General features: G+C 51.5%; 49 protein-coding genes, 3 tRNA genes and 1 other RNA gene (2 of these 53 cut by a window edge). 33 read left to right on the top strand and 20 right to left on the bottom strand.

From position 1 onward, the window contains the following. Window positions 1–2,065 carry the 5' portion of a 5-methyltetrahydropteroyltriglutamate--homocysteine S-methyltransferase gene (gene metE / locus ACIKP9_RS01940; RefSeq protein WP_400878578.1) on the bottom strand. The gene continues 197 nt to the left of window position 1, outside the view, so only the first 2,065 of its 2,262 coding nucleotides appear in the window; its start codon is at window positions 2,063–2,065; the stop codon falls past the left edge of the window. Window positions 2,066–2,199: 134 nt separating this feature from the next. Between metE and ACIKP9_RS01935 the strand changes: the two genes are divergently transcribed. Next, a complete protein-coding gene (locus tag ACIKP9_RS01935; protein WP_400878575.1) occupies window positions 2,200–3,111 on the top strand; it encodes a LysR family transcriptional regulator in 912 nt (303 codons plus the stop codon). Here the strand turns inward: ACIKP9_RS01935 and ACIKP9_RS01930 are convergent. Next, window positions 3,108–4,004 carry a LysR family transcriptional regulator gene (locus ACIKP9_RS01930; protein ID WP_400878572.1) on the bottom strand — a complete coding sequence of 299 codons (897 nt, stop codon included), beginning with the start codon at window positions 4,002–4,004 and terminating at the stop codon, window positions 3,108–3,110. The two genes, ACIKP9_RS01935 and ACIKP9_RS01930, sit on opposite strands and share 4 nt — an antisense overlap. 110 nt (window positions 4,005–4,114) lie before the next feature. On the opposite strand from ACIKP9_RS01930, the gene ACIKP9_RS01925 reads away from it, so the two are divergent. From ACIKP9_RS01925 to ACIKP9_RS01915, 3 genes are read left to right on the top strand one after another with little or no spacing between them, the layout of a single operon-like run. Next, a complete protein-coding gene (locus tag ACIKP9_RS01925; RefSeq protein WP_400878570.1) occupies window positions 4,115–5,002 on the top strand; it encodes an MBL fold metallo-hydrolase in 888 nt (295 codons plus the stop codon). Continuing rightward, entirely contained in the window at window positions 4,987–5,676 is a 690-nt protein-coding gene (locus ACIKP9_RS01920) for a DsbA family protein (protein ID WP_400878567.1), read from the top strand. The genes ACIKP9_RS01925 and ACIKP9_RS01920 overlap by 16 nt, the downstream gene beginning before the upstream one ends. Before the next feature lie 4 nt (window positions 5,677–5,680). Next, window positions 5,681–6,070 carry a MoaF-related domain-containing protein gene (locus ACIKP9_RS01915; RefSeq protein ID WP_400878564.1) on the top strand — a complete coding sequence of 130 codons (390 nt, stop codon included), beginning with the start codon at window positions 5,681–5,683 and terminating at the stop codon, window positions 6,068–6,070. A gap of 8 nt (window positions 6,071–6,078) precedes the next feature. On the opposite strand, the gene ACIKP9_RS01910 is transcribed toward ACIKP9_RS01915, so the two are convergent. The 3 genes from ACIKP9_RS01910 to hrpA all read right to left on the bottom strand — a co-directional run bounded on the left by ACIKP9_RS01910 (window position 6,079) and on the right by hrpA (window position 12,537). Beyond that, window positions 6,079–7,104, bottom strand: coding sequence for a Gfo/Idh/MocA family protein (locus ACIKP9_RS01910; RefSeq protein ID WP_400878561.1), 1,026 nt, complete (start codon window positions 7,102–7,104; stop codon window positions 6,079–6,081). A 55-nt stretch (window positions 7,105–7,159) separates the two neighbouring features. Continuing rightward, window positions 7,160–8,416: a lytic murein transglycosylase gene (locus ACIKP9_RS01905; protein WP_400878558.1), complete on the bottom strand. Its 1,257-nt coding sequence runs from the start codon at window positions 8,414–8,416 to the stop codon at window positions 7,160–7,162. A 65-nt stretch (window positions 8,417–8,481) separates the two neighbouring features. Further along, window positions 8,482–12,537 carry an ATP-dependent RNA helicase HrpA gene (gene hrpA / locus ACIKP9_RS01900; RefSeq protein WP_400881826.1) on the bottom strand — a complete coding sequence of 1,352 codons (4,056 nt, stop codon included), beginning with the start codon at window positions 12,535–12,537 and terminating at the stop codon, window positions 8,482–8,484. Window positions 12,538–12,797: 260 nt separating this feature from the next. On the opposite strand from hrpA, the gene ACIKP9_RS01895 reads away from it, so the two are divergent. Genes ACIKP9_RS01895 through ACIKP9_RS01885 form a run of 3 tightly spaced genes read left to right on the top strand, consistent with a single transcriptional unit; the run spans window position 12,798 to window position 14,505 of the window. After that, window positions 12,798–13,094, top strand: a complete 297-nt coding sequence (locus tag ACIKP9_RS01895; RefSeq protein WP_400878555.1) for a hypothetical protein — start codon at window positions 12,798–12,800, stop codon at window positions 13,092–13,094. Further along, window positions 13,094–13,543 carry a copper chaperone PCu(A)C gene (locus tag ACIKP9_RS01890; protein WP_400878553.1) on the top strand — a complete coding sequence of 150 codons (450 nt, stop codon included), beginning with the start codon at window positions 13,094–13,096 and terminating at the stop codon, window positions 13,541–13,543. Before ACIKP9_RS01895 ends, ACIKP9_RS01890 begins: the two co-directional genes overlap by 1 nt. A 23-nt stretch (window positions 13,544–13,566) precedes the next feature. After that, window positions 13,567–14,505 carry a YihY/virulence factor BrkB family protein gene (locus ACIKP9_RS01885; protein ID WP_400878550.1) on the top strand — a complete coding sequence of 313 codons (939 nt, stop codon included), beginning with the start codon at window positions 13,567–13,569 and terminating at the stop codon, window positions 14,503–14,505. A gap of 60 nt (window positions 14,506–14,565) precedes the next feature. On the opposite strand, the gene ACIKP9_RS01880 is transcribed toward ACIKP9_RS01885, so the two are convergent. From ACIKP9_RS01880 to ACIKP9_RS01865, 4 genes are all read right to left on the bottom strand, one after another. After that, window positions 14,566–15,387 carry a class I SAM-dependent methyltransferase gene (locus ACIKP9_RS01880; RefSeq protein ID WP_400878548.1) on the bottom strand — a complete coding sequence of 274 codons (822 nt, stop codon included), beginning with the start codon at window positions 15,385–15,387 and terminating at the stop codon, window positions 14,566–14,568. Window positions 15,388–15,451: 64 nt separating this feature from the next. After that, entirely contained in the window at window positions 15,452–16,174 is a 723-nt protein-coding gene (locus ACIKP9_RS01875) for a hypothetical protein (RefSeq protein WP_400878545.1), read from the bottom strand. Between the two features lie 103 nt (window positions 16,175–16,277). Further along, a complete protein-coding gene (locus tag ACIKP9_RS01870) occupies window positions 16,278–17,795 on the bottom strand; it encodes an alkaline phosphatase (protein ID WP_400878543.1) in 1,518 nt (505 codons plus the stop codon). A 21-nt stretch (window positions 17,796–17,816) separates the two neighbouring features. Further along, window positions 17,817–18,587, bottom strand: coding sequence for a PEP-CTERM sorting domain-containing protein (locus tag ACIKP9_RS01865; RefSeq protein ID WP_400878540.1), 771 nt, complete (start codon window positions 18,585–18,587; stop codon window positions 17,817–17,819). A 259-nt stretch (window positions 18,588–18,846) separates the two neighbouring features. Here ACIKP9_RS01865 and ylqF point away from each other — a divergent pair, with 259 nt between their 5' ends. The 10 genes from ylqF to ACIKP9_RS01815 all read left to right on the top strand — a co-directional run bounded on the left by ylqF (window position 18,847) and on the right by ACIKP9_RS01815 (window position 32,167). Further along, window positions 18,847–19,761, top strand: coding sequence for a ribosome biogenesis GTPase YlqF (gene ylqF, locus ACIKP9_RS01860; RefSeq protein WP_400878537.1), 915 nt, complete (start codon window positions 18,847–18,849; stop codon window positions 19,759–19,761). A gap of 216 nt (window positions 19,762–19,977) precedes the next feature. Further along, entirely contained in the window at window positions 19,978–20,700 is a 723-nt protein-coding gene (locus tag ACIKP9_RS01855; protein ID WP_400878534.1) for a PEP-CTERM sorting domain-containing protein, read from the top strand. Between the two features lie 187 nt (window positions 20,701–20,887). Beyond that, complete coding sequence (locus ACIKP9_RS01850) at window positions 20,888–22,885, top strand: UvrD-helicase domain-containing protein (protein ID WP_400878531.1); 1,998 nt, start codon at window positions 20,888–20,890, stop codon at window positions 22,883–22,885. A gap of 225 nt (window positions 22,886–23,110) precedes the next feature. Then, window positions 23,111–24,250 carry an MFS transporter gene (locus tag ACIKP9_RS01845; protein WP_400878528.1) on the top strand — a complete coding sequence of 380 codons (1,140 nt, stop codon included), beginning with the start codon at window positions 23,111–23,113 and terminating at the stop codon, window positions 24,248–24,250. Between the two features lie 46 nt (window positions 24,251–24,296). After that, on the top strand, window positions 24,297–26,396 hold the full coding sequence (locus tag ACIKP9_RS01840) for an AsmA family protein (RefSeq protein ID WP_400878525.1): 2,100 nt from the start codon (window positions 24,297–24,299) through the stop codon (window positions 26,394–26,396). 80 nt (window positions 26,397–26,476) lie between these two features. Next, on the top strand, window positions 26,477–28,381 hold the full coding sequence (locus ACIKP9_RS01835; RefSeq protein ID WP_400878523.1) for an ATP-binding cassette domain-containing protein: 1,905 nt from the start codon (window positions 26,477–26,479) through the stop codon (window positions 28,379–28,381). 98 nt (window positions 28,382–28,479) lie between these two features. Then, window positions 28,480–29,670 (top strand): GGDEF domain-containing protein, encoded by a 1,191-nt coding sequence (locus ACIKP9_RS01830; RefSeq protein ID WP_400878520.1) that lies wholly within the window; start codon window positions 28,480–28,482, stop codon window positions 29,668–29,670. 97 nt (window positions 29,671–29,767) lie between these two features. Beyond that, window positions 29,768–30,337: an alkyl hydroperoxide reductase subunit C gene (ahpC, locus tag ACIKP9_RS01825; RefSeq protein WP_400878517.1), complete on the top strand. Its 570-nt coding sequence runs from the start codon at window positions 29,768–29,770 to the stop codon at window positions 30,335–30,337. An 89-nt stretch (window positions 30,338–30,426) separates the two neighbouring features. Beyond that, window positions 30,427–31,983 (top strand): alkyl hydroperoxide reductase subunit F, encoded by a 1,557-nt coding sequence (gene ahpF / locus ACIKP9_RS01820; protein WP_400878515.1) that lies wholly within the window; start codon window positions 30,427–30,429, stop codon window positions 31,981–31,983. A 109-nt stretch (window positions 31,984–32,092) separates the two neighbouring features. Continuing rightward, a tRNA-Arg gene (locus ACIKP9_RS01815) sits at window positions 32,093–32,167 on the top strand. 39 nt (window positions 32,168–32,206) lie between these two features. Here the strand turns inward: ACIKP9_RS01815 and ACIKP9_RS01810 are convergent. The 3 genes from ACIKP9_RS01810 to ACIKP9_RS01800 form a co-directional block, all read right to left on the bottom strand. After that, on the bottom strand, window positions 32,207–32,593 hold the full coding sequence (locus tag ACIKP9_RS01810) for a surface-adhesin E family protein (protein WP_400878512.1): 387 nt from the start codon (window positions 32,591–32,593) through the stop codon (window positions 32,207–32,209). A gap of 110 nt (window positions 32,594–32,703) precedes the next feature. After that, a tRNA-Asp gene (locus tag ACIKP9_RS01805) sits at window positions 32,704–32,780 on the bottom strand. A gap of 61 nt (window positions 32,781–32,841) precedes the next feature. Continuing rightward, window positions 32,842–32,917: transfer RNA gene (locus ACIKP9_RS01800), tRNA-Val, on the bottom strand. Between the two features lie 184 nt (window positions 32,918–33,101). Between ACIKP9_RS01800 and ACIKP9_RS01795 the strand changes: the two genes are divergently transcribed. Further along, window positions 33,102–33,641, top strand: a complete 540-nt coding sequence (locus ACIKP9_RS01795) for a peroxiredoxin (protein ID WP_230346953.1) — start codon at window positions 33,102–33,104, stop codon at window positions 33,639–33,641. A gap of 55 nt (window positions 33,642–33,696) precedes the next feature. On the opposite strand, the gene ACIKP9_RS01790 is transcribed toward ACIKP9_RS01795, so the two are convergent. Then, entirely contained in the window at window positions 33,697–34,062 is a 366-nt protein-coding gene (locus tag ACIKP9_RS01790; RefSeq protein WP_400878509.1) for a thioredoxin family protein, read from the bottom strand. A gap of 487 nt (window positions 34,063–34,549) precedes the next feature. Here ACIKP9_RS01790 and ACIKP9_RS01785 point away from each other — a divergent pair, with 487 nt between their 5' ends. The 3 genes from ACIKP9_RS01785 to ssrA all read left to right on the top strand — a co-directional run bounded on the left by ACIKP9_RS01785 (window position 34,550) and on the right by ssrA (window position 39,481). Further along, window positions 34,550–36,739, top strand: coding sequence for an HDOD domain-containing protein (locus ACIKP9_RS01785; RefSeq protein ID WP_400878506.1), 2,190 nt, complete (start codon window positions 34,550–34,552; stop codon window positions 36,737–36,739). 10 nt (window positions 36,740–36,749) lie between these two features. Next, complete coding sequence (locus tag ACIKP9_RS01780; RefSeq protein WP_230346950.1) at window positions 36,750–38,963, top strand: EAL domain-containing protein; 2,214 nt, start codon at window positions 36,750–36,752, stop codon at window positions 38,961–38,963. Window positions 38,964–39,120: 157 nt separating this feature from the next. Then, window positions 39,121–39,481: a transfer-messenger RNA gene (gene ssrA / locus ACIKP9_RS01775) on the top strand. Window positions 39,482–39,602: 121 nt separating this feature from the next. Here the strand turns inward: ssrA and infA are convergent. The 4 genes from infA to glgX all read right to left on the bottom strand — a co-directional run bounded on the left by infA (window position 39,603) and on the right by glgX (window position 42,937). Beyond that, window positions 39,603–39,866, bottom strand: a complete 264-nt coding sequence (infA, locus tag ACIKP9_RS01770; protein WP_230346949.1) for a translation initiation factor IF-1 — start codon at window positions 39,864–39,866, stop codon at window positions 39,603–39,605. Window positions 39,867–39,885: 19 nt separating this feature from the next. Then, window positions 39,886–40,131, bottom strand: coding sequence for a hypothetical protein (locus ACIKP9_RS01765; protein ID WP_400878501.1), 246 nt, complete (start codon window positions 40,129–40,131; stop codon window positions 39,886–39,888). Window positions 40,132–40,465: 334 nt separating this feature from the next. Next, window positions 40,466–40,672 carry a cold-shock protein gene (locus tag ACIKP9_RS01760; RefSeq protein WP_230346947.1) on the bottom strand — a complete coding sequence of 69 codons (207 nt, stop codon included), beginning with the start codon at window positions 40,670–40,672 and terminating at the stop codon, window positions 40,466–40,468. A 180-nt stretch (window positions 40,673–40,852) separates the two neighbouring features. Continuing rightward, entirely contained in the window at window positions 40,853–42,937 is a 2,085-nt protein-coding gene (glgX, locus tag ACIKP9_RS01755) for a glycogen debranching protein GlgX (protein WP_400878498.1), read from the bottom strand. A gap of 427 nt (window positions 42,938–43,364) precedes the next feature. Between glgX and ACIKP9_RS01750 the strand changes: the two genes are divergently transcribed. Both ACIKP9_RS01750 and ACIKP9_RS01745 read left to right on the top strand, forming a co-directional pair. After that, window positions 43,365–43,685 carry a c-type cytochrome gene (locus ACIKP9_RS01750; protein WP_400881824.1) on the top strand — a complete coding sequence of 107 codons (321 nt, stop codon included), beginning with the start codon at window positions 43,365–43,367 and terminating at the stop codon, window positions 43,683–43,685. Between the two features lie 187 nt (window positions 43,686–43,872). After that, window positions 43,873–44,403 carry a thermonuclease family protein gene (locus tag ACIKP9_RS01745; RefSeq protein ID WP_400878495.1) on the top strand — a complete coding sequence of 177 codons (531 nt, stop codon included), beginning with the start codon at window positions 43,873–43,875 and terminating at the stop codon, window positions 44,401–44,403. A 6-nt stretch (window positions 44,404–44,409) separates the two neighbouring features. Here the strand turns inward: ACIKP9_RS01745 and ACIKP9_RS01740 are convergent, their stop codons facing one another. After that, complete coding sequence (locus ACIKP9_RS01740) at window positions 44,410–44,850, bottom strand: hemerythrin domain-containing protein (protein ID WP_400878492.1); 441 nt, start codon at window positions 44,848–44,850, stop codon at window positions 44,410–44,412. Between the two features lie 108 nt (window positions 44,851–44,958). Beyond that, complete coding sequence (gene smpB, locus ACIKP9_RS01735) at window positions 44,959–45,423, bottom strand: SsrA-binding protein SmpB (RefSeq protein WP_400878489.1); 465 nt, start codon at window positions 45,421–45,423, stop codon at window positions 44,959–44,961. A 144-nt stretch (window positions 45,424–45,567) separates the two neighbouring features. On the opposite strand from smpB, the gene ACIKP9_RS01730 reads away from it, so the two are divergent. Continuing rightward, window positions 45,568–46,005, top strand: a complete 438-nt coding sequence (locus ACIKP9_RS01730) for a type II toxin-antitoxin system RatA family toxin (protein ID WP_400878486.1) — start codon at window positions 45,568–45,570, stop codon at window positions 46,003–46,005. Continuing rightward, on the top strand, window positions 46,002–46,337 hold the full coding sequence (locus tag ACIKP9_RS01725; RefSeq protein WP_400878483.1) for an RnfH family protein: 336 nt from the start codon (window positions 46,002–46,004) through the stop codon (window positions 46,335–46,337). Before ACIKP9_RS01730 ends, ACIKP9_RS01725 begins: the two co-directional genes overlap by 4 nt. Window positions 46,338–46,365: 28 nt before the next feature. Here ACIKP9_RS01725 and ACIKP9_RS01720 read toward each other — a convergent pair whose 3' ends face one another. Beyond that, complete coding sequence (locus ACIKP9_RS01720; RefSeq protein WP_400878480.1) at window positions 46,366–46,839, bottom strand: DUF4124 domain-containing protein; 474 nt, start codon at window positions 46,837–46,839, stop codon at window positions 46,366–46,368. A gap of 160 nt (window positions 46,840–46,999) precedes the next feature. On the opposite strand from ACIKP9_RS01720, the gene guaB reads away from it, so the two are divergent. From guaB to ACIKP9_RS01680, 8 genes are all read left to right on the top strand, one after another. Next, window positions 47,000–48,460 (top strand): IMP dehydrogenase, encoded by a 1,461-nt coding sequence (gene guaB / locus ACIKP9_RS01715; protein WP_400878477.1) that lies wholly within the window; start codon window positions 47,000–47,002, stop codon window positions 48,458–48,460. Window positions 48,461–48,474: 14 nt separating this feature from the next. Next, window positions 48,475–49,200, top strand: a complete 726-nt coding sequence (locus ACIKP9_RS01710; RefSeq protein ID WP_400878474.1) for an SIMPL domain-containing protein — start codon at window positions 48,475–48,477, stop codon at window positions 49,198–49,200. 63 nt (window positions 49,201–49,263) lie between these two features. Next, entirely contained in the window at window positions 49,264–50,844 is a 1,581-nt protein-coding gene (guaA, locus tag ACIKP9_RS01705; RefSeq protein WP_400878471.1) for a glutamine-hydrolyzing GMP synthase, read from the top strand. 46 nt (window positions 50,845–50,890) lie between these two features. After that, window positions 50,891–51,910 carry a tryptophan--tRNA ligase gene (gene trpS, locus ACIKP9_RS01700; RefSeq protein WP_400878468.1) on the top strand — a complete coding sequence of 340 codons (1,020 nt, stop codon included), beginning with the start codon at window positions 50,891–50,893 and terminating at the stop codon, window positions 51,908–51,910. A 129-nt stretch (window positions 51,911–52,039) separates the two neighbouring features. Then, window positions 52,040–55,744: a PAS domain S-box protein gene (locus ACIKP9_RS01695; protein ID WP_400878465.1), complete on the top strand. Its 3,705-nt coding sequence runs from the start codon at window positions 52,040–52,042 to the stop codon at window positions 55,742–55,744. Further along, window positions 55,744–56,739, top strand: a complete 996-nt coding sequence (locus tag ACIKP9_RS01690) for an HD domain-containing phosphohydrolase (RefSeq protein ID WP_400878462.1) — start codon at window positions 55,744–55,746, stop codon at window positions 56,737–56,739. Before ACIKP9_RS01695 ends, ACIKP9_RS01690 begins: the two co-directional genes overlap by 1 nt. Window positions 56,740–56,854: 115 nt before the next feature. Next, on the top strand, window positions 56,855–57,367 hold the full coding sequence (locus ACIKP9_RS01685; RefSeq protein ID WP_400878459.1) for a sigma-70 family RNA polymerase sigma factor: 513 nt from the start codon (window positions 56,855–56,857) through the stop codon (window positions 57,365–57,367). A 21-nt stretch (window positions 57,368–57,388) separates the two neighbouring features. After that, on the top strand, window positions 57,389–57,671 hold the 5' end (the start) of the coding sequence (locus ACIKP9_RS01680) for a FecR domain-containing protein (protein ID WP_400878456.1). The gene runs 743 nt beyond the window's last position; only the first 283 of its 1,026 coding nucleotides appear in the window; the start codon lies at window positions 57,389–57,391; its stop codon lies off the right edge, out of view.

The raw sequence follows: 57,671 nt of genomic DNA, 5'->3' as shown, positions 1-57,671 counted from the left end.
CGTATACACCGGGGCCAATGTCGTTCGGGTAAGCAAACTCGCCAAAACCATCCAGCAGCTCCATGTGCGAACGCGAAGTCTCGATGGTGATCACATCCGCATCCATGGCTGCAATGGCAGGCAGAATGTCATTGAACTCCGAATAGCACATATGCGTATGGATTTGGGTGTCATCCTCGGCCACGCTGGCACTAAGCTTGAATGCCCTCACTGCCCAATCCAGGTATTGCTTCCATTCGGCCTGTTGTAGCGGCAAGCCTTCACGCAGCGCTGGCTCGTCGATCTGGATAATGCCAATACCGGCCTGCTGCAAGTCATCCACCTCGTCACGTATTGCCAATGCAAGCTGCATTGCTGTGGATTGGCGTGGTTGATCGTCTCGGACAAACGACCATTGCAGCATCGTCACCGGGCCAGTGAGCATACCCTTGACCGGGCGGCTGGTGAGCGATTGAGCATAACGCGCCGTTTCTACCGTCATCGGCTGCGGGCGATAAACATCCCCATAAATCACAGGCGGTTTGACGCAACGGGAGCCATAGCTCTGCACCCAGCCATATTGGGTAAACGCGTAGCCAGCCAGCTGCTCGCCAAAATACTCCACCATATCGTTGCGCTCGGCTTCACCATGCACGAGCACATCAATATCCAGTGCCTCCTGCTCGCGAATAGCGAATTCGATATGCTGCTGCATATCCTGCTGATAACGATCGGTCGATAGCTTGCCCTGCTTGAAAGCAGCTCGACTGGCGCGAATATCCGCGGTCTGCGGGAAGGAACCTATGGTCGTGGTTGGCAATGCAGGCAGATTGTAGCGAGCTTGCTGCACGGCCTTGCGCTCAGCAAAGGCACGATGACGCTCTGGGTTGATTTTATCCAAGGCAGTAATTCTGGCCTGCACATCCGCATTGTGTACCCGGCTGGAGGTCCGGCGTGATTGCACGGCAGCATCAGATGCGGCCAGCTCGCTGGCGATGCTCCCTTCGCCTTCATTCAAGGCACGCGCCAAGGTGGCAACTTCGGCAATTTTTTCATCCGCAAAGGCCAACCAGTGCTTGATTTCTGGATCAAGGTTTTCTTCATGAGCCAAGGTCACGGGGGTATGCAACAACGAGCAACTTGGTGCCACCCATAAGCGATCACCGAGCTTTTGCGCCAGTGTTTGCAGGATATCGAGGCTGCGGCGCAGATCATTGCGCCAGATATTGCGGCCATCGACTACCCCTGCCGATAACACCCAGTGCCCAGGCAAGGCATTGAGCCAAGGTGCCAGTTGTTCAGGCGCACGTACCAGGTCAAGATGAATACCATCGACCGGCAGGCCAGTAATAAAACCTTGATAGCGAGACACATTGGCAAAATAAGTAGCCAGCAGAATCTTCGGGCGTTGCGTGCGCAACCAGGCATAAGCACGCTCAAATGCCTTCAGCCACTGATCATCAAGATCTAGCGCCAACACTGGCTCATCGATCTGCAACCATTCAATCTTGCGATGGTAGAGCTCACGCAACAGATAAGCATATTGCTCTGCCAACCCATCGAGCAATTGCAAGCGGTCACGATCCCTGGCCTTGCTCAGGTACAGCAGGCTGACTGGCCCCAACAACACTGGCTTGACCGTTTTGCCTTGCGCCTGTGCTTCATCCAGGCGGCTGAGGAATTCGTGGGCATTGATGGAAAACCGCGTGTCTGCGCTCAACTCCGGCACGATATAGTGATAGTTGGTATCAAACCACTTGGTCATTTCCATCGCAGGCTGGCTGGCATTACCTCGCGCCAAGGCAAAATATTGCTCCTCCGACAATACTCCCCTTTGAAAGCCAAAACGCTCCGGCACTGCGCCAAACATCACGGCATGATCCAGCACGTGATCGTAAAACGTGAAATCACCAGCGGTGATAAAGCCCAAGCCTGCCTGCTTTTGCCAATGCTGTTCACGCAACCCCTTGCCTACTTCCTGCAAACCTGTCGCATTGAGCTCCCCTTTCCAGAATGCCTCTTGGGCAAACTTGAGTGCGCGTTTCTCGCCGATACGCGGATATCCCAGAATATGTGCAATTGCCATGCTTGAATCCCTTGCTTGAATGATGTGTATGAGTTGATTGAAAAAGTGCAGGAATTTTCACGGATGCAATAAATTTAAAAAAGCGAAAGTTTTTTTGATAAACTTGAATTAAATTCATATCAAGCAAGTACGCCATGCTGGAAATCCGCCACCTGAAATCCCTGATTGCGATTGCCGAGACCGGCAAGCTGGCTCATGCTGCTGAACGGGTCTTCCTCACACAATCAGCACTTTCACACCAGATACGCGTGCTGGAAAATCATTACGACACCCCCTTGTTCCAGCGCACAGCACACGGCATCCGATTCACGCCGGCTGGAGAGCGTCTGCTGGCCTTGGCCAGGGAAGTGCTGGAAGCGCAGGAAAAAGCCGAGCGTGACCTGATTCGCCTCAAGAGCGATCAATCGGGAGAATTGAGGATAGTGCTGGAATGCCACACCTGCTTTGATTGGCTGACGCCGGTGATGGATGCCTTCCGCCGCGCCTGGCCAGAAGTCGAGCTGGATTTGGTGGCCGGATTCCACAGCGATCCATGGCACTTGCTACATGAAGGCAAGGCCGACCTTGTCATTGGCAGCCTGCCGGAAAAATTACGCGAACTGAGCGCAATTCCGCTATTCAAGTTCGAGATCATGGGCGTATTGCCACCCGAACATGAATTGCGCAACAAACCACGATTGATGGCAGAGGATTTTGCCGGACAAACGCTGATCACCTATCCCGTGCCGGAAGAGCGCATCGACGTTATCCGCCAGGTACTCAAGCCCGCAGGCATTGAATTCACCCGGCGCACCAGCGAGCTTACGATTGCCATCATGCAATTGGTAGCAAGCCGCCGCGGTATCGCGGCACTGCCTAATTGGGGCATACAAAGCTATGTAGATCACGAATATGTGATTGCCAAGCCCATTGGCCGCAAAGGCCTGTGGTCGGAACTACACGCTCTCGGCATGCCGGACATCATGACCCGGCCATACACGCAAGACCTGGCGCGCATCATTCGCGATACCTGCCTGGAAAAACTCAGCGAAATCAAGTTACTCTAAATCGCTTCAGGCATACTCGCTGCCCAATGCTCAACCATAAAATCCAGCATGGAGCGTAATATCAGTGGCATATGGCTACGTGACTGGTAAACCCCATAAATACCCAACGAACGCGGCTGGTAATCTGGCAACAGCACCTCTAGCTCACCTCTGCTGATCGGGCCCGCCGCCGCAAGGACGGGTTGCAAGCTCACCCCTGCCCCGGCAATCGCTGCCGCCAATAGCACTGTTGAATCATTCGCCGTCAGGCTGCCGCTAACAGGCACATGGTATTCCTCGCCTTGGCGCAAAAATGTCCACAGGCTCTTGCCAAAATATGAGTAGGTCAGGCATTGGTGCATAGCCAGGTCTTCCACCGCCTTGGGGGCACCATGGCGAGCGATATAGGCTGGAGCTGCACAAACGACAGAATGGCAAGTGCCCAAAGGCTTGGCAATCAGGCCTGGGGCCAGATCATTGGTAATGCGGATAGCCAGGTCAACCCTATCCTCGACCAGGTTGATGGTGTGATTACTGATCTGCAACTCCACAGCCGCCATTGGGTAACGCTGCAAATAACGCCCCACCAGCGCCGCCAACCCATATTGGGCAATAGATTGCGCACAACTGATACGCAACAAGCCATGCGGCTCATCCCCTGGCTGTTGTGCGAGGTGCATCTCTGCAGTAATCGCCAGCATATCGCGACAACGCAGCAAGATCGCTTGTCCGGCTTCAGTCAGAGTCATCCTGCGCGTGGTGCGGTGCAGCAAGCGCACTCCTGCCCACTCCTCCATTTGGCCCAGATAACGCGTCACCATGGCACGCGACATATCCATGGCCTGCGCGGCAGCCGTCATGCTGCCTTGTTCGGCAATGCACACAAATACTTCTGCAGCGGTAATCCTATCCATGCATAGCCCTTATTTGATCGATTTATGCAACAAACAATTGCATTCTAGGTGATTTTTATCATGAAAGAAAAATCCTATGATGCTGCTCATCATCAGTTAAGGAGTCTGCTATGTGCTTCAAATCCATGTTGTTACTGGCAAGTGTGTTCATGACCGGTATCGTCGGCGAACACGCTGTAGCCGCCGAGCCATTGAAACTAGAGATTTTTAATCCAGGCGAGCAAGGCTTTTTCCCGGTATCGTCAGAATTGATCAGCGGCAAGCACGATATCGTATTGATTGACGCCCAATTCCAGCGCAATCATGCGCAGGAATTGGTCAAGCGCATCCAACAATCCGGCAAGCGCCTGACCACCATTTATATCAGCCACAGCGATCCCGATTACTATTTTGGGCTGGATGTACTGCATGCAGCCTTCCCCAAGGCCAAGGTCATCGCGACTGCACAAACCGTTGCAGCCATCAAGGCAACGAGCCAAGGCAAGAAAGACTACTGGGGGCCTCAACTTGGCGCCAACGCTCCACAATCGTTGGTGCTGCCGGAAGTACTGAAGGGCAACAAAATCGATCTTGAAGGCCAGACGCTGGAAGTTAAAGGCTTGCAAGGTCCTGCGCCAGATCGTAGCTATGTGTGGATTCCGTCGTTGAAGGCTGTCGTCGGTGGCGTCATTTTGTCCAGCGGCATCCACGTCTGGGTAGCCGATACCCAAACTGCCGCCTCCCGCCAGCACTGGCTGAGCACCCTGGATGAGGTTGCGGCACTCAAGCCGAAGACCATCATCCCTGGCCATTACCTTGGCGATGCCCCCACAGGATTAGGTGCGGTTACATTTACACGCGAATACCTGCAAGCTTTCGAGCACGCCGCAGGCAAGAGCAAAAACTCGGCAGAGTTGGTATCAGCCATGAAGCAACAATACCCCTCCCTGGCAGAAGATAGCTCGCTGGAACTGAGTGCCAAAGTGATCAAGGGTGAAATGAAATGGCCAGCGGAATAAGTACGCCACCAGTCGCCACGCTGCACTACATCTATGACCCTTTGTGCGGCTGGTGTTACGCTGCTGCGCCATTGGCGCAAGCAGCAAGCCAGACTCCTGGATTGCTGCTCAGCCTGCACGGTGGCGGCATGTTGAGCGACCATAACCGTCGCCAGATGTCAGCAGCCTGGCGTGATTATGTGCTTCCACACGATAAGCGCATTGCGGCCTTAAGCGGACAAATATTCGGCGAGGCTTATTTCCAAGGCTTGCTGGAAGATGGCAGCGTCATACTGGACTCGACACCGCCTATTACTGCCGTGTTATGCGCACAATCCCTGCAAGGCCTAGGGCTGCTCATGCTTGAGAAGATACAAGCCGCACATTATCAACATGGCATGAAAGTGGCAGAACAGCAGGTGTTGATTGCGCTGGCTACAGAACTAGGCCTGGATGCAACAAAGTTTGCGCAGCGCTTTGCCGAGCTTAGCCCAGCCGCTGCGGCACAACATATTCAGCAAAGCCGCGAATTATTGGCGCAGGTAGGCGGCAATGGCTTTCCTAGTTTCGTGCTCGAACAACCGGGCCAAGCCCTGCAAGTGCTGAACGCCAGTCACCATTTGGGCCAACCAGCCTCGTGGAGCGCTTTCATCGCCGCACAAATAGCACCCCATTTCACCACCACGAAAGACTGATTTTATGATGATCAAGATTAAAAGGCTGGCCACATTAGCAGCATTACTGACTGCCAGCGCAAGCTGGGCGGCTGACACCCCGCCCTTCGTCGGCCACACCTATCTATTCCAGTACGATGGTTTTGCTGCACAAGATAGCTTCATCTCCACCGATACCATACGCTTTGTTGTGACCGAAGGCCCGCTCAAGGGCTTAACGGGAGAGGTCAACTATCAATACCGCGAGATCAGGCCTGGCGCTTACCTGATCTATTGGCAGGAAAAAGATGGTGGCACCGTGACACATCTAGATGATTTCCAGCAGGGAGTATCGCACTCCAACTACACCACACCCAAGCTGGAGTTTTACACCATGAGCGGCAGCATCAAGCAGTTAGATCACCACCAGCATTGATTGCAACGCTAATGTGCTGAACCCGGCAAATAGACTTTACGCCCCTCAGCTGCAGACTGCATGGCAGCGACAATCGCCTGGCAATTGCCATGTGCATCTTCCAGGCTGAGGAATGGCGGCTTGCCGTTCAATACGCAATCGCTGAAATGCTCGATTTCAGCGACAAAATGATTACTCACAGGCAAACGCTCTTCCCAGAAGTGGCCATCCTCTGTCCACCAGGTGATCACCGGCACATCGCCCGCCTGCTGCCACACGGTATGGCACTTGAGGCCGCCCTTGCTGCCTGTGACTTGATATTCCGAGCGACGTGAAGTCTCGAAACTGATGTCAAAATGCCCGTGCTTACCATCGCCAAAATCGAATACGCCGCTAGTCGCAATATCTGCCCCGCTATCCGTATATTTGGCAATCGTCACCACACTTTCAGGCTCGGTACCGAAACAACTGCGCAATGAGTGGATGGCATAAGGGCCAATATCCCACATCGCCCCGCCGCCGCCATCGACATTACGTTCCAGGCGATAAAGCCGTGCGGGCTTCATGAGGAAAGAATAGCTGGCGCGCACGAACTTCACCTCGCCAATCACGCCAGAGCGCAGTAACGCTTGCACGCGTGCGAACTGCGGGTGAAAAGCATACATAAAGCCTTCCATCACTGTCACGCCTTGTTGCTTTGCTGCGCTGGTAATCGCATCGACATCAGCCACAGTCAACGCCAAGGGCTTTTCGATCAGCACATGCTTGCCTTTGGCAATCGCCTTCAATGCCCATTCCGTATGCTCATGGTTGGACATGGGCAGGTAAACTGCCTCAACACGCGCGTCATTCAGCAAGGCTTCGGCATCATCATAAAGATTAACGCCCGCCGTCCCTGGCGCATGCTTTGCAAGCGTTGCTGCAGCTGCTCCTGCACGGCGGCTGCCTATCGCCACCAGCTCAGCATTGGCAGCATCGACAATGGCAGGCAGCAGGCGCTCATTGACGCGCGCTGCGCCCAATATGCCCCAGCGTAGCTTACGTTGCTCACTCATGTGCATTTCTCCTTTAAACAGTTAATTCATGTTGCATCAAGATCACCCGCCACGCTCATGGCTGAGTGCCGGGGAAACCGGGTATCAGCTCGGTATCGACGGTTTGTGCAGCCAACGTGGTGGCCACATGCTGCATCAGGCTTGGTGAGGCATAACCATCAGCTGGTAAAGCGTGCGTCTGCTGGTACACCCGAATGGCAGCCTGGGTATTGGGGCCGGGTAATCCATCGCTGCCACGCGTATCAAAGCCCAGCTCTGTCAGCTGTCGCTGCAAGCGCTTGATCGCATCAATGCTGACTGGCTCCTGCTCTGCCTCGAGCCCACCACTCAATGCCTTGCCTCCCTGTAAACGGCTGGCAAGGTGAGCCACGGTCAAGGCGTAGCTGGTTGATCGGTTCCATTGCATGACAGCATTGAAGTTGTCGAACACCATGAATGCAGGGCCACGCCAGCCTTGCGGCAAAATAATCGCCGCATTGCGGTCTGCCGATGGTAGCCCTTGTCCAATCGCCTGTACTCCCATCGCCTGCCACGCAGCGACCGTGCGTTTCTGGCTAATCACGGCTTGCTGCCAATCAAACCCCTTCGGCAGGCTCACCTCAACGGCAATCGCCTCATCACGTTTCCAGCCAATGGCATTCAAGTAACGCCCGGCGGAATACATGGCATCGGGAATGGATTGCCAGACATTGATCTTGCCATCACCGTCGCCATCCTCGGCATAAGCAAGAAACGTCGAAGGCATAAACTGCATGTGCCCAACCGCTCCAGCCCAGGAGCCCACCATGCTACTCGCAGCAATATGCCCGGCATCAAGGATGCGCAAGGCATCCAGCAACTGGCTACGAAAAAAGGCATGGCGGCGGCCTTCATAAGCCAGTGTGGCCAATGCTTGTGGGGTGGAAAAGTTACCCAGGGTTTGTCCGTAATTGGTCTCCAGCCCCCAGAACGACACCAAAACCGCAGCCGGCACGCCATACTTCTGCTCCACGGCCTGTAACAAAGGCCCTTGCTCCTGCAACAATGCCTGGCCACGAGCAATCTGCTTCGCCGTTACGCGGCGGTTGAGATAAGTCAGAAAAGTCTGCACAAACTCTGGCTGTGATTGATCCAGCTCAATAATACGGTCTATAGGGCGAGCATCGGACAGGGCCGCTTGTAGACTCTGCGCAGAAATACCCTGCGTCTGCGCATCACGGTAGAAATCCTGCAACCACGCATCAAACCCTGGTTCATCGGCATGAGTAGCAAGCGCCCCGCACATCAGGCCAACAGCCAAAAAACTCGCTACTGAACGATGTAATTTCAACAAAACTCTTCTCCATTCATGGCTTGCCACCAGGCTTGTGCTGATGCCTCGTCCATTTATGATCAATATTAACTACGGACCACATCTTCCCAGGTTTTATCCAGGCGTTTGACCGATACCGGAAAGGGCGTTTTCAGCTCCTGGGCAAACAAGGACACGCGCAACTCTTCAATTAGCCATCGATAATCCAGCAAAGCTGGCGGCACTTCATGATTCGCCTTACGCAAGCTTTGCAGGCGCGCCTCCCAGCGATCCCAAACCTGCTGCACGGCCTGCCCACTACGGGTGTCGCGTTCGACACTGCCGGGATACTTCTCCAGGCGCAAACGCATTGCCTTGATGTAGCGCGGCAAATGTTGCAGGGTTTCCCATGGCGTAGCGCTAAAAAAACGCTTGGGCAGCAGGCGCGCAAGCTGGCCCTCCAGCTCCTTCTTGATTCTGGACAGGTTGGCTGGTGCAGCGTTCAACTTTTGTGCGAGCTGGGTGTATTCGACGGCAATCGCCGTAGCGAGCCGCCCTGCCCCGTCCACTACGGCTGGTAGCCTAGTCCGTGCACGGGTCTTGAGCGCCATGAAATCCTGGTTGTTGCGCGGCAAGGCATCTTCGCCAATAAAGGCGCGATCGCTGATCGCAATGAGCATATCCTCGCGCAGTTCATCGGGGTTCATGATGTTGCGCAATTGCAAGGCATATTGGTTGAAGCCGGGCAGGCCTTTTTCCAGTTGCTTCATTTGCTCCTTGAGCTCAAAACGCATCAGGCGGCGCACACCGGCCCGGTGAGATATCTGTGCCGCCAGCTCAGTATCAAACAGCTTGATGGCAACGCTATCGCTGTTGTCTTCCAACGCCGGATAGCCGGTCAATTGGCGGCCATCGCGGCTAAAACTCAAGGTCGGTGGCAAATCGCCAAAATCCCACTGCTTGAGGCCAGATTTCTCGATGCTGGGTGAACTGCTACGGAAGGTTAACTGTGCGGCCTGGCCAAGCTGGGCTTTAAGGGCGTGCCAATCTCGCCCACTACCCAGTTCGCGGTTTTTCTCGTCCACCACACGGAAATTCATATATAGATGTGCATCCAGCGCGTTGGCCTCCCACTCACTGGCGCTGAGTTTAAGCCCAGTGCGCTGCTGAATGAAGCTAGCCATCGCGGGCAGCAATGGTCCTTGCCTGGATGGTGCAGCCTCCAGGAAGCCAGTGACGAAATCAGGCACCGGCACACAAACACGGCGCAATGTCTTGGGCAACGCCTTGATCAGCGCCGTGACTTTTTCGCGGATCATGCCGGGTACCAGCCACTCTGCCTCAACCGGATTTAACTGGTTAAGCAATGCCAGTGGCACGGTCGCCGTGACGCCATCCAGTGCATGGCCTGGCTCGAAGCGATATTTCAACGACAAAGTGACGCCATCCAGTGCCAGGCTTTCCGGGAACTGCACCTCGGTAATGCCTGCAGCGCCGTGACGCATCAAGTGTTCACGCGTGAGGTATAGCAGCTTGGGGCTAGTTTTTTCTGCATCCTCGCGCCACTTCTCGAAACCAGCACCATTCACAATCCCCTCGGGCACCACGCCATCGTAAAAGGCAAACAAGGTGTGCTCGTCCACCAGTACATCCTGCCGACGCGCCTTGTGCTCCAGCTCTTCAATTTCGGCGATCAGGCGACGATTAGCCGCGAAGAATGGCGCACGCGTATCGAACTCCATATTCGCCAGCGCCTCGCGGATAAATATCTCGCGCGCTTCCTGCGGATGAATAGGCCCATAATGCACGCGGCGGCGCGGCACCACAGTCAGGCCGTAGAGACTGACACGCTCCCACGCCACGACTTGCGCAGGCTTGCGATCCCAACGCGGATCGCTGTAATGACTTTGCGTCAGGCCGCGCGCCAATGGCTCTATCCAATCCGGCTCAATTCGCGCGACGCAACGGGCGTAGAGCTTGGTGGTTTCCATCAACTCGGCTGCCATCACCCATTTCGGCCTGGCCTTCTTCAGTGTGGAACCTGGCGCGACATGAAAGCGTATGCCACGCGCACCAAGATAATTGTCTGCCTCACCATCCTTGAAGCCGATATTGCCCAGCAAGCCCGCCAACAAGGCACGGTGCACCTGCTCATAAGAAGCAGGCTCTATATTCAGTTTTAGCTCAAGCTCATCAGCAATCTCTTTCAGTTGCTGATAAAGCTCGCGCCATTCCTTAAGCCGCAGGAATGAAAGGAAATTGCTGTGGCATTTATTGAGCAAATCCTTGTTGGATTTCTTGCTCTTGAACGCCTCCTCGTACCATTCCCACAGCTTGATGAAGCCGAGAAAATCGGAATGCTCGACATTGAACTTGGCATGCGCCTGATCGGCGGCTTCACGCTTATCCATTGGCCGCTCGCGCGGATCCTGGATCGCCAATGCACTGGCAATGATGAGGATTTCCTTTACACACCCCTGCTTCTTTGCTTCCAGGATCATGCGCGAAACGCGCGGGTCCAGCGGCAAGCGCGCCAATTGGCGACCTGTCTCAGTAATATTCTGTTCCGCATCCACCGCGCCCAACTCCTGCAAGAGTTGGTAGCCATCGGCGATCAAGCGCGAGCTAGGCGCCTCAATAAATGGAAACTCCTGCACCTGGCCCAGCTTGAGCGCCGCCATACGCAAAATAACCGCGGCCAGCGATGAGCGCAGGATTTCAGGGTCGGTAAACTCAGGGCGATTATTAAAATCCGCCTCGTCATAAAGCCGGATACAAATACCATTGGAAACCCGGCCACAACGGCCTGCACGCTGCCGCGCCGCCGCCTGGGAGATTTTCTCAATCTGCAACTGCTCGACCTTGGCCCGGGCGCTATAGCGATTAACTCGCGCCAAGCCGGTGTCTATCACGTACTTGATGCCAGGCACGGTCAGCGAAGTTTCTGCCACATTGGTGGCCAACACCACGCGTCGCCCGCCACTGGAGCGGAATACTTTCTGCTGGTCTTCTATCGACAAGCGTGCGAATAAGGGTAATATCTCCACATGGCGCAGGTGCTTGTTGAGGTAATCTGCCGTGTCACGAATCTCGCGCTCCCCCGGCAGGAACACCAGAATATCGCCGCCACCCAAGCGGGAAAGCTGCTCCACGGAATCAAGGATCGCCTCTTCCATGGCCTCTTCGGCATCATCTTCTTCCAGCCACTTGGCCTCTGCACGCGGCTTGCGCTGAATGCCCATGATGTCCTGGCCCAGCAACTCCACATCCTCATCGTTATCGAGCTGGATAGAGGAGTCAATGTTGAACGTCTTACGCTTGATGCCAATATCCAGGATATCGTCTTGCGCTGCATCTTCCTGCACCTTGACTACCGGCACAGGCGCTGCAACGGGCTTGGGCGGCGCAATCACCATCCGGCGACTACCCAAGGGACGGTAACGGATTTCCACCGGATAAGTTCGTCCAGAAACCTCAATCACTGGCGCGCCATTGAAATGCTGGGAAAAACGCTCGGCATCAATCGTCGCAGACGTCACGATGACTTTAAGGTCTGGCCTGCGCGGCAATAATTGTTTGAGATAGCCAAGCAGGAAATCGATATTCAGGCTACGCTCGTGCGCTTCATCGATGATGATGGTGTCGTAGGCGTTGAGAAAGCGGTCGCCCTGCGTTTCCGCCAACAAGATACCGTCTGTCATCAGCTTGATATAACTGGATTCCGACAGGCGGTCGTTAAAACGCACCTTGTAACCCACCGCCTCGCCCAGCGGAGACTTCAACTCCTGCGCAATGCGCGAAGCCACCGAACGTGCAGCAATTCGCCGAGGTTGGGTATGCCCGATTAAGCCTGCTACACCACGACCCAGTTCCAGGCAGATTTTCGGCAACTGCGTGGTCTTACCAGACCCAGTCTCACCGCTGACAATCACCACCTGATGCTTGGCAATCGCTTGCGCAATTTCATCCTTGCGCCCACTGACGGGTAACTCTAATGGATATTCGGGCTTGGGCAACTGCTCTTGCCTCAGTTTGAGCCGGTTAACCGAAGCCTGAATTTTCATGGCAACTTCGGCCAGAGAGTGGTCGATGGGCTTTTGTTGCGCCACCATGGCATCCAGCTGCTGCAAGCGACGCCTGAACACAAACTGATCTTGCAACATGCACTCGGGAATTTGCGCCTTGAGACGTTGCAACAACTGGCGCTCTGAAACGGGATTAGAAGTACTCATAGATAGGGATGGATTTTAGCATGGCTACTCCTTGCCTTCGCGCATCAGCAGAGCATCACTGCTATTTTTGCCTGCGCTGAATACCCATGCACCCCATCCCGCATACCTAGGCAGGGCGAACTCTAGCTGACCAGCCCTGGTTCCTATAGCGTAAGGCAGGCGAGCATTGCGGCGCATGCTAAGATAGCAGGATGGAATTTGATCAATTAAAGCTGGTAGGCGGACTCAGTGCTTTTTTCCTGCTATTCGGGTTGGGCTGCTGGTTGTTGCTGCAAACTGCCACCATGGGTGACAACCCGGGAGATCAGGATTTTTTTGGTGAGGTGTGTTCGGTAATCGACAATACCCGCACCAATACTAGCCCCTGCGCTGCCTGCGTAGCACTTTCCCACCAATTGATCTCGCAAGCATCCTTGATCGGCCCATGGACTTACGGGCTTCCCAGCATCAATGCCAACTTTGAATCGTCTATGACAGGAGCACAATAATGAAATACATCTGGTCAGGCCTGCTATTGCTTTGCAGCTTGCAAGTACAGGCAGAAATTACTGTTGTGGAGCCATGGGTGCGCACTACTGCGCCAGGGCAAAAAGTCGCTGCGGGCTATGTACGGATTGTTTCTGACAAGGATGTTGTTCTGGTCTCGGCGAACTCAAGCTTTGCAGACAAGGTCGAACTGCATGAAATGACGGTAGAGAATGGCGTCATGAAGATGCGCCCGATCAAGCAACTGGAGCTCAAGGCCAATACCCCTGTAGAGTTAAAGCCCGGCGGCCTCCACCTGATGCTGCTTGGCATCAAGAGCCCGGTCAAAACCGGGGATACGATTCCATTGAATTTGGTATTTGAGGATAAGAAGGCCAGCCAGGATAACGTGGCTATCACGTTTAACGGACGTGATATTACGCATCAGGAAATGGGACACCACGCTCACTAAACTATCCCCCCAGGAGAGCACGATTGATTGCCAAGTTTATACAAGGCCTAAGCCAGCAAACCCTGCACCGGCTTCAATGCTTGCGCCAGTTGTTGGTGCAATCAGTATTGTCATGGTTTTCACACCGCGCCACTAGCAAGGGGGCTGCGCTCGCCTTTTACACCATGTTTTCGCTCACGCCCATCCTAGTGCTAGTGATTGCGATTGCGGGGTATTTCCTTGGTGAGCGCGCCGCTCACGGCGAAATCGTGGCACAAATTTCTGACCTGGTAGGCGAAAGTGGTGCACAGGTCATCCAGAATATGTTGGCAAAATCCAGCAATCCAAAGTCTGGCATTATTGCCACTCTGATTGCTTCCGCTCTGCTCTTTGTAGGTGCAACTACCGTATTTGCCGAACTCAAGGCCAGCCTGGATGAAGTCTGGGAAACCACCAAGGTCAAGGCACAGGGCGGCAAGCAAGCGATCGGCAACCTGATCAAGACTCGCCTGCTCTCCTTCAGCATTATCATTTCATTGGCATTTCTGCTGCTGACATCATTGCTGGTGAATGCAGGCCTGGCGCTTATCGAACAATTTTTTGCTGATTTTGTCGGCCGCTTCATCACGACGATTGGTGTATTCAAGCATATTTCTGCATTGGTGAGTTTTGGCGTGATTACTTCTATGTTTGCCGTCATTTTCAAGATGCTTCCTGACGTCAAGCTGCCGTGGTCAGACGTATGGGTAGGCGCGGCTTTTACCGCCATCCTGTTCAGCCTGGGCAAGACATTAATCGGCCTTTACCTTGGCAATAGTGCTGTCGCATCCAGCTTTGGCGCAGCAGGCTCCTTGATCGCCCTGCTGTTGTGGGTCTACTACTCTGCACAGATTTTCTTCTTTGGTGCGGAAATCACGCGGCAATATGCACTGACTTTTGGCAGCTTGCAAAACATCCCCAGCGACCAGTTACCGCGTAAATAAGCTAGGCTTCGTTCTAGCAACCTGCAACTGCACGAATGAACCTGCCTGGCAGCCCAACACTTAAGCAATAAAGCGGTGCCGCAAATCCTGTAGATTCAGCTCGTCAAGAATGTGCTCCAGCCGGGTCTGGGCATTGCGCCGCGGGCTGTTCTTGTAACGGGCAATGATCAGCTCATTTTTCATGGAGTGCTCCCACCCTACCAGCTCAGTCACCGTGACTTGGTAACCATGTGCTTCCAGCTGTAAGCAACGCAATACGTTAGTGATCTGGCTACCGAATTCGCGGGTGTGGATGGGGTGACGCCAGATTTCAGACAATGGCGTCTTGGCGAAAGACTCATTCTTGTGTCGGCGCAATACTTCAGCCACCTCGGCTTGGCAACATGGCACCAAGACCATGAACTGCGCCTTTTTCTCCAAGCCAAAGCGTATGGCATCATCCGTCGCGGTGTTGCAGGCATGCAAGGCAGTGACAATATCCACCTGGTCCGGCAAGGTGTTGGAGGTAATCGCCTCCTCCACGCTCAAATGCAGGAAATCCATGCGACTGAATCCCAGCTTGTCAGCCAGTGTGCGGGATTTTTCTACCAGCTCTCCACGAGTTTCTATACCGGCGATGCGGCCTGCTGACTGTTGCTTGATGAACAAGTCATAGAGAATAAAACCCAAATAAGACTTGCCTGCACCGTGGTCAACCAACAAGGGGTTGGCATTATTCTCCATCACCTCCTGCAACAAGGGCTCAATGAAGTGATAGAGGTGATACACCTGCTTGAGCTTGCGCCGTGTATCTTGGTTGAGCTTGCCATCCCGCGTGAGGATATGCAGCTCCTTGAGTAGTTCTAGGGATTGCTGGGGCTTGATTTCTGGGATGAGCGTCATGCCAGTATTCTAGCATTACGCTCATTCTCTCAGGCATCCCGCAGACCTTTAGGCGACAAGCACCTCAATTGACCCCATGTTCATGGTGATCACCATGATCGTGATGATGCACATGCACACCCGGCGCGTCCTTGGCTTCTGCCAACCAGGCCACCGCCTGCTTGTCATGCTCCATGTCGCCGATATCAACGAAATCTACATGCTGGTATTCCTGCAATTGCTTGGCCGTGGTTTTCTGCACTGGCAGCTTGCCCTGATAGCGTTCCACCAGCTTTACGGTCACTATCTGTTTTGGATAGCGGTATTCCACCTGCAGCGGAATCTGCAAGGCAGGGATCCAGGTCAGCTCTGTTGCCACCCCATTTAATGTGCCGCGATAAATCTCGGTGGCCATCTTTTCATAAGGCTTGCCAGGTGTTTTCTCCATGCTGGCCAGCTCGCTGCTTGTAACCAGCTTTGCCAGCGCCTGCCACTTGCTTTCGCTAGCGCCTATCCCCAACAAACGCAGATCAATGGAGGTGTAATCAATCGCCCGTTGTTGACCATGCATCAGATAGACATAGTCCAAGGTGTCATCCTGCCACTGCCAAAGATCGCTGCGCTTGGCGTTGACATCGCGGAGCTCGACCTGGTTTGCGCCACGCAGCATCAGCCATTCACGCTTGATGGAGTGCTTACATGGCAACTCGCACTGCGAGGTTTCAAATCGCGCATCCAGGTCAGGCAAGGTTTCTGCCACAGCAAAGCCAGGCAACAGGGAAAGCAGCAATATCGCGCTATATTTCATGTTGTTTTGCATTATTCACACTCTCACAGACTAAAAAGTAAAATGGATGGAATGGCCTAGGCCATTCCATCCGTCGTCAATCACACCAAATCAATCCAGTGCATTAGAAGCCAAAGGCATCCTTCATCACGTGGAAGATATAGCTTTGTTCCTGGATACCCTGGAACAGGTGAGCCTTAGGACCACCTGCGAAGATTTCAACTTCTTCAGCAGCGTGAGTTTCTGAATCCAATGGCACTGTCACTTCCTGGTGGAAATCAGGATCACTGGTGTCCACATTGGTCATGTCGGCAATACGACCACTACGTGCTGGGAAGTTATAAACAGTTTCACCAGGTACGTTAGGGTAGTAACCTTTACCGTTGGCATAGGAGATGGTGGTGTAAGGGTTGCCATCGGTTGCCTTGCTCAGGCGACCATCAACAGCTACCTTGCCCAAGATAGGATTGCCACGCTCTGGGTAACCACCAATCGTCATGGTATGGCTGTGGTCAGCTGTCACAATCACCAACGTGTCATTGAGATCAACCTTTTCCAGTGTCTTCTTCACAGCGTCAGACAAGGCAATGGTGTCAGTCAGGGCACGGTAAGCATTGTTGGCATGGTGACCGTGGTCGATACGACCAGCTTCCACCATCAGGAAGAAGCCCTTAGGATTTTTCTTCAGGATGTCGATGGCCTTGCCAGTCAGCTCTGCCAAGGATGGTTCCTTGCCAGTGTCGTTCGGGCGGTCATGCTCGTATTGCATGTGGGAACGCTCGAACAAGCCCAGCAAACGGTTAGTGTTAGCGGGATTGATCGCATCGAATTGCGCCTGATTCCAGACAAACTTGCCACCGAATTTGTTCACGTATTCGTCAACCAAGTTACGGCCATCACGGCGGTCACCCTTACGGCCTGCGTTTTCAGGATCATTCACTGTGTTAGGCAGGAAGCGGCTACGGCCACCACCCAGCACAACTTCGATACCATCACCAATGCCACCTTGGCCAAAATTGTCGATCAGCTGGGAAGCAATATCCTTGACATCAGCACCCGCAGGCACGTTGTTGTCAGACTCCCAATCACGTGCAGAAGTATGGGCATAAGTAGCGGCAGGTGTTGCATGGGTAATACGTGCTGTGGAAACCACGCCTGTAGCACGGCCATTTTGCTCAGCCAATTCCAGGATAGTCGCCAACTTGGCAGCTTGCACCTTGCTGTTGTCACGCTCGCCGTTCTCAACACGTTGATCAACAGAGATCACGCCATCATTCGTCTTCACGCCAGTGACCATAGCAGTCATGGTAGGAGCAGAATCAGACGTCTGCTGGTTAGCAGAATATGTCTTGGAGAGCGCCAGGTAAGGCAGCTTCTCGAAAGCCAGCTTGTTGCGCTCGCCATCACGGCCTTGCAACTGACCCTCCAGGATACGTGCAGCAGTCACAGTGGAAACACCCATACCATCACCCACGAACAGAATCACGTTCTTGGCCTTGCGGTTGTTGGGGTAAAGCTTCTTGGCTGCAGCCAAGGCTTCTTGTCCATCCTGCAACCAAGTGTTGGCATCTTCTGCCATCGCCTGACCACTCAGTGCCATCATTACCGCCAGGGCGGATACCTTCATTGTTACCTTTTTCATTTTATGCACTCCCATTTGTAGTTAAACAGTTTTACGACGACGCAATGCCAAGCCCAAGACACCCAAGCCAGCCAATAACATGGCGTAGGTATCAGCTTCAGGTACGGCTGCGATATTCAGGCTGACGTTATCCAGGCCCACTTGCAGCGCACCTTGGTTGCTCACGGAAGCAAAGCGCAAGGTGTAATCACCACCAGCAGCTAGGATGTCAGTCACATCAAAGCTGTAATCCACGTAGCGGTTGACGTTATCAGTACCATCGAAACGGCGACCATTGGCTCCGCCCAGATAATAAGTACCGATGATGTCAGTAGCATGAACCGAGAAAGGATCGGCGCTGGCACGCAAGATATCGACGCGTACGTGCTGGTTGGCGGCGTAGCTGCCACCAGTGGTTGCATCCAAGCCAGCTTGGTTGATATAGACGATGCCGTTATCGCTCTGGTCATTCACGAACATCTGGAAAGACAACACAGCAGAAGTCACAGCGCTGATGGAGAAGTTCTGGTACAACACTTGACTACTGGCGAAGGAAGAATCGAGGAAGCCATAGTATTGGCCACTGGCAGCACCGACAGTCTTGTAACCGCTGGCGTAGGACTCTGTGGCATCAGTCGCCAGCACGGAACCTGAAATGCCGTGTTCAGCCACTTGCCAGCCTTGCGGGTTGTAGCTTTCAGCTGCATCAGCCTCAAAGCCACCATTTATAATCACTTCCTGCGCAAACGCAGGCACAGAAAACAGCACGGAACCAGCCAAGGCCAGCGCTACGCCATGTTTTTGAAACATCATGGTAATTCCCCTTTAACGAGAGTAGAAAACGATTCGGGGGCCATACTAGGAAGCGCTTGTGTTAGGTATATGTATGCAAAATAGTCCTAATGGACTACTCAGAGATATTGCAACAACCTCATTTGTGCAACAAAGATGCAAAATAAGGCAGGGATAGCAAGCGGGATGCTAAAATGACAGCCTGAGTCGGCTTGATCCGTGAACACACGCAAAAAAAGCGATTCTTTTTATCAACGCATTCCACATAGAGCACCTCATCATGGCAATTCAATGGTTCCCCGGACACATGACCTCCGCACGCAAGAAAGCGGAAGAAACCATGGAGTTCACCGATATCGTGATTGAAGTGCTGGATGCGCGCGTACCAGAGGCCAGCCATAACCCCATGATTGAGGACTTGCGCCTCTACCGTCAGCGCCCTAGCCTGAAAATCCTCAACAAGGCCGACTTGGCTGACCCAGCAGCCACCCAGGCCTGGCTCAACCATTTCAATCGCCAGGATGGTGTCAAGGCCGTGGCGCTTTCCTGCAAGAAGCCAGGCGATGCAAAGAAAATCCCCGGCCTCTGCCGTAGCCTGGCACCACACCGCGGAACGAACCTCAAGCCATTGCGCATGATGATCATGGGTATCCCCAACGTCGGAAAATCTACCCTCATGAACGCCCTACTCAACCGCAGGATTGCCAAGGTAGGCGACGAGCCTGCTGTCACCAAGAGCCAGCAGCGCTTTGAGCTCAGCCCGCAACTCACGATTACCGACACGCCCGGCATGATGTGGCCCAAGATCAAATATGAAAGCGATGGCTACATGCTCGCTGCCAGCCATGCCATAGGCCGCAACGCCGTGATTGACGAAGAAGTGGCTGAATTCCTGGCTGGCATCCTGCTACAACGCTACCCAGCCCTGCTACAAGCGCGCTATAAAACCGATGTGAGCAATATGGATGCGATTGACCTGCTGGAAGCGGTTGGCAAGCGCCGTGGCTACCGCTTGAAAGGCGGCGAGCTGGACATGGAAAAAACCGCCATGGCATTTCTGGTGGATTACCGTTCGGGCACGCTGGGCCGCATCAGCCTGGAAACGCCTGATTCTCGTGCGGTCATGATGGAAGAAGCACAACAACTGGCACTCATCGCAGAAGAAAATACTGAAGAAGATCAATCCCCTGATTAATGGATTGATAATTTTCATTTTTATCACTTTTGAAAATTAATTATTGATTCATATAATTACCAACAAAAACCTCTCGTAAAACCTCAGCTTATTAGTCCAAACGTATCAGCCACAACAGACTATTGAGCCCCTCCTCATGCCAGCAGTAGCATGTAATTGCTGTGAATAAAAACAATTAATTCAATTGATTGATTCAACTGCTATGAGGAGTATCACATGAGTATTTCCAAATTATTGGCGACTACCGCCACTGGCGTCCTACTGGCTACTTCCGCTTCTGCATTCGCGGCAGATACCGTCTATGGTAAGGACTTCGGCAATGGTTCGAGCCACACCACTGCCATCAATGGTACCGATGTCACGTTTAGCGCTAAGACAGGCAACAACAAGAATAAGCTGATTGAAGGTAAATTCAGCTATAAACCCGCTCAAGATGGATATCAGGGTGTAGGTGTATCCCCGCTGAAGGGCTCAGATGTCACGGTAGGCGAAATCGACAAGAACGAGTGGATTTTTGCCGAATTTAATGACTCACGCGTGATCAGCAACCTGACTTTAGGCCTGCTGTTCGATGGGCCGGAATATGGTGACAGCAAGGAGAAGGCATTCATCACCGTCACCTATTTTGATGACACCACCAAGGAATTCAAGCTACAGGCACAAGGGGAAACTACTGCATTGTGGACTGGTGGATTCGGTACAGTCAGCAACCTTAGTCCCGCTTCTGATGGCTTAGGTGGTGTATGGAGTATCGACAATCCATTTGGCGACAATGCAGTCAAATCATTTGTCCTGACCTCTCATGCGGATAAATCAGATTTCACTTTATATAGCGTGACCGCAGTACCTGAGCCAGAATCCTACGCCATGCTGGCACTTGGTCTTGGCTTGGTCGGTTTCATGGCACGCCGCCGCGACAGGAGCAATCTGTACGTCTGATTTATTCACTCGATTGCCAAGCAGGCAATTTACAGCCTCACCATCTAGGGTGAGGCTTTTTTTACGCGCTTCATCATATTTCCCTGCTAGCCTCAAACACCTCACTCACGATAAAATCCAGCCTGATGTTGTTACACGCTTGTAGCAGCCCTTTCTGATTGACTCTTGAGCCTGCAGGCAAATCAACATGTTGAACTCGATGAACCCCCAGCAGCGCGAAGCTGTGAAATACCTTGATGGCCCCCTTCTCGTGCTAGCGGGTGCCGGTAGCGGTAAAACCCGCGTCATCACGCAAAAAATTACCTACCTGATCGAGAAGTGCGGTTACTCGCCCAAGGAAATCGCTGCCATTACCTTTACCAACAAGGCTGCGCGTGAAATGCAGGAGCGTGTTGGGCAGCTACTTCAGGGCAATAATGCCAAAGGCCTGACCATCGCCACATTCCACTCGCTGGGTTTGCAGATGCTACGGCAGGAAGCCGAATTGCTGGGCTACAAACCGCAATTCTCCATTCTTGATTCATCTGATAGCTTCAAGATTCTTTCCGATGCCTTAGCCACCACGGATAAGCAACTGCTGCGCAAGACGCAATGGCAAATCTCAAGCTGGAAAAACGCCTTCATTAATCCTGACCAGGCAGCAGCAACTGCCGATGAGGAATTGACACATGCAGCTGCCAAGGTCTACCAGGTGTATCAGCAGACACTAAAGGCCTACCAGGCAGTGGACTTTGATGACTTGATCAAGCTGCCGGTAGAGCTATTCGAGCAGCACCCGGAGGCATTGCGGCGCTGGCAGCACAAACTCAAATATCTCCTGATTGATGAATATCAGGATACCAATGCCTGCCAGTACAAGCTGGTGAAGATGCTGACCGGTGTCGAAGGCCGTTTTACTGCCGTGGGCGATGACGACCAGGCGATTTATGGCTGGCGTGGTGCTGACGTGGAAAACCTGCGCCAACTGACTGAAGACTTCAGCCGACTCAAGGTAATCAAGCTGGAGCAGAACTACCGCTCCACCGTGCGCATCCTGCGTGCCGCCAACCAGGTCATTGCCAACAACCCCAAGCTGTTTGAAAAGAAGCTCTGGAGCGAACTAGGCACTGGCGACCTGATCCAGGTCAGCGCAGCCAAGGACGAAGATCACGAGGCGGAGTCCGTCGTGATGAAACTGCTCGCCCACAAATTCGAGCACCGCACCAAGTTCCTTGACTACGCCATTCTTTACCGCGGCAATCACCAGGCGCGCATTTTTGAGCAACAGCTACGTCAACAAAAAATCCCTTACACCATCTCGGGCGGGCAATCCTTTTTCGATAAGGCTGAAATCAAGGATCTGGTGAGCTACCTACGCCTGATTGCCAATGAAGACGATGACCCTGCGTTCATTCGCGCGGCTACTACCCCGAAAAAAGGCATAGGCAACACAACACTGGAGCGTCTGGGCGAGTTTGCCAGTGAGCGTAAGATTTCGCTGTTCGAGGCAGCGTTTGAGGGTGATTTCCAACGCACCATGGGCAATCGCCAACTGGAAGATTTGCTGACGTTCTGCCAGTTCATCAACCGCATTCAAGAACGTGCCGAGAAAGACCCAGCAGGCGAAGTGCTGAACGATTTGCTTAACGCCATTAATTACGAGGCTTTCCTTTACGATACGGAAGAACCACGTGGCGCAGAAAACAAATGGAAGAGCGTGTTGGATTTCGTCGCCTGGCTCACGCGCAAAGGCGACGAAGACGAAAAGAACCTGCTAGCCCTCACGCAGATGATCTCACTGATGAGTATGCTGGAAGGCCGTGAAGACGAAGAACCCGATGCCGTCAAGCTATCAACGCTGCATGCCTCCAAGGGCCTGGAATATGGCCACGTGTTCCTGATCGGCTGTGAGGAAGGTATCCTGCCGCACCGCGAAAGCGTGGACCAAGGCAAGATCGAGGAAGAACGTCGCCTGATGTATGTCGGCATCACCCGAGCGCAAAAATCGCTGCATATTTCCTGGTGTCGCCGCCGCAAGCGTGCTGGTGAGCATGAATCCTGCGAGCCGAGCCGCTTTATCGCAGAGTTGCCGGAAGACGATGTACGTCACTCCGGCCAGCCACAAACCGACCCAGCCGCCAACAAGGAAAATGCGCGCCAGCGCATGGCGCAGATTCGGGCCATGCTGGGTGGGCAAAACACTTAACATCTCAGCGGCACCAAGCCTTATGCAGCTTTTAGCCAATAAGGCTTGGTGTTAGCCTGGCTTTTTTGTCATGAAATCCATCCCATTCGCATGGTAAAGTAGCGCCCGTAGCTAGGCAGTTCCCTTTCGTGCGCTTACCCATTTGGACGCACAGAATTTCCTTTTCAAGCTTCTGTTTTTCAACCATTTCAAGACATAGTGAGCTGAGTAATAATGGGCAGTTGGATGATTGCACTAGCCGCTGGTGCGTTCTGCATCGGCATGACCGAATTTCTGCCCATGGGCTTATTACCCGACATCGCCCATGGCCTGGATGTCTCTATCCCCGCTACTGGCAACCTGGTGACCGTATATGCCCTGGGCGTCGTAATCGGCGGCCCTTTGATGGTTGCTCTCACGATCAACCGGCCACGTAAAGCCACATTGCTAGGTCTGATGGCGATTTTCACGCTGGGCAACATCCTCTGCGCCCTTGCCCCTAACTACATGACCCTGGCAGCAGCGCGTATTTTCACGGCATTGAGCCATGGCTCATTTTTCGGCATTGCTGCGGTGGTCGCACTACATCTGGCGCCGCCCGGCCAAGGCAACCGTGCCCTGGCGCTCATGTTTACCGGCCTGACCATGGCCAATGTGCTTGGCGTACCGCTAGGTACCCTGCTGGGCCAGGTAACCAGCTGGCGCATTCCATTCTGGACAGTTGCCGCCTGCGGCGCGATTGCCATGTATGCCCTCTGGCGTTTTATCCCCGATCTCAGCGCCATGCCTAAGCCGGATATCCGTAAGGAGATGCAAGCCGTACTCCAGCCTAACGTGCTGCTAGCCATGGCCATTACCGCGATTGGTTTTGCCGGGGTATTCACGATCTTTACCTACATCACGCCGATACTAGAAGATATGTCCGGGCTTTCACCCCATCATGTCAGCTTCATGCTGATTGCCATGGGGATTGCTGCCACCATCGGGCTAAATATCGGCGGAAAAATGGCCGATTGGAAACTATTACCCACAATCACCCTCTCACTAATAGGCATGGCCTTGTTAGGCGTTGTCTTCGCATGGAGTATGCAATTCACGCTGGCAGCGATTGCTACGGCATTTATTTGGGGCATGGTGAGTTTTGCCGTTGGCCCAGGCCTGCAAACCAATGCCATGGCGCAAGCGGGTGAATCGCCATTGATGGCTTCTACCGTCAACCAGAGCGCTTTCAACCTGGGAAATGCAGGTGGTGCCTTCTTGGGTGGTGCCGTGATCCATTTTGATTTCGGCTTGCCAGCCGTTGCCTTGGCCAGCGCGGCGGTTGCCATTTGTGGGGCTTTGCTGACTTTATACAGCATGCAACACTATGGAAAACAGACAAAATAATATTCAGCTCACTTGCCTGAGCTGAATCTACAAGCAAGGGTAATCCATGGCACATCAACAATCCGGACAATTGAGGCGCAGCACTTACAGGTTTGTAAAAGCCTTGTTCTGGCTATTGATGGTACTGCTTGTTGCGTTCATTGCATGTGAAATCCAGGGCTGGACGTTCCTACGCGAGCCTGCAGAAAAGCTACTGACCAAGCAATTAGAACGAGAAGTAAAGCTGGATGCGCCTTTCCAGCTGCATCTCTGGGCAGGTGTCCAGCTTGACCTGGGACACCTCTATATTGCAGCCCCGGCTGCGTTCAAGGTGCCGCACTTGGTCGATGCAGACAACATCAGTATCAAGCTGCGTTACAAGGACCTCTGGCATTTCAAGCAAACGAACAGCTTGCGCATCCGTGAAGTCAAGGTGGACGAGATTGATGCGCAGCTGATCCGCCATGCCGATGGCACAGCCACTTGGCAATTCCCCAAAGATGACAATGCGCCTGATAGCCCGCTTCCCGTGATCGAAACCCTGATCGTGAAGAATGGTAGTAGCCGCATAGACGATGTCATCAGCCAAGCCAGGTTACAAGCCAAATTCAAGACGGAAGAAGGCAGCAGCCAGGAAGAGCTACGTTCAGAAGTCAGCATCAACGGGCAATTCCAGGGTAAGCCATTGAAAGCATTCCTGGAGACACCTGGCTTTCTGCCTATCGCCACGCAAGATGCCGACGCTCCACCAATCAAATCCAAAGGCTGGTTGGAATACGCCAAACTACGCGTAGATTTCAACGGGCAAATATCCGATCTCTTTGGTCGGCAAGATATTGTCGGCAATGCCATTGTCACCGGCCCATCGTTATCAGTATTGGGCGACCTCACTGGTAGTGTGTTCCCGACCACCGACTCCTTCCGCATCAGCGCTGCGCTCAGCAAACATACTGATATTTGGGACGTTAACGTAGACTCTGCCAAGATTGGTAAAAGCAGCTTGAGCGCCGTGCTCCAATATGACCCGCGTCGCCAATCAGGCCAAGTGCCACTCTTGAGCGGTAAAATCGATGGTAGCCGCTTCTTTCTTGCCGACCTTGCGCCAGCATTCGGTACCCTGCAATCCGATGGCACCCCAGCCCAGCCTACTGAAGGACGTGCCATTCCTGATCGTCCACTGGATCTACCCTCGCTGAATTTCATGGATGCCGATATCGCCATCAAAATGGATTACATGAACCTGGGGAACGCCTTCGCCTTGCCGGTGGCACCATTCAAGGCCAAGCTCAGCCTGAATCAAGGCAAACTCAGCATCAGCGACATCTTAGCCAACACTGCGGATGGCAAACTGACCGGTAGCCTGATCATAGATGCCCACGAACCCCAGGATGGCAATGCAAAACGCTACCCGCCCCAATGGCAGATCAAGCTAGGCTGGAAAGACATCGAGCTTGGCAAATGGCTGCAAGTCTCCAAGGACCGCCAGGAAGCTGCCAAGAAACAGGGCAAGGAAGCCTCTCCCTATATCACCGGCACCCTGAACGGGCGCACCGAGCTCAGTGGTAAAGGCAATACCACCGCTGAACTGCTGGGCTCACTCAACGGCAATACCACCTTATTCATTGAACAAGGCGAAATATCCCGACTAGTGATGGAGTTGCTCGGGCTGGATATTGCCCAGAGCGTGAGCGCCTGGTTGGGTGGAGACAAATCGCAGCGCCTGCAATGTGCTGTGATGGATCTCAAGGCCAGCAACGGCGTCATCAAGCCTGAAGTAGCACTGATCGACACCCCGGTCACCCTGGTTTTGATCAATGGCAATATTGACCTGGGACAAGAAAAACTAGACCTGTTGCTGGCGGCAAAACCCAAGAACTTCTCCCCGCTTACTGTACGCTCGCCTATCAAGGTGCAAGGCAGCTTTGTCGAGCCCAAGGTACGCCCAGAAGCCGCCCCGATTGCAGCTCGCCTGCTGGGCAGTGTGGCATTGGCTTTCGTTAATCCGCTGGCGGCGATCCTACCCTACCTGGATACTGGCTCCAAGAGCAACTCTTACAATTGCAGCCAGGCGCTCCATGGCTATACCCCGAAACCCGTCAAAAGCGAACCAGACAAGACCACTCCAAGCACGCAGCCATCGCCTGCCCCTGCCATTCCTGGACACTAAAAGCAAGTTGTAAATGCTAGCGGCAATAGGCCCAAACGGGCCATACTGCCCATTAAACCCCTACTGATAAAATACTGACTATGCCTTACATCACCCTCGACCAAGCCAGCCTGGCTTATGGACACTATCCCCTGCTTGACCATGCCAACTTCCAACTTGATGCTGGTGAACGCGTGGGCCTGATTGGCCGTAATGGAGCAGGCAAATCCAGCCTGCTCAAAGTAATTGCTGGCGAAAGCAAGCTGGACGATGGCACTTTCTGGCGCGCCCCAAAATCACGTACTGTCTACGTGCCGCAAGAACCCGCGCTTGACCCTGAGCACACTATTTTCGAGGCTGTGGCCGAAGGCTTGGGCAACTTGCGCCAGGCCTTGGTGGAATATCACCACGTATCACAGCAAATGGCAGAGCCTGATGCCGACCTCGATAGTCTCATTGCTCGTATGCAGACATTGCAGCATGAGTTGGAATCACAAGGTGGTTGGCAATCACAAGCACGCGTGGAAGCGGTATTAAGCCGCTTGCAGCTGGACCCCGAGGCCAAAATTTCCACATTATCAGGTGGCTGGCGCAAGCGCGTGGCACTTGCTCGCGCCTTGGTGGCAGAACCTGAAGTCTTGTTGCTGGATGAACCCACCAACCACTTGGACTTTGCCGCGATTGAGTGGCTGGAAAACTTGTTATTGGATTTCAAGGGCAGCTTGCTGTTTATCACCCATGACAGACGTTTTCTTGATCGCCTGGCGACACGCATCGTGGAGCTCGACCGTGGTCACTTGACGGATTTCCAGGGTAATTACAGCCAATACCAAATCAAGAAGGAAGAACTCTTGGCAGTGGAAGCTACCCATGCTGCCAAGTTCGATAAATTTCTTGCACAAGAAGAAGTCTGGATACGCCAGGGCATCAAGGCAAGGCGCACGCGCAACGAAGGCCGTGTTCGCCGACTGGAAGCCTTGCGCCTGGAGCGTGCCGCTCGGCGCGAACGCCAGGGCAACGTCAAGCTCACGCTGGATAGCGGTGAACGCTCAGGCAAGCTGGTGGCGGAACTGGATCATGTCTCGCTCGCTTACAACAAGCCACTGATTCAAGATTTCAGCACGCGCATCATGCGTGGTGACCGGATCGGGTTGATTGGCCCCAACGGTGCCGGTAAATCCACCCTACTCAAATTGATCCTGGGTGAACTGGAACCGAATAGTGGCTTCATCCAGCGCGGCACTAATCTCAACGTGGCTTACTTTGACCAGATGCGCGAGCAACTGGACGAAGAGGCTACGCTGGCTGATACCATCAGCCCTGGCTCCGAATTCGTGCAGATCGGCAATGAGCGCAAGCATGTCATCAGCTATCTGGAAGACTTTCTCTTTCCACCACAGCGATCGCGATCGCCAGTGAAATCGCTTTCCGGTGGTGAGCGTAACCGCCTGTTACTGGCACGTTTGTTTGCGCGCCCTGCCAATGTACTGGTGCTGGATGAGCCTACCAATGATCTCGACATCGAAACCCTGGAATTGCTGGAAAGCCTGTTACAAGAATTTGCAGGCACCTTGTTCCTGGTCAGCCACGATCGTGCCTTCCTTGAAAATACAGTGACCCAGATCATTGCCTTTGAAGGCAATGGCATCCTGAGTGAATTTGGGGGCGGCTACGATGACTGGTTCCGCCACACCCAATCACAAGCTGCTGCAAAAACTGCTGCCAAGGTAAGCAACGAGAAACCCAAGCAGGAAACACCAGCCAAGAAGCCTGCGGCAAATAAACTCAGCTTCAAGGAAACCCGCGAACTGGAAAGCCTGCCTGGGAAAATTGAAGCCTTGGAAACAGAGCAAAGCACCATCAACCAAGCCTTGGCCAACCCAGATATTTATCGGGAAAACGCTGATCAGGCACGCACCTTGCAACAGAGGTTAAGCGAGATCGGCAGCGAAATTGAACAAGCCATGGTGCGTTGGGAAGAACTGGAAAACCGTAATTTAGCGTAGAGTGGGCACGATGGTATTAGCAAGCCTGTGCCATCAATAAACTGTGCCCACTGCCATTTCAATGACTGATTGACCTGAGGATCAGAGGGAGCAACCATTTGGATTCGTTGTGGAATTCATATACAGCCAATATTGCTTATGCAATCAGCCAGTTGTGCATTGCCATCATTATGGGTGGCCTGTATTTCCTCGCCCCAACTGAACGCTCCACACGCTATTGGGCTCTTTCCGGCCTACTGAGCATCTTTGGCTCCACGCTCACTGCCTTCAGTATCTCAAAATTTGGTCATTTGCCACTCATCACTGGTTCAACCCTCATGATCGCTGCGATGACAGCAAAATGGTGGGGAACACAGGCATTTTTCGGTAAGCATCCTGCTCACGTTGGCTGGTACCTGATCCTGGGATTTTTTATTACCTATAGCCTCAGCGTTTTGCTGCAATTGACAGTAGGCATCCGCACCCTGCTGTTCTCTCTCATGCTGGCCGTGTTGATGTTCCTCAACGTGGTTGAGGTGATCAAGGCAAGGGGCATCCGGCTATCATTTGCCAATAGCCTCGTCATCATTGCCTATACACTAGCCGCCGCAGATTTCATCTTACGCGGCATCCTCGCTATCAGCGGTGGGATAGATCTCGCCCCACAAAGCCATGACCCCATCAACGTATTCGGGCTTTACCTGATCCCCATGTGGTGTAACCTGCTGGGCTCCCTTGGCTTGCTCTTGATGTATTTCGAATCCATCATTCTTGAAAAAGAGCACCTCGCCTCGCATGACGAATTGACTAAGCTTTATAACCGTCGTGCACTGGTCAACCTTGGACGCCGTGAAGTAGACCTAGCGCTACGCTACCAAAAACCTATCAGTATCTTCATGCTCGACCTGGATCATTTCAAATTGGTCAATGACACCTATGGGCACGATGTCGGCGATAAAGTATTACGCAGTGTTGCTCTCACCTTGAGTAACACCTGCCGCAACACTGACATCATCGGACGCTACGGTGGTGAAGAACTCTGTATTCTCTGCCCGCATACCACCACAGAGGAAGCCATCGCATTGGGAGACCGCGTGTTGGAAGCCATGCGCAACCTGCGCCACCCAGCTTGCGACAATCGCCAAGTCACTTGCAGCCTGGGGCTCTATACCTGGAACCCCCATATCGATCTCGCGACAAGCTGGGAGGCGATGCTCCATCGCGCTGATACTGCGCTATATGCAGCCAAAGCTGCAGGCAGAAACTGCATGCTGCAATACAACATTGAGGCTGATCGCCAAAATCAATAAAAATTACTTATTAAATAAATTTAAACAATCAATTTTATTTATTTAAATAAATTCCCTACACTGCAATCTCACTATTTCAACACCCTAGGAGATTGCAATGACAACATCACTCATCAACACCGAAATCAAGCCATTCAAGGCAACTGCCTTCCATAACGGTGAATTCGTCACCGTGACTGAAGCAGACCTCAAGGGCAAGTGGGCTGCCGTAGTGTTCTACCCTGCCGACTTCACCTTTGTTTGCCCAACAGAACTTGGCGACATCGCCGACAACTACGACGAACTGCAAAAGTTGGGCGTCGAAGTTTTCTCCGTCTCCACAGACACCCACTTCACACACAAGGCTTGGCACGATGCTTCGGATACCATCCGCAAGATCAAGTTCCCCATGATCGGCGACCCGACAGCGACCGTGACACGCAACTTCGGCGTATTACGCGAAGCAGAAGGCCTGGCTGACCGCGGCACCTTCATCATCGACCCCAATGGCGTTATCCAGGCGATTGAAGTAACCGCAGAAGGCATTGGCCGCGACGCCGCTGACCTGGTACGCAAGATCAAGGCAGCACAATACGTTGCCACCCACCCTGGTGAAGTATGCCCAGCCAAGTGGAAAGAAGGCGAAGCTACATTGGCTCCTTCCCTCGACCTCGTTGGCAAGATCTAAGCACTAACAAGCCCGGGCAAACACAAACTCCCTGCCTATCTGCCCGGGCATTTTTTGCAGCACTATCAATACAAGATTGAGAGCACATCATGTTGGACGCAAACATCAAGACACAATTAAAGGCTTATTTCGACAAACTCACCCAGCCTATCGAAATCACTGCTTCTGTAGATAGCGGAGATAAATCCCGCGAGCTGCTGGAGTTGCTGAACGACCTCAAGAGCCTGTCTGCGCACATTAGCGTCCAGCAAAGTGATGATGACACGCAACGCAAACCCTCTTTCAGCCTAAACAGCCCAGGAAAAAACCTCGGCATCCGCTTTGCCGGGCTTCCCATGGGGCATGAATTCACCTCGCTCGTATTGGCGTTGTTGCAGGTAGGTGGTCATCCGCCCAAGGCCGAGCCAGAAATCATCGAGCAAATCCGCAACCTTGAAGGCGAATTCAATTTCGAGACCTACATCTCGTTAAGCTGTCACAACTGTCCCGAAGTGGTGCAGGCCATCAACCTCATGGCTGCGATCAACCCGAACATCCGTCACGTCATGATCGACGGTGCCTTGTTTCAGAAAGAAGTGGACGAGCGCAAGATCATGGCCGTGCCTACTATCTTCCTCAATGGTCAGGAGTTCGGTCATGGACGTATGGGGGTACAAGAAATACTCAATAAGATCGACACTGGCGCGATCAAAAAAGAGGCAGAAAAACTCTCATCCAAGGAGCCATTCGACGTATTGATCGTCGGCGGCGGCCCTGCTGGCGCCTCTGCCGCGATCTACTCAGCGCGCAAAGGCATACGCACCGGCGTGGTGGCTGAGCGTTTCGGCGGGCAAGTCATGGATACCATGACTATTGAGAACTTTATCTCGGTCAAGGAAACCGATGGCCCCAAGCTGGCGGCAGCATTGGAAGAACACGTCAAAAGCTACGATGTCGACATCATGAACTTGCAGCGCGCAGCAGCATTGGTACCAGCGCATGACAACGGCGGCCTCACCGAGGTCAAGCTCGAAAGCGGCGCTGTACTTAAAGCCAAGTCCGTCATCATCGCCACTGGTGCACGCTGGAGGGAAATCAACGTCCCAGGGGAAAAAGAATACCGTGGACGCGGCGTCGCCTATTGCCCCCACTGCGATGGCCCATTGTTCAAGGGCAGAAGCGTGGCTGTCATCGGCGGTGGTAACTCTGGCGTTGAAGCGGCGATTGACCTTGCCGGTATCGTCAAGAATGTCACCTTGATCGAATTCAACGGGGAATTACGTGCGGATGCCGTGTTGCAAAAGAAACTGTTCAGCCTGCCCAACGTCACTGTGATCACCGGCGGGCAAACCACCGAAATCAATGGCGACGGCGAAAAGGTAAACGGTATCACCTACAGCAACCGTCAAACTGGGGAGTCGCATCGCGTTGAGCTTGCAGCTGTCTTCATCCAGATCGGCTTAGTACCTAACACTGACTGGATCAAGGACACCATCACCTTGAGCAAATTTGGTGAAATTGAAGTGGATGACAAAGGCCAGACCTCAGAACCAGGCATATTTGCCGCAGGCGATGTCACCACCGTCCCCTTCAAGCAAATCATCATTGCCATGGGTGAGGGCTCAAAAGCAGCATTAGGCGCATTTGAACACCTGATCCGCCACTAAACTGCAGCGGTACTGTGAAACAAGGCTAAAACCAAAGGTCGACACGGTCAAAAACCCAGCGAAACAGTACCGCTAAAGCAGCTTAAAAGGTAGAATAGCGGGCTTGGATGTCCTCGTGGTGAAACGGATATCACCGGCCCCTCCTAAGGGTCAGTTTCAGGTTCGAGTCCTGACGAGGACGCCAACTCCAATCAGTTGCGAAAATTCCTGTCGCAACATCCGTTTAAGATGATGGATTTACCATTCGCCTGACTTGGCAAACAAGTCCAGCGATCATTTTGGCATCCTCATCATGCTGCAGTGACTGGAAATCCCTCATACCCGCAGTCTGACTCAATAGCTTACCTTTCGCATCAAATGATGCTGTAGCTAATGTGCGATAAGTCTGTTTACCGCAATCAAATTCCAACTTGGTTTGTTTTGCAATAGTTTGCTTGCCGTGCGTCTCGCGCTTGGCAAGAATTGATGAATAAGCGCCCTTTTCATCGTAGGAATCAAGATCAACCAACAGCTCGGTATCAGCTTTCTTCACTAGAGACTCCCACTCTGTTGCGGAAACAGGGCCTGGCACCAACAGTATTGCGGCTGACAAGATGATGAATGGATACATGGGCGTGTACTCCTGAACGTTTGTTTGATGATGTAACAAAACGGGAGGTAGGCATATCAGTCAAATGCCGCAGAGAAAATAAAAAAGCGAACCCGAAGGTTCGCTTTTTCTGGCGGAGCGGACGGGGCTCGAACCCGCGACCCCCGGCGTGACAGGCCGGTATTCTAACCAACTGAACTACCGCTCCATGACTCTGCACCAGGTTGTCATGCCTGATGGCTTTACTGCTTTTCTCACCAGGCAAGGGATGGTGGGTGATGACGGGGTCGAACCGCCGACATTCGCCTTGTAAGGGCGACGCTCTACCAACTGAGCTAATCACCCGTGCCTGACTGAGGAGCGGCATTCTACAGCATTTTTTTGATTTGGGAAGAGGTCTGCATAGATTTTTTGCATTTTTTTAAATCGCGCTGCATGCCACGCCAGTCAAGCGATTTGCTAAGTTATACTGATGTCATTCAATTTCAACCACTTGCTATGATTTTCAGGCAAGCAGTCAGGAGAACCCATGCTAAAAATTTTTTCAGTCGTGATGATATTGGGCTTAATCGCCTTGATCGCTTTCCGCTCCGTACACGCCGCCTCGACACCCAAGCCAGGCTCCCCTGCTCCCAGCTTTCATTTGCCAGATGCCAAGAAAGAACAACATCGCCTTACCGATTATGCTGGGCAATGGCTGGTGCTTTACTTTTACCCTAAGGATGACACTCCAGGATGCACCAAGGAAGCATGCAGCTTTCGGGATGATTTGTTCCAACTGGAAAAACTCGGTGCCAAAGTGGTGGGCATCAGTGTAGACGACTCCGACTCGCACGCGAAATTTGCGGAAAAATACAATCTTCCGTTTCCACTACTATCTGACATTGATGGAAAAGTAGCAGATAGTTATGGTGCACTGACTAACCTGGGCATTATTAAGATCGCTAAACGCTACACTTTCCTGATTGATCCCAAAGGCAATATCGCCAAGGCCTATCTCAGTGTTGATACATCACGTCACTCGCAAGAGATCATTGATGACCTAAAACAACTCAAAGCATCTCAATAGCCATAAAAAAACGCCGGGGCTTCCCGGCGTTTTTTACATGACATCTCACCTCAGTTTATGCCGAAGCCTTTTCGTCAAAATGGCGATTAATCTCACCCATATCAAACTCTCCCCAGCTCTTGAGGGCGCTTTCTAGTTCGCTCTGACTCATTTCCCCCACTTGCGCATCCACAACCACTTGATTCCGAATCGGCATCACCGCAGGAATCTGCTTCACGTTGAAATAATTGCTAATCTCAGGGTCTTCATCAATATTGACCATGGCAAATACAATATCAGGATGAGCCTCTGATGCTGCTTCAAAAGTAGGCGTAAAAGAAACACAGGGCTCGCACCAAGGAGCCCAGAAATCCACGATCACAAACGCATTGCTTTCTATCGTTTGCTTGAAATTGCTTTTGTTTAAATGCTGTACTGCCATGATGACTCCTCGGTTCTACTTCATCGTTGTTGTGGCCTCATGCGACACGCAGTCGCTCTCACAGCTTAGAGCCCCTCCAACTCACAAGCAATGTCAAAACCTCCCGTCATTAGCAGAGTGTTTTGACCGAAAAAGAACCAACTCCAGCCTTCATGTTATCGTCACACAAGACCGTAGAATGAAAAAAATTGATCGCGATACTAAATAAACCCCAGTCACCGCCGTTACTTACGGTACCCCCGAGGTTTGTTGCAAAAAAGTATTAACTATCTTGCAAGGCAATGTTAAAGTACTTTATTAACAATGATGCAAAATTGATTTATTGATAACCTTAATTAACCTTTAATGGTATAAGGCCTTTGAGCTCTGCTTACTGCCTATATGGTTTGTAATGAGTGAAATAAGTCAGGCACCCATAACCAATAATTTAAGCCTGCAACAAGTCGACGGCCTACTATGCAAACACCGAATGGGGAATGTTTAGAGAATGTGCAGTGCAGCAGGAGCTCAAATTGTTCTGAATAATGCCACGATCAGCGCATTACCTTCCGTTCCGCAAATCCTAACCAAGTTGCTGGAAACGCTGCAGGACGAGAACTCTGGCCTAGAGCAATTGGCCAACCTGATCGAAATGGATGTGGTCATCAGCGCTCGCGTGCTGGAAGTGGCCAATTCAGCAGCTTATCGTCGTGATCGCCACCCTGTGCTGTCTATCCGTACTGGCATCATCATCCTGGGTTGGGACATGGTCAAAATGCTGACGCTCAGCATTATCTGCCAACGCATGTTCAACGATTACTATGAACAGAGCAATCTGGACATTGAGCATTATTGGTATCACTCTCTACGCTGTGCCGTCATCGCAAAATCCCTGGCAGCGCGTACTGGCGCAGCTTCACCAGATGAATCCTATGTTGCCGGTTTATTGCATAACATTGGCAGGCTGGGCTTACTTGCAGGCTTCAAGAACAAATACCCTCCTTTCTTTGCCATTGATGACTCGCTACCTGGCTATATGGAAAGTGAAGTCGCTCATTTTGGTATTGACCATTGTGAACTCGGTGCCTGGATCATTCGTGATTGGAATATCAAATCGTTTCTTGAAGATGCAGTGGCATATCACCACCTGCCTGCCGCCCAAGTTGAGCATACGCCTGCTTTGGTCAAGATTGTCTACCTTGCCAATCTATTGCTAACAGAACGCAGGTCAGAACGGCAATCGGCGCTGATATTGGCAAATAAATGGTTCGAGCTTGATAGCTCGGTGATTAATGAGATCATGAGCCTGGCGGTATCCCAAGTGCATATCTTGTCAGACTCACTTGGCATCAACATTGGCACGGCACACACCAGCCAGCACAATTGGGACAAGCATGAGCCTGATATCGAAGCACTCGTACAGGCATTGAGCAAAAACTTCACCCCAACTCGCGCTGCTTCGTCTTCCAGTACCAATAAATTGGTGAAAGGCGTCATAGATACTGCCTTGATCAACCACATTGAATCCACCTGCAATCAAGAAAATCAAGCAGATGGATTTTTTGAGTTGCTATCAAAGCTTTCAAAACTACTTTGCAATGCAAAGCAAGTCATTCTGTTTACACCAGACGAGACAGGACAACATCTTGCTGGCAAATCCATTGCTGAAGATCAAGAATGGGTAGAAAGCTTCAAGCTCCCCATCAAACCTGCCACCAGCATCATCACCGCAGCTTGGATCAAAAAAGCGCACTGCCACAGCTTTCAAGCATTTGAAGGCTTCAAACCATCATTGCCAGATCAGCAGATCATGCGGTTATGCGAGGTAGATGGCATTCTTTGCTTCCCAATGTTTGCCAAAGACACCATCGTCGGCGTCATGGTGTTTGCACTGAACCAGCCAGAATTCCTGATTGCAAAACAACAGCTCAATGTGCAATCTGCATTGGCACGAATTGTCGCTTCTAGGCTTATACCCGAACAACAGCAAAACGAACCAGAACTTGAAGCCGCGGTACATGAAGAGCGCCTCAAGCGTTTTGTGCATGAAACTAGCACACCTTTATCCACCATCAAGAACTACCTCGCCATCCTTGAACAAAAAATGCTGCTCAATGGTATGCCTAATCGTGATATTGCCATCGTCAACGAAGAAATTGACCGTGTCGGCTCCTTGATTGGCAATCTTTACTCGAATGAACAAGACCATATTGCCGCCAGTACGGACGTCAACCAATTAATTCAGGATATCGTCGCGCTACACCGACAAACATACTTGCAACCTGCTGGCGTGGAAGTCACGCTCAATCTATCTTCCGGGTTGCCCAAGATCACGACTATCCCTTATCAGTTGCGCCAAGTACTCGTTAACCTGATCCGTAATGCAGCAGAAGCGATGGAACGTGGTGGCAAGCTCAGCATTGCCACCTTCGTGGAAAGCCAGTCTGATGCAGGCCAAGGCATTCTGATTCAGGTGAGCGACACCGGGCCTGGCATTCCTGACAGCGTGCTAAGCAAAATCTTCACCCCCGTGGAAACCACCAAGGGCGGCAAACATAGTGGTATCGGGCTATCCATCAGCCATGATCTGATCAAAGGCCTGTGTGGCAGCATTGCCTGCCGAACCTCAAGTGCAGGAACCAGCTTTGATATTCGCCTGCCCATACAAGCCAGCTCGCACGCAGCACTGATCAACTAAGGCAAACTTCATGGCCGCTCAACATTCAAACTCCCAGCACATCGTGAACAAACTCATGTCCAGGCCCAATGTACTGATTGTTGATGATAACGAGCGCCTGGCACAAAGCCTGCAACAATTGCTGCAACTGCATGGTTATAACGCTGAAATATGCTCCTCGGGCGAGGATGCATTACAACTAGTCATGGATATCAAATTTGACTTGATGTTGCTCGACCTCTCCATGCCCAATATGAATGGCTTTGATGTCCTAACCGAGCTTGCCACCCACACCTCGCCACCACCGGTGATTGTCATCAGTGGTACTAAAACCCTGAATGCTGCTATTGAAGCCATGCGCTTGGGGGCTTACGACTTCATCCGCAAGCCTTATCAGCCTGAAGAATTGCTGCATACCATTGAAAACGCGATAGAAAAATCTCGCCTGGAAACCCAGAATCGCAGTATCCACGCTAGGCTAGAAGAATCTGAAAATCTCTATCGCTACTTGGTCAACAGTTCGCCAGATATCATTTATACCCTGGATGACAATGGTCGCTTTACCTTCATCAATCATCGCGTGGAAACCTTGCTTGGTTACAGACGGGAGTCGCTGATCGGTAAGCACTATACTGAAATCATCTATAGCGATGACTTTGACCGCGCGTCCTATGCCTTCAACGAACGCCGCACCGGCAATCGTGCCACACGTAATATTGAGCTGCGCTTGAAATGCAAGGATAAAGAAACCGAAGTACGTCACTTTGAAATCAACTTCATCACCGTCGTCCTTAATGCCACTGGCACTTACGCTGGCACGCATGAATCAGGCACGCCTTTCAGCGGCACTTATGGCGTAGCTCGTGATATCAGTGATCGTAAAAAGGTAGAAGAAGTCATCACGCGCCAGGCATATCACGATACCCTGACTGGCCTACCCAACCGTGCGCTATTCAAAGATCGGCTCAACGTGGCATTGAATCATGCCAAACGTAACCAGCAGCAACTCGCCATCATGTTCCTGGATCTGGATCGTTTCAAATGGGTTAACGATACCTTGGGGCATTTTTACGGTGATGAATTGCTTAAGCACGTCGCCCAGCGGCTTTCAGGCTGCCTGCGTGCACAAGATACCTTAGCTCGCATGGGGGGCGACGAGTTCACGCTGCTACTGCATGACTTGCAACAACCCGAAGATGCCAGCCTGGTGGCTGCCAAGATTGTAGAAGAGCTCAAGCGCCCTTTCCTGCTGGATGAGCGTGAAATCTTTATTTCTTCCAGCATCGGCATTGCGCTATACCCAGACCATGGCGACTCAATTGAAACGCTCATCAAAAGCGCAGATATCGCCATGTATCACGTTAAATGGCGCGGCAAAAACGGCTATCAATATTATGAAGCCAGCATGAATGCCATGTTCCATAAAAAGCTTTCTATGGAGAACGAGCTCAGGCGCGCGATTGAGAAAAAACAAATCATCTTGCACTACCAACCCCAGGTAGATGTAGAAACCCGAAAAATCATTGGTCTAGAAGCACTAGCCCGCTGGCATCACCCGGAACTCGGCATCATCTCGCCAACCGAGTTCATTCCCCTTGCTGAAGAAACCGGCTTGATCTTCTCGCTGAGCGACATCCTGTTAGAAGAAGCATGCAAACAGATGCAGATATGGGATCAAGCAGGATTATTAAGCTTCAGGCTTGCCATCAACATCTCTCCGCAACTGGTGGAAGAAGAAAGTTTCGTCACAAAAACGCTGGATTACATCCAGGCCCAGCAGCTCAAACCCGAGTTTTTTGAAATTGAGATTACCGAAAACCTCTTGGTCAGAGACCTGGAAAACACCGTTGCCAAGCTGAAGGCACTAGGGAAGCAAGGTATCAAAATTGCCCTTGATGACTTTGGCACCTGCTACTCATCCCTCTCCTATCTCAGGCAATTCCCCATCCACAACATCAAGATCGACAAATCATTCGTTGGCGATATCAATAGCCACGATGAAAGCGTTCCCATCATCACCGCCATTTCGGGCATTGCGAAAGGCTTCAAACTTGACCTCATCGCGGAAGGCGTAGAGACCCTGCAGCAAATGAAAACACTGCATAGAATGGGTTGCAACAAAATGCAGGGATTCCTGTTCAGCAAACCACTCCCAGCTCACAGCATCACCAATCTACTCAAGCACCAAGCCAACCTGTTTCAAAAGAATGGCGAACCCAATAGCCTGCTCATCAGCCAACATTAACCACCAACACATCCCACAGCCACTTGATAATTAACAATGTAGTCCCCACCTAGCAAAATGCAGGCGAGGAGTCTGCGAAAAGGTTATAATCCGACACTTGGCTCTATTGAGAACTTTCGTTTTTCAGTTCAGTCATAACAAGAGCTTTATACCATCAGGGGCCGACCAGGTTTCGACGTGGGTTGCAAAGCAGCGCAGGGCATACCGAGGCCTAGTCACCTCGTAAATAAACTAGAACAAGTATAGTCGCAAACGACGAAACTTACGCTCTAGCCGCTTAATCCCGGCTGGACGCTGCACCGGAGGGCCTCTCGGCCGGGCGGGTAACCGCAGCAGCGTCATTTAGAGAGGATCGTGTTGCATTGGGTTACTTAATGCAACATTAAATCCAAGGTAACTCGCCTGCTGTTTGCTTGCTCGTTGGTGAGCATCAGGTTAAATCAAACAACACAGCTAAGTATGTAGAACTGTCTGTGGAGGGCTTGCGGACGGGGGTTCGATTCCCCCCGGCTCCACCAAATACCTGTTCAATGTGATATAGAACAGTACAAAAAACCCGGTAAATCTTAAGGATTTACCGGGTTTTTTATTTGAGCCGCTTAAGCGACTTTGTAGCAATAAATTGCTCTATTGCAAGAATTAACGGAAAGACCTTCTTGCTGGTTGCGGGCCGCGTGCTGAGGCTTCGATATGTCGAAATATAATGCGCCCTTTGCCTAAATCGTAAGGTGAAAGTTCGACAGTGACTTTATCACCTGCCAAAATACGGATATGGTTTTTCCGCATTTTTCCTGCAGTATAGGTAATGAGGGTGTGTCCATTTTCTAGCGTTACTTTAAAGCGTGAATCTGGTAAAACTTCGTCGACTTTTCCCTGCATTTCGATCAATTCTTCTTTTGCCATATTTTTCCTTCACGTTATCTTAATTTTTTGATGCAAATATCTGTTGATTATTTAACCACTGCTGCGCTCTTAACACACCATGGTCTATCGCTTTTTCAATAGAGTTGAATTCAGATGTAAAGCTAAAAATCCTGGAATGTGTAGTAGTACCCTGCCCACTACGAACCAGAATGACAGACGAAAACTTCCCATTACCTATGGCTTGGGAAATGGGCGTAATAACATATCGCCCTGCAGTAAATGACTGCGGTACTTTTAAATTCATTCATTAATCTCGTGTAGCCTCAAAAAGGCCACTATTTCAATTAGGAGGCTGTGCTGCATCAGCAGCAAAGTATGGTGGACGGATTGATGCCGACCATTATTAGGCGTGCCACTAGGAAAAGTGTATCCACCAACAAAGACTTCGTTTGGAACCGGTGGGGTGTTGCTGCAAACTTAGCGCAACATATTCAGACAATATCAGAGGGAAAGCACAACTTAATAGGGTAAGTCTACGGGTTTATTACAATAATGTCGAATTTATTTAATTGTGCTTTGTTGGTGAATATAAAAAAGCCCGGCATGCCGGGCTTTTCAAGACAGCTTAAAACTTTATATTAAGCAGGCTTAATATTGCCTGCTTGCTTGCCTTTTGGTCCGTCGATGACATCAAAGCTTACACGCTGGTTTTCAGCCAAGCTTCTGTAGCCGCCTTCACCTTGAATAGCAGAGAAGTGAGCAAAAAGATCAGCACCGCCTTCATCAGGGGTAATGAAGCCAAAACCTTTTGCATCGTTAAACCACTTTACAATACCTGTTGCCACGTTGTATTCCAATTCTATATATGCGATCTAACATACTACACCAATATGAGCCAGCTAGCCGATTTTATTCAAAAATATCCAATTTCTTTCAGATAAATTGTGTTTGCTTGCCACATCATTGCTCAAATCTTCACATGAAACCAGTGGACAGGTGAGAAAAGTGAGAATCAACCAGCTCACTCAGAGCTTTTCCTGCCGAATCAACTTTCCTTCATAAATGTAGACGGATCGCGGCTCCAAGATTAACTCATCTGCCTCTTGATTCGGGATCGGGTTCAGTGTGGTATCCAGCATCAAGGCCCAATCATAGGTATCGCAATATGGCAAACGCGCAGGTACTGTTACATGGGAAGCATTGAGTATGACGAGAATAGCGCAGCCAGTTTTATCTGGTGGTACAAACTTTACCGTCATTGCCTTGTTCTGTGGGTCGTTCCATTGTTCATTACTCATGGACTCGCCGTTGACATTGAACCAAGCAATATCTGAGTTGCCTTGCTCATTCAACTTGCCCGTGACGAATTCTGCACGCGAAATGGCACTATGGTGCTTACGCAATTGTGCAAGTTCGCCGACAAAATCAATCAAGCCATCATCTGCTTGATGCCAATTGATCCAACCCAGCTCATTATCTTGGCAGTAAGTATTATTGTTGCCCTGCTGGCTATTATTGAGCTCATCCCCCGCAAGAAGCATCGGGATACCTTGCGACATAAACAAGGTAGCAAGGAAGTTTCGTTTTTGCCGGGCTCTTAACTCCAGTATTTCTTGCTGGTCGGTTTCCCCTTCTTCACCGCCATTCCAGCTATGGTTGTCATTTGCGCCATCCTGGTTATCTTCACCGTTGGCTTCATTGTGCTTGTCATTGTAGGAAACCAGATCATGCAATGTGAACCCATCATGTGCCGTGATGAAGTTGACACTGGACCATGGCCGACGATGTTGCTCATTGAACAGATCGCTGGAGGCTGCGAAGCGGCTGGCGAAGCTTGACAGCATGCCCTCCTGGCCTGTCCAGAACTCGCGTGTGACATCGCGGTAATCACCATTCCATTCTGAAAAGCCAGGGGGAAATGAGCCCAACTGGAAACCACCCGGCCCAACATCCCAAGGCTCGGCAATCAACTTGCAACGCGTGAGTACAGGATCTTGCAACATCGCATGAAACAAGGCGTGATCACGGTTAAAGCCGTTTTCATTCCGCCCCAAAGTCAGCGCCAAGTCGAAGCGGAAGCCATCAATACCGTATACCGAGGCCCATAGCCTCAAACTATCCATGATCATCTGCATGACCTTGGGATGCGAGGTATTCAGGGCATTACCGCACCCTGTCAGATTGTCGTAGTAGCGCGGATTTCCCGGAAGCTCGCGGTAGTAGCTGAGATTGTCTATGCCTTTCCAGCAGAGTGTAGGCCCTAGATGATTACCTTCGCAGGTATGGTTATAAACGACGTCAAGAATCACCTCTATGCCAGCTTCATGCAGGGTATCAACCGTTTTGGCAATTTCCTCAAGTGCGCCGGAACTCAAGTATGCAGGCTCTGGCGCAAAATACGCCAAGGTGTTGTATCCCCAATAATTCGATAATTGCCGCTCTTGCAAATGACGATCATGAACGAAAGCATGCACAGGCATAAGCTCAATCGCGGTAATGCCAATACGTTGCAAATGGCTAATCATGGCGGAATCGCTAAGCGCCGCAAATGTCCCGCGAATATCGTCGGGAATCAAGGGGTGTTGCATCGTCAGGCCACGTACATGGGCTTCATAAATGATGGTTTTAGGCCAACGAATATCCGGTTTGGCAGATTTGACCAAGATGTCTGGATTAACCACGACTGCTTTGGGCATGAACCTGGCACTATCGCGCTCATCCATATGCAAGTCCGCATCGGGATCGTCGCTGATCGTGTATCCATATAGAGCGTCATTCCATTGCAACTGGCCGCTCAGTTTTCGGGCGTATGGATCCAGCAGGAGTTTATTATGATTGAAACGCAGGCCATCCGCTGGCGCCCAGATGCCATCTACCCGATAGCCATAGACTTGCCCTGGCTGCAACCCTTCTACATACCCATGCCAGACTCCATTGGTGCATTCTTTGAGGGTAATTCGCTCGGTTTCTGCGTCACCGTGTTGATCAAACAAGCAGAGCGTGACGTTAGTAGCATGATCTGAAAACAGGGCAAAATTCACCCCCTTCCCATCAAAATACGCGCCGCGTGGATAGGGTTTGCCTTCTTTTAAGGCTAATACAGTCGTCATATTGTGGATTGCCTCATGATCAGGGCTGCATGTAGTGAAATAAACTCAATCTAGGCTAACAAAAGCCAACATACCCGCCTACAACGCCAGAAAATTGTAAGAAAGCCACAACATAGCAACGAACAAAATGGCAATTTCCGTAAGGCTGAATTTGAACATGACCTTCCCCTATCATCATGATGAATACACCATACGACTCATCAGTCCATACCATGAATCAGGGAATGTCTGGTTTACCTGTCAGACGATTCTGAAGAGTTGATTAGCTATATATGCTGCAAACTACATACCTGCTAAGCGCTGTGACAATTTGCCACATTCATCAACCCAGCTCTTGCCTCTATTATTTGACGCTGCCTAGCAAATGGTTTTTCACGCTAGGTAGTGCATGAAGGTTTTGAATAAAAATATTTGGAGAAAGGTAATGATGAAGAAATTTATATTGGCCGGCATCTTGGCGCATACCATGCTTTCCACCGCCGCCCATGCGGCTGAAGCAAATGCAGCTCAGACGCTGGCAAAAAAGAGTGGCTGTTTTGCTTGCCATAACATTGATAAGAAAGTGCTGGGGCCCTCTTATAAGGATGTCGCGGCCAAATACAAAAATGACAAAGGCGCAGAAGCCAAACTTGTAGCCAAGGTTAAAGCAGGCGGCAGTGGTACATGGGGCGATATGCCAATGCCACCAAACTCCCATGTCAAGGATGAAGACATTAAAACCATCGTTGAGTGGATATTGACACTGTAATCAGCTTCCAACAGTTACAGTCACTGGTACTTCAGCGATCAGTGACTGGTGTAGCTCCAGCAAACCTCAATAAATATTGCTCTCCTCCGGCATTCACTCACTATTGCCGATAAATCAAGTTAGGCAGCATCGTTCATCATTCAGGGCTTTCTGGACATCTTCCTTCCTTGCACGTAATAATCCAGCCATGAACTGTGCCACCTCACGTTACCTACACTACCCCAAGCCCGGCTTATTCAGCACTTTGTTGATGACATTGTCGATTGTACTGTTCAGTTTCGACATCAGAGCTGAAACCCTGACTGGCAAAGTCATTCATATTGCAGATGGCGACACTGTGACCATCATAGCCAACAAGAGCCAGCACAGGATCAGGTTACTTGGCATAGATGCTCCTGAAAAAACACAGGCTTATGGCAAACAATCAAGAGTAGCGCTTAATCGCGCCATCAATGGCAAGTACGTCACGGTGGAATGGAACAAGCGGGATGATTATGGTCGCATCATCGGCAAGGTGGTTTATAACGGAGTGGATATCAACTTACAGCAAATCCAGAAAGGCATGGCTTGGCACTATAAATATTTTGAGCGCGAGCAGGAGCCAGAAGATCGCTCACGCTATGCCCAGGCAGAATACCAGGCCCAGCGTGACAAGCTGGGATTATGGCAGGATGCCAAGCCGACACCGCCGTGGCAATATCGTCGCTCACGGCCATGACAAGCTTTACTGCGTCAGTGCATCCTGATAATCGTGCAGGTATTTGGTTGAGAGCTGCTGCTTTTCCTGCTGACTGAGTATCTTGCCTGCCATCTGGAAAAACTTGCGCTCTTCCTCTTCTAAATGATGTAACACCTTGTGCTGTAATGCCTTGGCATGTACCAGCCATGCTGGAGAAGAAAACTCTGTCTCTTGCAGCAATTCTAGAATTTCGTCAATTTCATGATGCTCAGCAATCCCATGGCGTGAGGGCTCGACTCCATTATCATCCAGCATAATGGGACGATAGAAATGCCGCTCCTCTGCCCTCTCATGCGCAGCCAACTCAACTTGTATTTCCTGGAATAACGCTTTGCGCTCAGGGGTATCACCGCTAGTGGCAACCAATTGCTCCAGCAGCTCGCGTTGGCGATCATGGCTTTGTCGCAAGGCTTCGAAGATATTCATGTGCTTACCCCTGAGTAATGTGTCAGCAACACCTTATCAGGGAACCAGCTGGCAGCCAGTCAGCGCTTATCCAGAATGATTGTCGGATAATTCTGAGAAACTGAGCGATCAGGAGCCGACTTGGGTCTTGACGTATTTCTTCATCAAGGAGCCCTGCTCACGCTTCCAGTCTTTTTCTTTCTCGGTATGACGCTTGTCGTATTGTTTCTTACCCTTGGCAAGACCAATCTGTACCTTGATTCGGCCACGCGTGTAATGCATATCCAGCGGCACCAGGGTATAGCCTGCACGCTCGACCTTGCCGATCAATTTGGCGATCTGTTCGGAATGCAACAGCAACTTGCGTGTGCGGATGGCATCAGGACGCACATGGGTAGAAGCTGAGCCCAGCGGGGTCACATGGCAGCCAATCAGGTAAATTTCGCCGCGCTGAATAATGACGTAGGCCTCTTTTAGCTGGATGCGATTTTCACGGATCGCCTTTACTTCCCAGCCTTCCAGCACAATCCCGGCTTCGTATTTTTCTTCGATGAAATAATCGTGAAAGGCTTTTTTGTTCTGGGCAATGCTCATGGTATTGATGACTTAAATGATGAGGTCAAGGTTCCGCGGCGCGTGCTTGCTAGCGATACGACATAAAGTCAATTCGCGGCATATTTTGCTAGTATCGGGAAAATATGACTTAAAATTGGCATTTTACTCTAGATCGCAACACGAATGGCACAGGTTGAAAAAACAGTCTTGGTGGGACACTCGGCGGAGCGCATGTTTCACTTGGTAGACAATGTAAAGGCCTATCCAAGCTTTCTACCTTGGTGCGGCGGCGTGGATCTGCACCGCCAGGATGACGTGGTGACTGAAGCTACATTGCATATTGACTACCACGGCATCAAGCAGAATTTCACCACAGAAAACCTCAAGACATTCCCGACCGACATGAAGATTCAGCTAAAAAGCGGGCCTTTCAGGCACCTTGAAGGCTTCTGGCGCTTTACCCCGCTAGCGGAGGATGCCTGCAAGGTAGAGTTCACATTGCACTATGAATTCTCCAGCACCCTATTGGATCGATTGATTGCGCCTGTGTTTAGCCACATTGCTAATACGTTTGTCGAAGCCTTTGTGCAGCAAGCTGACCTTAAGCCCCTATCTCCATGAATACCAAGTTTTCGATTGAAGTGGCTTATGCCTTGCCGGAAAAACAACTGATATTACTTATTGAGGTAGAGCCTGGCACCACTGCACTTGAGGCCGCGCTGCAATCGGGGATCAGCGAGCATTTTCCCGAATTGGATATTCAAGCGAGCAAACTGGGGATATTTAGTGAGCCTGTGACAGCAGATACCGTGTTGCAGCCGGGCGACAGGCTTGAAATTTATCGCCCCTTACAAGCCGACCCAAAATTGGCAAGACGCAACCGCGCGAAGCAAAGTGCCACCGCCAGGAAAATACAGCGCAAAGCCCCGCCAGTTTCAATAAGAACGCGTTAGTGCGTAATGTAGCGAGCTTATAAAACTATCAATTATCCTCACCAGTACAATACTGCTTCACTTCCTTGGTCGCATCTTCCAGGCCTTGCTGTATATCCTCATCGCCAAGATACTCCCGCTCACCTTGAGCGTTCATTTTGTAAATGCGTCCGCCTATCTTGAAGTTCTGGTAGTTGGCCTTGGCATTCTGGCAGTTAATACGCCTGGCATCTTCTTCAGATTTTTTCTTGTCGTCGTTGCGCCGCTCCTGCTCAGCATCAATTTGGCGACGCAATGCAGCTGCGTTACGCATCGCCTGCGAGTCAGCGCCAGCAGCGGGCGCTGAGGTGGTTTTAGGCGCAGAACGTACATTATCAACCACCTCATAAGGGATATTGCCCGGTGGTGGAGAATCCGCATAGAGGGTCACGCCCTTATTGTCTTTCCACTTATATACCTGGGCATCAGCCACCCACGGCAATATAAGCAACATGCCACATGCCAGCCATCGCGTTTTATTCATGCCTCCCCCGAACCATAACAATCCCGCCACACACACTAAGCAGCTTCATCAGCGCCGTCAATAAAAACGACGACACCCACTCCATTATCGGCAAAATGTCAGGGAGATTTACCGTTGCCACACTACCCGGTATAATTGCCTTTTGCCGGAAAGATATTCTATGCGTCTGTTGCAACAAGCGCTTACTTTTGACGATGTTTTACTGGTTCCCGCACACTCCAACGTGCTGCCCCGCGAAGTAAGCCTCGCTACCAAACTTACCCGTTCGATCACCCTCAATATCCCCTTGATCTCTGCCGCCATGGATACCGTGACGGAAGCTCCGCTGGCCATTGCCTTGGCTCAGGAAGGCGGCATGGGGATTGTTCACAAGAACATGACTATTGCCGACCAGGCTGCGCACGTTTCCCGCGTGAAGCGTTTCGAGTCTGGTGTTGTTAATGACCCGGTGACTATCCAGCCACACCTCACTGTGCGTGACGTCTTGGCATTGACTCGTCGCCACAAGATTTCCGGTTTACCGGTCGTGGATGGCAAAAATGTCGTAGGTATCGTCACTAACCGTGACCTGCGCTTTGAGACCAATCTTGACCAAGCCATCTCTAACATCATGACACCGCGCGAACGTCTGGTGACGGTGCGTGAAGGTGCAAGCCTGGAAGAAGCCACTGCACTGCTGCATAAGCATCGCCTGGAACGTGTATTGGTCATCAACGATGCTTTTGAGCTCAAGGGCCTGATTACTGTCAAGGATATTCAGAAATCCAGCGACCACCCTAATGCCTGCAAGGATGAACAAGGTCGCCTACGCGTTGGTGCTGCTGTTGGCGTAGGTGAAGGCACGGAAGAGCGCGTGGCTGCATTGGCAGAAGCCGGTGTAGACGTGATCGTGGTTGATACCGCCCATGGTCATTCCCAAGGCGTGCTTGATCGCGTCAACTGGGTCAAGAAGAACTTCCCGCAAGTTCAAGTCATTGGCGGCAATATCGCCACTGCCAGCGCGGCCAAGGCATTGGTTGATGCTGGTGCCGACGGCGTCAAGGTAGGTATTGGTCCTGGCTCCATCTGTACTACCCGCATCGTAGCCGGTGTTGGCGTGCCACAAATCACGGCGGTCAGCAATGTTGAAGAAGCCTTGCGTGGTACTGGTGTGCCATTCATTGCCGATGGCGGCATCCGCTTCTCTGGCGACATCTCCAAGGCGATTGCAGCAGGTGCATATTCTGTCATGCTGGGTGGCATGTTTGCCGGTACTGAAGAAGCACCTGGCGAGATTGAGCTATTCCAGGGCCGCTCCTACAAGTCCTACCGCGGTATGGGCTCTATCGGCGCCATGGAAAAAGGCTCCAGCGACCGTTACTTCCAGGACAACAACGGCAATGCCGACAAACTGGTGCCTGAAGGTATCGAAGGCCGTGTGCCATACAAGGGCAGCGTACTGGCCGTGATCCATCAATTGATGGGTGGCCTGCGCGCCTCCATGGGCTATGTCGGCTGCAGCACTATTGAGGAAATGCGCAACAAAGCGGAATTTGTACAAATCACCGCCGCCGGGATGCGTGAATCCCATGTGCATGATGTACAAATCACCAAAGAAGCGCCGAACTATCGCGTCGACTAAGTACTGAGAAAGCCATGGCAACCGAAAAGACCACATCTATCCCCGCTTATACCATTCTTGGTGTCTTGCTGTTCGCGGGGCTGTGTGGTCTCGGCTACCAGCTTTCCCACAGCGCACTGCAAATCAAGCAACTTGAACGCACTGTGGAGGTCAAGGGGCTTTCTGAACGCGAGGTGAAGGCTGATATTGCGATCTGGCCAATTACCTTCAGCGTTGCAGATAATGACCTCAGTGCCTTGTACCAGAACATCCAGAACAAGAACGCCAGTGTGCTCGCATTCCTGAAAAGCAACGGCTTCAATGCTGACGAAGCGAGCATTTCTGCACCTTCTGTTGTAGACAAGCAGGCACGCGAATACGGCGATGCCGGTGCCAATTCCAAGTACCGCTACACTGCCAGCTCCACCATTACGGTGTACTCCAGCCAAGTCGACAAGGTGCGAGATACCATGATCAAGGTTTCCGAACTGGGGCAACAAGGCATCCCGATTGCAGGCGATAGCTACAACACGCAATTCATTTACAGCAAGCTGAACGACATCAAGCCTGCCATGATTGAAGAAGCCACCAAGAGTGCGCGTGAATCAGCCAACAAGTTCGCCAAGGACTCCGACAGTACACTGGGCAAGATCAAGCGTGCCAACCAGGGCACGTTCAGCATTGAAAATCGCGATGCTGGCACCCAGCACATCAAGAAAGTCCGTGTAGTATCCACGGTAGAGTATTACCTTTCCGACTGATGCCAAGTGAGCAGATGCTACTTGGCCGTTTTCTTTCAACCTTATTCCCGCGCTTGAGCTTCCATGCAACAAAAAATTCTGATTCTTGATTTTGGCTCCCAATATACCCAACTGATTGCCCGCCGCATCCGCGAGGCCAATGTCTACTGTGAGCTGCACTCATGGGATGTCAGCGATGATTTCATCCGTGAATTCAATCCAGCTGGCGTTATTCTTTCCGGCGGCCCCAACTCGGTTTACGAGGATGAAACGCCGCGTGCACCACAAAGCGTGTTTGAGCTGGGCGTGCCCGTATTAGGCATTTGCTATGGCATGCAGACCATGGCAGCCCAACTTGGTGGTTCAGTGGAAAATGCTGCCAAGCGTGAGTTTGGCTATGCCGAAATCCGCGCCCAGGGCCACTCTGCCTTGCTCAAGGATATTCAGGACAAAAGCAATGCAGAAGGCCACGGCCTGCTGGATGTCTGGATGAGCCATGGCGACAAGGTCACAGCCTTGCCGGAAGGCTTCAAGATTATTGCCAGCAACAGCTCCACCCCGATTGCAGGCATGGCGGATGAAAGCCGCCGCTTCTATGCGGTGCAGTTTCACCCCGAAGTGACGCACACCAAGCAAGGCAAAGCCCTGCTTAACCAATTCGTACATGGCATCTGCGGCTGCGACCAAAGCTGGAATATGCCAGATTACGTGGCAACCGCCGTACAACGCATTCGTGATGAAGTAGGCAGTGACGAAGTCATCCTCGGGCTTTCCGGCGGTGTTGATTCCTCAGTAGCGGCAGCCCTGATCCACCGTGCGATTGGCGACCAGTTAACCTGTGTATTCGTTGATAACGGCCTATTGCGTCTCAACGAAGCCGAGCAAGTGATGGAAACCTTTGCCAAGAATCTTGGCGTCAAGGTAATCCACGTCGATGCCAGCGCAAAATTCCTCGGCGACCTGGCTGGCGTCAGCGACCCGGAGGCCAAGCGCAAAATTATTGGTCGTGAATTTGTGGAAGTATTCCAGCAAGAATCGGCAAAACTAGCACAAGCCAAGTGGCTAGCCCAAGGCACCATATATCCGGATGTAATTGAATCCGCCGGTGCCAAGACCAAGAAAGCCCACACCATCAAGAGCCACCACAACGTAGGTGGCCTGCCTGATACCTTGAAGCTGCAATTGCTTGAGCCATTGCGCGAACTATTCAAGGACGAAGTGCGCGAACTGGGTGTAGCGCTTGGCCTGCCACACGAGATGGTCTACCGTCACCCCTTCCCTGGCCCTGGCCTTGGGGTACGTATTCTGGGTGAGGTAAAGCGCGAATACGCTGATCTGCTGCGTCGTGCTGACCATATCTTTATCGAAGAGCTGCGCAACACCCAGGATGCCGATGGCAAATCCTGGTATGACAAGACTTCACAAGCTTTCGCCGTGTTCCTGCCAGTCAAGTCTGTAGGCGTGATGGGCGATGGCCGCACTTATGATTATGTAGTCGCGCTGCGTGCTGTTGTCACCACTGATTTCATGACTGCACACTGGGCTGAACTACCTTACGACCTGCTGGGCAAGGTATCCAATCGAATTATCAATGAAGTACGTGGTATCAACCGCGTGGTATACGACATCTCTGGCAAGCCACCAGCCACCATTGAGTGGGAATAACCCGCCTGACCTGCTTGCCTGGCTTCAGAAAACCGAGAACAACACGATGAGCACAAAATCCATTATCCTCACCGGCGATCGCCCTACCGGCCCGCTGCATTTAGGCCACTTCGTTGGCAGCCTGCGTAATCGCGTGCATTACCAGCATGAATATAAGCAATATGTCATGCTGGCTGATGCGCAGGCCCTCACCGATAATATGGACGACATTGATAAGGTGCACCGCAACGTCATTGAGGTGGCATTGGATTATCTCGCTGTCGGCATTGATCCCAAGCTCTCGACGATTTTCATCCAGTCGCAAGTGCCCGAGCTGACCGAGTTGGCGTTCTATTACCTCAACCTGGTGACTGTTGCACGCCTTGAGCGCAACCCGACGGTCAAGGAAGAAATCCGCCTGCGCGATTTCGAGCGCGACATTCCTGCTGGCTTCCTGACTTACCCCGTGAGCCAGGCTGCCGACATCACTGCTTTCAAGGCAACCTTGGTGCCAGTGGGCGAAGACCAGATCCCGATGATCGAGCAGACCAACGAGATCGTGCGCCGCTTCAACCGCCAGTATAAGAACCCCAGCACCAAGGCAGAAATCCTGGTGGAAACCAAGGCCCTGGTGCCGGAAATCGGCCGCCTGCCCGGCATTGATGGCAAAGCAAAAATGAGCAAATCGCTTGGCAATGTGATTAATCTCGGCGCCACGGCTGATGAAATCAGCAAGGCAGTGAAAAAAGTCTACACAGACCCACTGCACTTGAAGATTGAAGACCCAGGCCATGTAGAAGGTAACATCGCTTTCACCTACCTCGATGCCTTCGATACCGACAAGGCTGCAGTGGCTGAACTCAAAGCCCATTACATGCGCGGCGGCCTCGCCGACAGCATTGTGAAAAAACGCCTGGAAGCGGTATTGCAGGAAATGCTGGAGCCTATCCGTACGCGTCGTGCCGAACTCGCCGAAGACAAAGGCTACATCCTTCAATTACTGCGCGAAGGAACCGAACAAGCGCGTGAAGTCGCAGCCAACACCATGGATGAGGTCAAGGCTGCCTTGGGGTTGAATTACTTTTAACGTCAAAACAGAGTTACTCTCTTATAAACGAAAACGCCCGGCAAAACCGGGCGTTTTTTATGTTCGTTTGGAATAAATTACTCGGCATTACATCAAGTTTTACAATCAAATACCGTTAGCAGAACTGACATGAATGTTTTCGATCAGTTCTTTTACCAAGCCAACACAGCACTTCCATTTATCGCAGGATTTTATGACCTATGGATGGTCGCCTTATCCATCCTGGTCGCTATTACCTCGTCTATTATTGCCCTGCAGCTCTCCCGTATGTCGCTGGCGCAATCTTCCACACTAGGCAAGAAACTCATTGTATTGGCGGGCGCTGTCGCTCTCGGTGCAGGGATATGGTCCATGCATTTTATCGGCATGATGGCATACCAGCTGTGTTTCCAGATTCGCTACTCTCCAGGCCTCACGATACTATCGATACTGCCAGGCATCTTTGCCTCGTGGTATGCCCTATCCTTGCTAACAAGGGATCACGTCAGCCTCCTACGCTTGATCACAGGAGGCATCGTCGTGGGCACAGGCATTGGCATGATGCATTACAGCGGCATGCTGGCAATGAATATGACACCCTTACTACGCTTCAATCTAGCAGGCTTTCTGATTTCATTACTTGTGGCCATTTCACTGGCTACGGTTGCTTTATGGGTGGTGTTCTATCTCAAGCGTAACAAGATTCATCCGCTATCTTCGCTACTGTTAGGCGGCATCCTGATGGGATGCGCTATTGCCGCCATGCACTATACAGGCATGGCGGCTGCAGTATACCTCGGTGAGGCGGACCTATCCTTTGATCCGTCACAGAACAAAACCGACGCCCTCGGGCTCAGCATTGCGATAGTCACTATCCTGATCGGTATCTTGGCCATTGTTTCCAACTTGCTGTTTCGCTATCGCCAACTGCTAGAAAGCCTGACGGCAAGCGAAACCCGCTTGACTACTATTCTGGACAGCGCCGTAGATGGCATCATCACCGTCGATGCACAGGGCAACATCCACTCATTCAACCTTGCAGCAGAAAAATTATTTGGCTGGAGCATGGTAGACGTATTGGGCAAGAAAGCGACTCTACTCATGCCAGACCACTATCACGCGATCTATGATGGATTATTATCCAGATACCTTGCTACCGGTAAGAGTACGATCTTGGGCAGCAATCAAGAAGTCCAGGGGCTGCGCAGAAACGGGGAAATATTTCCTGCCACCATCTCGATGAACAAGGCAATGATCGCCGGTCAAATGATGTTTGTCACTTTCATCAGTGATATCACGGCACAGAAGCGTATTGAAGCCAAGATCAAAGAACAGCATGACCAAATCAACTCACTCATGTCTAACATGCCAGGCATCACTTTCCGCTGCAAATTTGATGCCAAATGGACCATGTTGTTGATTAACGATGCAGTGAGAAACATCACAGGATGGTCAGCCAATGAGTTCTTGAATGGCACGATATTTTTTGCTGATATCACACATCCTGATGATGCCATACGTATTCAGAATGAAATTTCGCAAGCACTACTCAGTGAAAACCACTACTCGATTGAATACCGGATTTATGACAAGCATGGTCATGAACATTGGGTTGCAGAAACAGGAAGTGGCATACGTGATGAAACAGGCAACCTCGTGTGGCTGGACGGCGTCATTATCGATACGACGGAAAGCAAGCTACGCAATGCCGAGTTCGAGAGCGTGGTCAAGGCCATGAACTATGCTACCAGCATGGCCGAATTCACCATTGATGGCCACATCATCCATGCCAATGCCAACTTCCTGCACGTCACCGGCTATCAATTGCATGAGATCGTTGGCAAGCATCATACGATTTTTTGCACCGCTGAAAGCCAATCCAGCCAGGCCTATCAAGACAAATGGCGCGCATTGCGTGCTGGAGAATATGTACAGGGCGAATATCTGAGATTAGCCAAGGATGGTCGCCATATCTGGATCAATGCGTATTACAGCCCAGTATTTGATGTCGATGGCCAGGTAAGCAAAATTATCATGTCCATGATCGATATCAGCGAGCGCATCAGCATGGAAAATGACCTCAAAGAGGCCAAAGAGCGTGCTGAGCAAGCCTCCAGCGTCAAATCCTCGTTCATGGCGAACATGAGCCATGAAATCCGCACGCCGATGAACGCGATCATCGGTTTCAGTGATGTCCTGCTTGATTCCCCTATGCCAGAAGATCAACGACATTACTTGAACACCATCAGTATGTCTGCAAAATCCTTGCTGCACTTGCTCAATGACATTCTAGATAGCGCCAAGCTGGAAAAAGGCAAACTGGAATTGGAAATGCTGGACTTTGGCCTCACAGAGCTCGTCGACAACGTCATCTCGACGCTGTGGATACAAGCGCGACGTAAAGGCATAGAGTTGAAGCTTGATATTGCCCCCGAGGTGCAAGGCAGCTTCCATGGTGCCCCGGATCGCATTCGCCAGGTGCTGATGAACTTACTGGGTAACGGCATCAAGTTTACTGAGCAAGGCCATGTGATGCTGAAGATACAGCAACTTGATGACCAAACATTGCAGTTTGATGTTGAAGACACCGGGATTGGCATTGCCGCTGATCGACTGGAAAGCATCTTCGAACCATTCACACAAGCAGATGCCTCGATGAGCCGCCGCTTTGGCGGCACTGGGCTGGGCAGCACCATTAGCAAACAACTGATAGAACTGATGGGGGGCAGCCTTACAGCAACAAGTACCCTTGGCAAAGGCAGCTGCTTCACCGTTATATTGCCACTTGCCAGCGTGCAAGACCCAGCGCCTACCTTAGAGGCGATACAGCATCAGCTACCCCCCTTGCATATCCTGGTGGCAGATGATATCCAGCAAAACATAGAATTGCTCACCGTGTTACTCAGCAAAGGGGGACACACGATCAGCATAGCCCGAGATGGTGCCGAAGCTGTCCTACTTTTTCAAAAAGAACAATTCGACCTGATACTGATGGATGTACAAATGCCAGGCATGGATGGATTGATTGCTTCCTCCAACATTCGCTTGATTGAAGCCCAACGCAAGCAGGCCCATACCCCGATTATCGCGTTGACGGCCAGTGTGCTGACAGAGGACCGTATTGCAGCCAAGCAGGCCGGCATGGATGGGTTTGCCAGCAAACCCATCAACATGGCCGCATTGACCACAGAAATCATCCGGGTACTGGCATTGGACATACCAACCGCCAACGCCATCCAACATGAACCTCCGCGGCAAGATGACACATCAAGTATTCGCATGGATAAAGGCATCGCGCTCTGGGGAGATCGAGATGTCTACCTGCATGAATTACAACGCTTCAGCACTGAAACCCTCTCGCATGGGTCACATTTTAAGGAGCTGCTAGCGCTAAAAGATTATGCCGGTATCCGTAGTTTTGCCCACGCGGGCAAAGGCGTCAGTGGCAACCTTGCGCTGGACACGCTATATAAATTGTATGGACAGATAGAATCACTTTCCCTGATCAAAGACCACAGCACCTTGACACAAAAGCTTATCGGCTTGGAGCAAGCACACGCCGCTTTCCGCGCGCAATTGAGCATGCTCACGGCTTCATCGTTGGGTAAACATACACCGTCGATAGCGCCTGAATGTACCTTGGCTGAACTAAAGGCACGTTTAGCAACACTGCAAACACAAGCCTCACAAGCAGAACTGAATGACCAGCTACTTGAAAAGCTATTAAGCCAGGCACCGGCAGATTATGTCAGTGAGATCAGAAAGATTGCCCAGGCATTCAACGAGTTTGAATTCGAACAGGCACAAGTATTGATTAGCACATTGCAACAGGCATTGGCTGTAGAGGAATCTTGATGACACACGCGACTCACCTTGCACCACGTATTCTGGTTGTGGATGACGAAACCACGAATCTGAAAATCCTGCGCCAGATTCTGCAAAACGATTATCGATTGAGCTTTGCCAAAAATGGCAAGGATGCGTTGACACTTGCCAAGCGTGAAGTGCCTAACATGATACTGCTCGACATCATGATGCCTGACATGACAGGGTTTGAAGTGTGCACAGCATTGAAAAGCGACCCAACCACCCGCAGGATTCCGGTGATCTACGTCACGGCACTTCACGATGATCTGGATGAGGCCAAAGGCTTTGAAACCGGTGCTGTGGATTACCTGACCAAACCAGTCTCGGCCAGCATTACGCGAGCAAGAATCAAAACCCACCTTTCGTTGGTGCAGGCAGAAGAACTCAAGCACACCTATGCACAGTTGATAGACCGCCTCGGGCGTGCCGCCGAATACAAGGACAACGAAACCGGCTTGCATGTCATGCGCATGAGCCATAGCTGCAAAATTATTGCTCTCAGCATGGGATTCACTGAAGCCTATGCTGAAGATTTACGTCAAGCAGCCCCCATGCACGATATTGGCAAAATAGGCATCCCGGACAATATCCTGCTCAAGCCTGGAAAGCTGGACGAGGAAGAGCTACGCATCATGCGACAGCACCCGGAAATCGGTGCCGCCATTCTCGGTGAGTCAAACTCCCCCTTGCTAGAGCTGGCGCGCTCACTGGCCCTCACCCATCATGAGAAATGGGATGGCAGTGGCTACCCACATGGACTCAAAGGCAATGACATTCCCATCGAAGGCCGCATCGTGGCAATTGCCGACGTATTTGACGCCCTCACCAATAGCCGCCCTTACAAGAAAGCCTGGCCAATAGAAGAGGCGATCACTTTTATCCAGTCACAAAACAGCAAGCATTTCGACCCAGATGTCGTCGATGCCCTGATGCGCTGCGTTGACGACATCATTGCCACAACGGCAGATTGGCGAGAAGTGTAACGACGCTATCGTGTCAGGAATTTGTTTCACGTCTTCTCAATCTATTGCGCACCACCAAATGGAAGAAATATAATAACCATTATCATTTATAATCAAGGCCACGCAGGATTCTCTCGTGCCAGACGCAAACCCTACCCTGCATCAAGAAGTGCACAGCCTGTATGTGGATCACCATCATTGGTTACAAGGCTGGATCAGGCGCAAGCTGGGCAGCACATTAGATGCCACAGATATTGCACAAGATGTCTTCATGCGCTTGCTATTGCGCAAACAGCCCATTCAAGCCCATCAACCGCGTGCCTTTCTCTCCACCATTGCACATGGCCTAGTAGTTGAGCACTGGCGCAGGCGAGAATTGGAGCAGGCGTGGCTTGAAACACTCGCTACATTACCTGAGGCAGAAACACCCGCCCTTGAGCATCGCCTGATATTCCTTGAAACCCTGATTGAGATTGATCGCATGCTGGATAGCTTGAAACCAGCCATACGCACGGCCTTTCTCATGGCGCAACTGGATGGACTCACCTGCCCGCAAATCGCCCAACAGCTAGGAGTTTCCCTTGCTACCGTGGAGCGCTACATTGCCAAAGCCTTACGCCATTGCTATGCCGTGCGCTTTGAATCATAAGAACTCCAAGGTTTGAAGCACATGGCAAAGCACGATCCTCACTCAGACATGGCGACTCCCCTCCCTGATGCCGTGATTGATGCCGCCATTATCTGGTCTATCAAGCTCAACTATAACAACGCTAGCCAGCAAACCCATTTGCAGTTCAAGACATGGCTACAAGCCAATCCCATACATGCCAGTGCTTGGGAGCGCATCAATAGCCTTGGCCAGCCTTTCGCTCAAACCAACCTCCCCTCCAGCCTTGCACTATCCACGCTGGAACAAGCAGATCACACACGCCAGCAACACTTGCTGAAACGCA

It is taken from the genome of Methylobacillus methanolivorans, from assembly GCF_044751345.1.
In the GTDB taxonomy this organism is placed as follows: domain Bacteria; phylum Pseudomonadota; class Gammaproteobacteria; order Burkholderiales; family Methylophilaceae; genus Methylobacillus; species Methylobacillus methanolivorans.
Note: the sequence above shows the minus strand (reverse complement) of the source record. Positions and strands in the feature narration are given on the sequence as shown.

Bases quoted from the DNA above. Each gene is read 5' to 3' on its own strand.
- ACIKP9_RS01935 (WP_400878575.1), top strand. From the start codon at position 2,200: ATGCTGGAAATCCGCCACCTGAAATCCCTGATTGCGATTGCCGAGACC.
- ACIKP9_RS01930 (WP_400878572.1), bottom strand. From the start codon at position 4,004: ATGGATAGGATTACCGCTGCAGAAGTATTTGTGTGCATTGCCGAACAA.
- ACIKP9_RS01925 (WP_400878570.1), top strand. From the start codon at position 4,115: ATGTGCTTCAAATCCATGTTGTTACTGGCAAGTGTGTTCATGACCGGT.
- ACIKP9_RS01920 (WP_400878567.1), top strand. From the start codon at position 4,987: ATGGCCAGCGGAATAAGTACGCCACCAGTCGCCACGCTGCACTACATC.
- ACIKP9_RS01915 (WP_400878564.1), top strand. From the start codon at position 5,681: ATGATGATCAAGATTAAAAGGCTGGCCACATTAGCAGCATTACTGACT.
- ACIKP9_RS01910 (WP_400878561.1), bottom strand. From the start codon at position 7,104: ATGAGTGAGCAACGTAAGCTACGCTGGGGCATATTGGGCGCAGCGCGC.
- hrpA (WP_400881826.1), bottom strand. From the start codon at position 12,537: ATGTTGCAAGATCAGTTTGTGTTCAGGCGTCGCTTGCAGCAGCTGGAT.
- ACIKP9_RS01895 (WP_400878555.1), top strand. From the start codon at position 12,798: ATGGAATTTGATCAATTAAAGCTGGTAGGCGGACTCAGTGCTTTTTTC.
- ACIKP9_RS01890 (WP_400878553.1), top strand. From the start codon at position 13,094: ATGAAATACATCTGGTCAGGCCTGCTATTGCTTTGCAGCTTGCAAGTA.
- ACIKP9_RS01880 (WP_400878548.1), bottom strand. From the start codon at position 15,387: ATGACGCTCATCCCAGAAATCAAGCCCCAGCAATCCCTAGAACTACTC.
- ACIKP9_RS01875 (WP_400878545.1), bottom strand. From the start codon at position 16,174: ATGAAATATAGCGCGATATTGCTGCTTTCCCTGTTGCCTGGCTTTGCT.
- ACIKP9_RS01870 (WP_400878543.1), bottom strand. From the start codon at position 17,795: ATGAAAAAGGTAACAATGAAGGTATCCGCCCTGGCGGTAATGATGGCA.
- ACIKP9_RS01865 (WP_400878540.1), bottom strand. From the start codon at position 18,587: ATGATGTTTCAAAAACATGGCGTAGCGCTGGCCTTGGCTGGTTCCGTG.
- ylqF (WP_400878537.1), top strand. From the start codon at position 18,847: ATGGCAATTCAATGGTTCCCCGGACACATGACCTCCGCACGCAAGAAA.
- ACIKP9_RS01855 (WP_400878534.1), top strand. From the start codon at position 19,978: ATGAGTATTTCCAAATTATTGGCGACTACCGCCACTGGCGTCCTACTG.
- ACIKP9_RS01850 (WP_400878531.1), top strand. From the start codon at position 20,888: ATGTTGAACTCGATGAACCCCCAGCAGCGCGAAGCTGTGAAATACCTT.
- ACIKP9_RS01845 (WP_400878528.1), top strand. From the start codon at position 23,111: ATGATTGCACTAGCCGCTGGTGCGTTCTGCATCGGCATGACCGAATTT.
- ACIKP9_RS01840 (WP_400878525.1), top strand. From the start codon at position 24,297: ATGGCACATCAACAATCCGGACAATTGAGGCGCAGCACTTACAGGTTT.
- ACIKP9_RS01835 (WP_400878523.1), top strand. From the start codon at position 26,477: ATGCCTTACATCACCCTCGACCAAGCCAGCCTGGCTTATGGACACTAT.
- ahpC (WP_400878517.1), top strand. From the start codon at position 29,768: ATGACAACATCACTCATCAACACCGAAATCAAGCCATTCAAGGCAACT.
- ahpF (WP_400878515.1), top strand. From the start codon at position 30,427: ATGTTGGACGCAAACATCAAGACACAATTAAAGGCTTATTTCGACAAA.
- ACIKP9_RS01810 (WP_400878512.1), bottom strand. From the start codon at position 32,593: ATGTATCCATTCATCATCTTGTCAGCCGCAATACTGTTGGTGCCAGGC.
- ACIKP9_RS01795 (WP_230346953.1), top strand. From the start codon at position 33,102: ATGCTAAAAATTTTTTCAGTCGTGATGATATTGGGCTTAATCGCCTTG.
- ACIKP9_RS01790 (WP_400878509.1), bottom strand. From the start codon at position 34,062: ATGGCAGTACAGCATTTAAACAAAAGCAATTTCAAGCAAACGATAGAA.
- ACIKP9_RS01785 (WP_400878506.1), top strand. From the start codon at position 34,550: ATGTGCAGTGCAGCAGGAGCTCAAATTGTTCTGAATAATGCCACGATC.
- ACIKP9_RS01780 (WP_230346950.1), top strand. From the start codon at position 36,750: ATGGCCGCTCAACATTCAAACTCCCAGCACATCGTGAACAAACTCATG.
- infA (WP_230346949.1), bottom strand. From the start codon at position 39,866: ATGGCAAAAGAAGAATTGATCGAAATGCAGGGAAAAGTCGACGAAGTT.
- ACIKP9_RS01765 (WP_400878501.1), bottom strand. From the start codon at position 40,131: ATGAATTTAAAAGTACCGCAGTCATTTACTGCAGGGCGATATGTTATT.
- glgX (WP_400878498.1), bottom strand. From the start codon at position 42,937: ATGACGACTGTATTAGCCTTAAAAGAAGGCAAACCCTATCCACGCGGC.
- ACIKP9_RS01750 (WP_400881824.1), top strand. From the start codon at position 43,365: ATGAAGAAATTTATATTGGCCGGCATCTTGGCGCATACCATGCTTTCC.
- ACIKP9_RS01745 (WP_400878495.1), top strand. From the start codon at position 43,873: ATGAACTGTGCCACCTCACGTTACCTACACTACCCCAAGCCCGGCTTA.
- ACIKP9_RS01740 (WP_400878492.1), bottom strand. From the start codon at position 44,850: ATGAATATCTTCGAAGCCTTGCGACAAAGCCATGATCGCCAACGCGAG.
- smpB (WP_400878489.1), bottom strand. From the start codon at position 45,423: ATGAGCATTGCCCAGAACAAAAAAGCCTTTCACGATTATTTCATCGAA.
- ACIKP9_RS01730 (WP_400878486.1), top strand. From the start codon at position 45,568: ATGGCACAGGTTGAAAAAACAGTCTTGGTGGGACACTCGGCGGAGCGC.
- ACIKP9_RS01725 (WP_400878483.1), top strand. From the start codon at position 46,002: ATGAATACCAAGTTTTCGATTGAAGTGGCTTATGCCTTGCCGGAAAAA.
- ACIKP9_RS01720 (WP_400878480.1), bottom strand. From the start codon at position 46,839: ATGAATAAAACGCGATGGCTGGCATGTGGCATGTTGCTTATATTGCCG.
- guaB (WP_400878477.1), top strand. From the start codon at position 47,000: ATGCGTCTGTTGCAACAAGCGCTTACTTTTGACGATGTTTTACTGGTT.
- ACIKP9_RS01710 (WP_400878474.1), top strand. From the start codon at position 48,475: ATGGCAACCGAAAAGACCACATCTATCCCCGCTTATACCATTCTTGGT.
- guaA (WP_400878471.1), top strand. From the start codon at position 49,264: ATGCAACAAAAAATTCTGATTCTTGATTTTGGCTCCCAATATACCCAA.
- trpS (WP_400878468.1), top strand. From the start codon at position 50,891: ATGAGCACAAAATCCATTATCCTCACCGGCGATCGCCCTACCGGCCCG.
- ACIKP9_RS01695 (WP_400878465.1), top strand. From the start codon at position 52,040: ATGAATGTTTTCGATCAGTTCTTTTACCAAGCCAACACAGCACTTCCA.
- ACIKP9_RS01690 (WP_400878462.1), top strand. From the start codon at position 55,744: ATGACACACGCGACTCACCTTGCACCACGTATTCTGGTTGTGGATGAC.